Here is a 56,019-nt window from a genome sequence, read left to right on the forward strand (position 1 = left end):
GATCGGCGGCAAGGTGGTCGCCTCGATGAAACGCACCGGGGCCGAGGGCGATTTCCGCTCCAACCTGCACCGCGGCGGCTCGGCCAAGTCGGTGCGCATCACCAAGACCGAGCGCGAAACCGCCCTGCGCGCCGCCCGCGCTTTCGGGCTTGGGCTGGCGGGCGTGGATCTTCTGCGAGCCGAGGCCGGGCCCAAGGTGCTCGAGGTCAATTCCTCGCCCGGCATGGAAGGCATCGAGGCCTCGACCAACAAAAACATCGTCGGCATGCTCTACGACGATATTGAAAGCCGCGTGCGCCCCGCCCCGATCCGCCGCCGCCGCTCCGGCAAATAGGGCCGGCAACGCAACGTCACCCTGCGCGCGTTAACCAACTCGCGCCATCTGGTGCCGCGCCATGGCGGTGCACGCCCGGTGCACAGGGGGTGCACGCGTGTCACCCCCCGGTGTCTGCGCCCTCGGTCAGTGTTAAGACGTCGCACGCTGGCCGCGTACGCCCCCTCTGGACGCGCCGCTCTGGTATCCTTATATATTCAGTCGGATAACCGCACAGGATGTGACATGACCCAGCAGCCAGAACCCCTCGAAGGCGCGCCGCTGATCGCGCCCTCCAGCACGGATCACCCGCTTTACGACCAGGTGGTCGAAGCGTGTCGCTCGGTCTATGACCCTGAAATACCTGTGAATATCTATGACCTCGGCCTGATCTACACGATCGATATCACGCCCGAAAACGAGGTCAGCGTCATCATGACCCTGACCGCCCCCGGTTGCCCCGTCGCGGGCGAGATGCCCGGCTGGGTGGCCGAGGCGATCGAGCCGTTAGCCGGTGTGAAACAAGTTGATGTTGATCTCACCTGGGAGCCGCCCTGGGGCATGGACATGATGAGCGACGAGGCCCGCCTCGAACTCGGATTCATGTAAAGCAAGCAAAAACGCTTGCATTTTGCAAAAGCAAGCAATAATACTTGCGCATGATATGGACCGTCTTCACCGGTGATATCGTCGAGTCTTCTGCCCTTTCGGCAGAGCGTCTCGACGGTGTTATGGCCTGCCTCCACCGGCTGTCAGATGACATCTCCGCATGGAGCCAAGATGCCACGGCGGCCTTCGGACGACGCGGGGGCGACGGTTGGCAACTGGCGGTAAACGCATCCGAATATGACCTCAGATCAACACTTTACCTGCAATCCAGCCTGATGGCGCTGGACCCGGCTGTGCAAACACGCATCGCCGTCGCCACCGGCAAAGGCACCCTGCCCGACGGCTCCAACCCCGACCCCAACAGCGCCCACGGCCCCGCGTTCAGCGCCTCGGGCCGCCTGCTGGAAAAGCTCACGGGCACCACGCTTCTCGCGCACGCCGACGGTGGCCCGCTCGACGCCACCTACCGCCTTGCCGATCACATCGCGCAGGGCTGGACGCAGGCCCAGGCCCGCGCCGTGGCCGCGATGCTGCCCCCCGGGACCGGGCCGCGTCGCGTCGCCGCCGACCGCCTCGGCATTTCCCGCCAGGCCATTGACCAAGCCCTGCACGCCGCCGGCTACCCGGCCCTGCACGATGCCCTGACACTGCTGGAGGCGCCGGAATGATCGAGACTGTCACCGCCCTCCTCTTCGCTCATGTTCTGGCGGATTTCGTCCTGCAAACGGACTTGATTCACCGCAAAAAGCGTCATTTCGGCGTCATGCTCCTCCACAGTGCCTTTGTGCTGGTGGCCTCCATGGCCGCGCTGGGCCAGATCGCCGCGCCGCCAGTGCTGGTCCTCGCCGCCGCGCATTTGGCCATCGACTGCGCGAAAACCTACGGCAATTTCAAAGGGCTGGCCGCGTTTCTCGCCGATCAGGCCCTGCATCTTCTGGTGATCGTCGCCGTCGCGGTCCACGCACCCACGCTTTGGGCGACCGGCATGTGGGCCGACATGCCCACCCTGCTGCCGCTCATGGCGCTTCTGGCCGGGCTGATCGCCACCCTGGTTGCCGGTCAACATGCCGTCGGCCTGCTGATGCGCTCGCACGGTGTGCTGATCCAGCAACGCGGGCTGCGCAACGGTGGCCGCCAGATCGGGCTGATCGAACGCGGGTTGATCTTTTTTTTCGTCATGGCAAATCAACCGCTTGGCGTGGGCTTCCTGATCACCGCGAAATCCATCCTGCGCTTCGGCACCGCCGCGCGTGACCAGAAAACGGCGGAATACGTGATCATCGGCACGCTGGCCTCCTTCGCCTGGGCCTTCCTCGTGGCCGAGGCCACGCGCGCCTGGATGGAATTGCTGCCCCCGCTTGAGATTGCCGACTGGCTTGCATAGATTGGACCCATCGCAGCGAGAAAGGCAGCACCATGTTCGGAATCCCAGGCAAACAGGCGGTCACCATGACCCCCAAAGCGGCGTCGATGATTGCCCGCCTGATGGACAAGGATGGCCACCAGGGCCTGCGCATCGGCGTCAAGAAAGGCGGCTGTGCGGGCATGGAATACACCATGGATTACGTGACCGAGGTCGACCCCAACGACGAGGTGGTCGAGCAGGACGGTGCACGCGTGATGATCGCCCCCATGGCACAGATGTTCCTGTTTGGGACGGAGATCGACTATCAGACCTCGCTTCTGGAATCCGGTTTCGTGTTCAACAATCCCAACGTGACCGAGGCCTGCGGCTGCGGCGAGTCGATTAAGTTCGAAGGCATGTAAACGTTGCCCCGCCCTGCGCGAGCCGCTACCACTCCGGTCAGTTAACCCGGAGGTAACGCATGGCGCGCAAACTGGCAGCAGGTAACTGGAAGATGAACGGCACACGTGCTGCCTTGGAAGAACTGTCTGCCCTCGCACAGGCCCATCCCGACCCTAGCGTTGATATCCTGATCTGTCCGCCCGCAACACTGATTCAGACAGCGGCGGCTTTGGTCGCCGATGGGCCCATTAGGATCGGCGGACAGGATTGTCATGCGCGGGGCAGTGGCGCCCATACCGGCGACATCTCGGCCCAGATGCTGCTTGATGCCGGCGCCACCAGCGTTATCCTCGGCCATTCCGAACGGCGCGAGGACCACGGCGAGAGCAGCGATGACGTCAACGCCAAGACACGCGCGGCCCACGCCGCAGGGCTTGTCGCCATCGTTTGCGTGGGCGAGTCGCTGTCTCAGCGCGAAGCGGCCAACACGCTTGATATCATCGGCGGCCAGCTGGCCACCTCCCTGCCCGATGGCTGTACCGCCGCCAACACGGTCATCGCCTACGAACCGATCTGGGCCATCGGCACCGGCAAGGTCCCCACGACCGACCAGATCGACGAGGTCCACGACTTCATCCGCGCCCGCATGATCCGTCGGTTCGGAGAAAACGAGGGGCGCGACATCCCGCTGCTTTACGGCGGATCGGTCAAACCCGACAACGCAGCAAAGATTTTCGCGACTGACAATGTCGACGGCGCGCTGGTCGGGGGCGCCAGCCTCAAGGCTGCAGATTTTTCACCTATTATCAAGGCGCTGGAGAGCAAAGCGTAAGCACCTAGACAGGCAGCATCGTCGTAGACTTGATCTCTTCCATCGACAAAAGCGCCGTCACGTTGTGCACTTTGACCTCTGAAATCAGCGCCTGGTAAAAAATGTCATAGGCCCGCGCGTTGCTGACCACGACCTTGAGGATGTAGTCGATATCGCCCGCCAGCCGGTGCGCCTCCATAACCTCCGGCCGTGTTCTCAGCGCATCGAGAAACCTGTCCTGCCACTCCTTGTCATGTTCAGACGTGCGGATCAGGACGAAGAAGCACGCCTCCAGCCCAAGGGCTTCGGGATCCAGCAGAAAGGTTTGCTGGCGGATCACGCCGCCCTCGCGCATTTTTCGAATCCGGTTCCAAACCGGGGTCTTGGAACTGCCGACTGTTTTCGCGATATCGTCCAGCGATTGCCCCCCGTCCTTCTGTAGCTCCGAGAGGATTTTCCGGTCCAGTTCGTCAAGGCGAACACTCATTCTCTATTTTTCCTTTTCCCGGGACATTCCCAACTCAGCGAAAGCAAATTGGAACGCACGTCCTTATTCGCGCCGCCAGGTAGCGCAATACCGGGAATATTTTCTATATATTGGCACAAGTCAATCGCAGCCGGAGGCGTGCAAAGTGAAACATTTTCCCATCTTCGTCGCTTTGGAAGGGCGCCGCGTTGTGCTGTCGGGCGGCGGCGACGCCGCGCTCGCCAAGCTGCGCCTGCTATTGAAGACCGAAGCACAGTTGACGGTATTCGCACCAGTGCCGGCGCAAGAGATCGAGGACTGGCACACCGCCGGCAAGCTGCGCCTCGTGCGCCGCGCGATGGAACCGGGCGATACGACCTGTGCCGTTCTGTTCTACGCCGCCGACGAGGACGAGGCCGAGGACGCTCGAACCTCCGCCATCGCCCGCGCCGACGGCGCTCTGGTGAACATCGTCGACAACCTTCAGGACAGTGCCTTCATCACGCCCGCGATCGTCGATCGTGACCCGGTGACCGTCGCCATTGGTACCGAGGGCGCGGCCCCCGTACTGGCCCGCGCGATCAAGGCCGATCTGGAAGAACGCCTGCCCGCCACGCTGGGGACCCTCGCCCGCATTGGCAAAGCGTTCCGCAAGGCGGTCGAGGTCCTACCCATGGGCCGCAAGCGCCGCGATTTCTGGTCGGAATACTATTTCGACAAGGGACCTCGCGCGATGGACGAAGGCGGCGAAGAGCTCGTCAACGAAGCGCTGCCGGCCCTATTGGACAAGCACGTCAAAGCCGAAACCCGAGAAGGCCATGTCGCCTTCGTCGGCGCGGGCCCCGGCGACCCCGAACTGTTGACGCTCAAGGCACGAAAGGCGCTCGACGCCGCAGATGTGGTTATCCACGACCGGCTAGTTACGCCCGAAATCCTTGAACTGGCCCGCCGCGAGGCGACATTGATCGACGCGGGCAAGATCGGGTTCGGCCCCGCCATGTCGCAGGAGGATATCAACGCGCTGATCGTCGAGCACGCGGCCACCGGCGCGCAGGTTGTACGCCTGAAAGGCGGCGATCCGACCGTCTTTGGCCGCCTTGACGAAGAGGTCGACGCGGTCAACGCCGCCGGGATCGGATGGCATATCGTGCCAGGGATCACCGCCGCCTCTGCGGGGGTGGCCGCTATCGGTCAAAGCCTGACCAAGCGCAAGCGCAACGCCGCCGTCCGCTTTGTCACTGGCCACGACATGAAAGGCTATGCCGAGCAGGACTGGACCGCCCTCGCCCAACCCGGCGAGGTCGCCGCGATCTACATGGGCAAGAAATCCAGCCGCTTCATCCAGGGCCGCCTGCTGATGCACGGCGCAGACCGCGCCACACCCGTCAGCATCGTCGAGAATGCGTCGCGCCCCGATCAGCGCATCGTCGCCACAACAGTGGCCCGCATGGCGCAGGACCTGGAAGAGGCTAATCTGGCCGGCCCGGCCCTGACATTCATCGGCCTCGCGCCCCGCGCCGCTGAGACAAATCTGACCCTTTCGACGCAGGAGTTCGCCTGATGCCCAAAGAATTCACCCCCAAGGTCGTCACCGCCAACGCGCTGCTGGAAGGCGACGTCGTTTATCAAACTGCCGATGACCGCTGGTCGCGGCACCTTTCCGAGGCTGAACTGATCAGCGACGAGGCGCTCGCCAAGCTGCGGCTGGCGCAGGCCGAAGGCCAGCCCGAACTGGTCGTCGGGGCGTACCTGGCCGATGCCAAACCTTCTGACGACGGCCCGCAGCCGACGCATTTCCGCGAGGAATTCCGCCGCACTGGCCCGTCCAACTATCACCATGGCAAACAAGCCGAGGTAAACTGATGTATTCCTATTCCGAATTCGACGCGGCCTTCGTGGCCGAGCGCAACCGCCAGTTTCGCGCCCAGGTCGAGCGCCGCATCGCCGGCAACCTGACCGAGGACGAGTTCAAGCCGCTGCGCCTGATGAACGGCCTTTATCTGCAATTGCACGCCTACATGCTGCGTGTGGCGATTCCCTATGGCACGCTCAATTCGCGCCAGATGCGCCAGCTCGCCCATATCGCCGAGACGTGGGACAAGGGCTATGGCCATTTCACCACGCGCCAGAACATCCAGTTCAACTGGCCCGAGTTGCGTGACGTGCCGGAAATTCTCGATGCGCTTGCCGAGGTCGAGATGCATGCCATCCAGACCTCCGGCAACACCATCCGCAACGTAACCGCCGACCATTTCGCAGGTGCCGCCGAGGACGAGATTGCCGATCCGCGCCCGGTGGCGGAACTCTTGCGACAGTGGTCCACCGATCACCCGGAATTCCAGTTCCTGCCGCGCAAGTTCAAGATCGCCGTGACCGGCAGCCCGAACGATCGCGCCGTGATCAAGGCCCACGACATCGGCATCCAGATCGTCGAGCGTGAAGGCGAGATCGGTTACCGCGTTCTCGTCGGCGGTGGCCTTGGACGGACGCCGATGATCGGCAAGGTCCTGTCCGATTTCGTCAGCCAGGAAGACCTGCTGCCCTATATCGAGGCCACGGTCAGCGTCTGGAACCTGCTGGGCCGCCGCGACAACAAGTACAAGTCGCGCATCAAGATCACCGTGCACGAACACGGCATCGACGACATCCGCGCGCGGGTGCAGGAGCGGTTCGAGGTGATCCGCCCCGAATTCAGCGGCATCGACGTTGCTCTCTTGGAGCAGATCAAGACCGCCTTCGCACCGCCGGCGTTTCGGCAGGACGGCGCGGAAGTGTTCGAGACCACGTACAAGACCGACCCGATCTTCCGGTCTTGGGCCGACACGAACCTCATCGCTCACAAGGCACCGGGATACGCCATCGTGCAGATCAGCCTCAAGGCCCACGGTGCCACGCCGGGGGACGCCACGGCGGACCAGATGCGGGTGATGGCTGACCTCGCCGAGTTCTACGGCCATGACGAGCTGCGCATAAGTCACGAGCAGAACGTGATCCTGCCGCATGTGCACAAGTCCAACCTGCCCGCGCTGCATGCCATTCTGAAAAAGCACGGTCTGGCGACGGCGAATATCGGCCTGATCTCGGACATCATAGCCTGCCCCGGTATGGACTATTGCGCGCTGGCCACGGCGCGGTCCATCCCGATCGCCCAACAGATCGCAACCCGTTTTGACGAGTTGAAGCTGGAGCATGATATCGGCGAGCTGAAGATCAAGATCTCGGGCTGCATCAATGCCTGCGGCCACCACCATGTTGGTCATATCGGCATCCTTGGGCTGGATCGTGCCGGCGTCGAGAACTATCAAATCACACTTGGCGGCGATCATACCGAGACCGCAGCAATCGGCGACCGGACCGGGCCGGGCTTTTCGGCAGACGAAATCATTCCGGCCGTCGAACGCATCGTCGAGACCTATCTCGATCAGCGGCATGACCGAAACGAGACGTTCCTGGAATTCTACCGCCGTGTTGGCATGACACCGTTCAAGACCGCCCTCTACGAGCAGGACAAGGCCTATGCTGCAGAGTAAGATCGACACCAGCCTGCCGACCCGCGTCTCGGGTCTGAACGAGTGGTACCGCTTGAACTCCGCCACGGCCGTACTGCGCCATGCGCTGGCCAGCCCCGAAGCGGGAAAACTGGCGCTCGTGTCCAGTTTCGGCGCGGAATCCGTAGTTCTCCTGCACATGATCTCCGTGCTGAAACGCGACACGCCGGTGATCTTTCTGGACACCGAGATGCTCTTTGCCGAAACGTTGGTCTACCAACAGGATCTGGCCGAGCGCCTGGGCCTGAAGGACCTGCGGATCATTCGCCCCGACGCGGACGCGGTGGCCCGGCAGGACCCCGACAGAGACCTGCACCAGTCCGACACCGACGCCTGCTGCACTCTGCGCAAAACCGTGCCGCTTCAACGCGCGCTGCAAGGTTTTGATGGCTGGATCACGGGGCGCAAACGCTATCACGGCGGTGACCGGGCTGCGCTCGACTTCTTCGAGACCGAGGAGGCCACGGGCCGGATGAAGGTCAACCCCCTGGCGCATTGGACCCGGGAAGACGTGCAGACCTATATGGAAGAAAACCGCCTGCCCCGTCACCCGCTGGTGGCGCAAGGCTATCCGTCCATCGGATGCCAGCCCTGCACCAGCCGCGTGGCCGCCGGCGAAGACGCCCGCGCGGGCCGCTGGCGCGGCACCGACAAGTCCGAATGCGGCATTCATTTCGTCAACGGAAAACCCGTCAGAACAGGAGAAACGGCATGAGCGTTATCGTGACAGATCAAGGCTTTGCAAACGACGACTGGGACGGCCCCATCGCCGCGCTGAACGACGCGCATCCGGGCTGCGCCATCGACCTTGCGTCCAGCAACGACCCAAACGAGCTGGCCGGGCGGATTTCGGACATCCCGATGATCCGTGTCGACTTTCCCAGCTTTTCCGACGGGCGCGGCTTTACCATCGCGCGGCAGTTGCGACTGATGGGCTTCAAAGGGCGCCTGCGGGCTCGGGGCCACGTTATTGCCGACCAATATGCGATGGCACGCAGGTCCGGCTTCGACGAGGTCGAAATCTCCGAAGATCTGGCTGAACGGCAGCCCGAGGACCAGTGGCTGTTCCGCGCAAGTTGGCAGGCGCATGACTACCAGGCCCGTCTGCGCGGCACCGGACGCGGCAAGATTCCCGCCGAATGACCCCTGTAATCTGACCTGAATCAAAGTATACGAGGAGACGCTCGGGCTAAGACCCCGGGCGATGATTGCTGATGAACGAGACCGTGACCGTGACCGAAGCGAAACCCGTCAAAGTCCCTACCCTGCCCGACGCCCAGACCGTGACGGCGGTCAAACACTGGACCGACCGGCTGTTTTCCTTCCGCACCACCCGTCCTGCCAGCCTGCGCTTTCGCTCCGGCGAGTTCGTCATGATCGGGCTGATGCAGAAAGACGAGAAGACCGGCAAGGAAAAGCCGCTTCTGCGGGCCTATTCCATCGCCTCGCCCTCTTGGGACGACGAACTGGAATTCTATTCGATCAAGGTGCAGGACGGTCCGTTGACCAGCCGCCTGCAGCATATCGAACCGGGCGACGAGATCATCCTGCGCCCCAAGCCCGTGGGCACGCTGGTACATGACGCCCTGCTGCCGGGCAAGCGCCTGTGGCTTTTTGCAACGGGCACCGGCTTTGCGCCCTTCGCCTCGCTGCTGCGCGACCCGCAGACCTATACCGACTATGACGAGGTCATCATCACCCACACCTGCCGCGAGGTGGGTGAGTTGACATATGGCAAGGAATTGATCGACGGCATCCGCAAAGACGAGCTGCTGGCCGAACTGATCGGCGAAGGCTTTCACGAGAAGCTGCGGTACTATCCCACGACGACCCGCGAAGAGAGCGCCAAGATGGGCCGGATCACCGACCTGATGCGCAAAGGCGAGGTTTTCGAGGACCTCGGAGTCGAGTCCCTTACGCCCGAGATTGACCGCGCGATGGTTTGCGGCAACCTGGCCTTTAACCTCGAGATCAAGGAGATGCTCGAGGAATACGGTCTGCGCGAAGGGGCGAATTCCGATCCGAAGGAATACGTGGTCGAAAAAGCGTTTCTCGACTAACCCTCTTTCGTGCCTCGAATAAAGAAACCCGCGCTGATCGCAGCGCGGGTTGTGTCTTTGCAGCACTCTGATCCGATCAGAGGTTCAACGCCTCGCGTACGGCATCCAGCGCGCTTTCCAGCATGTCGGGATTGTCCCGTGCGGCTTGCAGGCTGGACTTCAGCCCCGTCTTTTGCACCGTGCCGAGGTCCGAGTTGTCGATGTACTCGGTAACCTTGTCGTAATCGAAGCCCTCGGGTGTCAGCAACTCGGTGATAGAGGTCTCGGAGGCCTCGGTTGCCGCCGCTTCAGTCGAATTTACCGCCTCGTCCGTTGCGTCTGCTGCTTCGGTCGCAGCCTCTTCTGCTGCGGCCTCGGTGCTGTCGGCTGCGGCGTCGGCGGTATCGGCGGCGTCTTCCGCCACCTCTTCGGTCGCGCTGACAGCCTCTTCTGCCGCATCTTCCGTTGCGTCCGCGGCATCGCCCGCGGCGTCCGCGGTATCCTCGACCGCGTCCTCGGTTGCATCCGCCGCATCGCTGGCAGTGTCGGCAGCCGCGTCCGCCGCGTCCGAGGCGGCTTGCGTAGTTTCGTCGGCCACTTCCTCGGCTGTCTCCGCGGTCGCATCTGCTGCATCCGCCGCGGCATCGGCAGCAGCATCCGCGGCGTCACTGGCCGTGTCGGCTGCATCCGCAGCGGTGTCTTCGGCGAAATTGGCCGCATCGTCGGCGGCCTCCACGGCCTCCTGCACCGCTTCGTCGGCGGCTTGTCCGGTCGCTTCTACGGCATCTTCCGCGGCCTCGCCGGCATCCGCGGCGGCCTCTGCCGTTGCGTCGCCAGCGGCCTCCAGGGCCTCGCCGGTTTCCTGAACGGCATTCTCGGTTGCCTCGCCGGCGGTATCCGCGGCGCTTTCCAATTCCTCGGGCGAGGAAACAGTTTCGGACACCTCGTCCACGACTTCCTGCGGTGACTTGCCGGTGAAGAGCATGTAGCCCCCGGCAAGGATGACAAGGGCCACGATCAGCCACAAAATGTTTCTCATTGGTATTCCTCTCAACTGGCAGGTTTCTGAAGACTTTCACAGCCTGCCTTACAGTTGCTTGGAGATGAAGCGTAAAATCGGCGCATGCAAGGGGAAATTACCGTCGGTTAGGGCTCTGCCACCCGATTTTGCCGCTTGAAACACCCCCTACGCGCGGTTACCTTGCGACCTCAAACTCGCTGAACGATCGAAGGACAAAAACCATAGCCCGCAGACCACACAACGCGCCTCCGACGCGCGACACCGGCCCCCGCATCAACGACAAAATCCGCGTTCCGGAAATCCGCCTGATCGGCGCGGAAGGTGAAAACGTCGGCGTCGTGACGCCCGAACGCGCCATGGGTATGGCAGAAGAGGCCGGTCTGGACCTGGTGGAAATCTCGCCGAACGCCAATCCGCCGGTCTGCAAGATCATGGACTATGGCAAGTACAAGTACGAACAGCAAAAGCGGGAATCCGAGGCGCGCAAGAAGCAGAAAGTCATCGAAGTGAAGGAGGTGAAGTTCCGCCCCAACACCGACACGCATGACTACGACGTGAAGATGCGCAACGTCTTTCGCTTTTTGGAAAACGGCGACAAGGTTAAGATCACCTTGCGGTTTCGCGGTCGCGAAATGGCGCACCAGGATCTGGGCCGCGAACTGTTGCAGCGGGTGGCCGAGGACATCAAAGAAATCGGCAAGGTCGAGAACATGCCGAAGATGGAAGGCCGCCAGATGATCATGATCATCGCGCCGGGGGCCAAGTAATCCCGCGCGGCGACTGGATGTCCATTGCAGACCGCTGCGCAACGGCAATTGATTTTGAGTCGGACACGTGGCCGGGTAGTGTCTTGCCCAAGTTACGGGACATAATAGCGAGGTTGGCCACGCGTTCCGCGCCGGGCGCCTGAACCGTGGGCACTCGGGATGTGGTGCCAGCGGGAAAGGGCTTGGGGATGCAATTTGTACATAGCATGGCACTGGCTGTCATAGCATGCGTCATGGGACAGTCAGCGATGGCCGAGCGTGCAAGTGACGGGCAGGTCAACCTGATCTTCTGGCAGGCGCCGTCGATTATGAACCCGTATCTTTCCGGCGGGATCAAGGATATCGAGTCGGCCAGCCTCATACTGGAACCTCTCGCGCGGTACAACGAAACCGGCGCGATGACCCCTTGGCTGGCCGCCGAAATCCCGACCCTGGAAAACGGCGGTGTGGCGCAAGATTTAAAGTCGATCACCTGGCGGCTCAGGGATAACCTGATCTGGTCCGACGGCACCCCCGTGACTGCGGCAGACGTCCAGTTCACATGGTCCTATTGCACTGCGGAGGGCGGCGGCTGCGCGCATGTCGACAAGTTCTCGGGCATTGCGGGCATCGAGACACCGGATGACCGCACTGTCGTGATCCGGTTCGACGAAGCGAAACCTTTCCCCTACAATGCCTTTGTCGGCGCGTCCGCGCCCATCTTGCAAGCCGACCAGTTCGCCGACTGCCTTGGCGACCGGGCACCCACCTGCACCGAGGCGAATTTCTATCCCATCGGCACCGGGCCTTTCGTGGTGGACGATTTCCGCACCGGCGACGCCGTCAGGATGTCGGCCAACCCCTATTACCGCGACCCCGCCAAGCCGGCCTTTGCCAGCCTGATGATCAAGGGCGGCGGCACGGCGGAAAACGCGGCCCGTGCCGTGCTGGAAACCGCGGATTACGACTATGCCTGGAACCTTCAGTTGCCGCCCGAAGTGCTGGACGGGATGCAGGCGGCGGGCAAGGGCGAGGTGGTTGCGGCGTTCGGGACGCTGGTCGAGAGGATCGTGATCAACCTGACCGATCCCGACCCTGGCCTGGGCAACGCACGCTCGACCCTCGAGCATCCACATCCTTTCATGACGGACGTCTTGGTACGCCAGGCGCTGAGCATGGCGATCGACAGGCCGATCCTGACCGAGATCGGCTATGGCGAGGCCGGGCGTGCTACCTGCAATATCCTTCCTGCGCCTGAAATCTATGCCTCTGACGCCAACGAGGCCTGCAAGATGCAGGATCTCGAAGCCGCAAAGGCGCTGCTTGACAGTGCGGGCTGGACCGACAGCGACGGCGACGGCGTGCGCGACAAGGACGGCGTCGCCTTGCGCCTGCTGTTCCAGACCTCGACCAATGCCGTTCGCCAGACCTTTCAGGCCGCGATCAAGAGCTGGTGGTCGGAGCTTGGCGTCGAGACCGAGCTGCGAAATGTCGACGGCAACGTCTTTTTCGGCAGCGACCCGAACAGCCCGGACACCTATCAGAAGTTCTATGCCGATGTTCAGATGTACGCCCAGATGTTCGATGGCACCGATCCCGAGGCCTACATGGCCAGCTGGACCTGTGAACGCATCCCGACGCCGGATAACCAGTGGCAGGGAACGAACATGCCGCGGTACTGCAACGACGCCTTCGATGCGCTGGTTTCAAAGATGCGTGAGACAGGTGGGCTTGAAGACCGCGCAGAACTGGCACGCGCCATGAACGACATGCTGGTCCAGGATTTCGTGATCCTTCCGCTGGTCCATCGCGGGCGCGTCTCGGCACATGCGAATTCGCTGGGCGGGGTTGTTCTGAACACCTGGGACAGTGAGTTGTGGAACGCGGCGGACTGGTACCGTATCGAGGCCGATTGATCCGTCAATCGCTGTGAGCCGGGCAGGAAGGGACAGGTTTGGATGCTGACATTCGCGTTGCGCCGCCTACTTGTGTCGGTTCCCATGCTGGTGGTGATCGCGCTCGTCATCTTCCTGTTGCTAGACCTGGCACCGGGCGACCCGATGGGAAACCTGCCCCAGACGATCTCGCCCGAGGTGAAGGCCCAGATGCGCGAGGCCCTTGGCCTGGGAGAGCCGCTGCATGTGCGGTTCTGGTCCTGGATGGTGCAGATCTTTTGGGTCGAACCGCAGGTGCTGATCGACCATGTCTTCGGTACCTCTTTCGCTCACGACAAACCTCGGGTGTTGAGCTGGCAAAGCCGGGCGCCGGTTATGTTCGAGATCGCGCAGGCCCTGCCACAGACGTTGTGGGTGGTGGGCACGGCCTATTTGGTGGGCATTCTCATGGCGCTGCCGCTTGGAATCTTTGCGGCCTATCGGCAATATTCGGTCTTCGACAACGCCAGTACCTTCGCGACGATGGTGGGGTATTCCCTGCCGCCTTTCCTGACCGGGCCTTTGGTCATCTTCGTCTTCTCGGTGCAGCTTGATCTCTTTCCGTTCATTTACGAGACAACACATCGGGTCACCGACTGGGAGAGCTTCACCTACCAGGTCCGGCAGATGGTGCTGCCCGTGCTGGTTCTGTCTGTTCAGACAACGGCCCAGATCAGCCGCTACATGCGGTCCGCAATGCTGGACAACCTGAGCCAGGATTACGTGCGCACGGCACGGGCCAAAGGAATGAGCGAATGGGTGGTCGTGATGGTGCACGTGCTGCGCAACTCGATGATCCCGGTCGTCACGGTCATCGCATTGGGCGCGCCAGCCATCTTCGGCGGCGCGATCATCACCGAACAGGTCTTTGCGATCAACGGGATCGGGGCGCAGCTGATCGGGGCAATCAAGGCGAATGACCTGCCACTCGTCCATACGCTCACTTTCCTGTTCGCAGCGCTGATCGTACTGGCAAACCTGCTGGCCGACCTGCTTTACGGCCTGCTCGACCCGAGGATCCGGTATGGCTGAGCGTCGTCACGTCTCACACGGCCTCTGGCGCGATATCTGGCGCCAGTTCATGCGCCACACGGGAGCGGTCTTTGGTGCCGGTCTGTTCGCCATCATTGTCATCGCCGTGCTTTTCGGCCCGCTGCTATGGGGTCTGGCACCCGACGCCCCGGACTTTGCGGCGCGCAATGCCGGACCAAGCGTTGCTCATCCGTTCGGGACCGATCAACTGGGCCGCGACCTCTTGGCACAAGTGCTAGCCGGCGGGCGTGTTTCGCTTGCGGTGGGGCTGACGGCGATGGTGCTGTCGGTGGGTCTTGGAACGGTTGTCGGCGTCGCGGCGGGCGTTTTCCGCCGGCTTGACGGGCCTCTGATGCGGCTGGCCGACCTATTTCTGTCGCTTCCCCTGTTGCCTCTTCTGCTGGTCATCGTGATGCTGTTCCGCGAAGCCCTAAGTGGCGCGGTCGGCACCGATGCAGGCATCTTCCTGCTGATCGTCACCGCCATCGGGGTCACCAGCTGGATGCCGGTCGCCCGGATCGTGCGCGCCGATGTGCTGAGCGTACGCGAACGGGATTTCGTGCTGGCCGCGCGCGCCTCGGGCACCACGCAGTTGCGCCAGATCACGCGGCACATCCTGCCGAACATCCTGTCGCCGATCGTCGTCTCGGCCACCCTGGGCATCGCCAATGCAATCATTACCGAAAGTGCGCTGAGTTTCCTCGGGCTTGGTTTTCCCTCCGATTTCCCGACTTGGGGACGCCTGCTGAGCGACGGGGTGGTCTATCTGTCCGAGTTTCCTTGGCGGGTGTTCTGGCCCGGCCTGATGATCTCGCTCACGGTGCTGAGCGTGAATTTTATGGGCGACGGGCTACGCGATGCGCTCGATCCCAAATTGCGGGGACGCGCGGCGCCGCTTTGATTCCGATCAATGTACGCCTTTCCCGGCCTGATAACGTGGATGCGTATCAAACGGAGAGCGCAATGAACCTCGACACCCAGAAGACCGCCCTGCTAGAACGCCGCAAGGAACTGACCGCGCATCTCGACGTGGTCGAACACGCGCTTGACGAAACCCCGTCCAAGGATTGGGAGGACCGTGCCTCGGAACGTCAGGGCGACGAGGTGCTCGAAGCGCTCGGCCTGACGGAGCTGGCCGAGGTTCGGCGCATCGACGCCGCGCTGGCGCGGATCGAAGCAGGCACCTACGGCATCTGCACCATTTGTGGCGATCCTATCGCGGAAGCCCGGCTGGAATTTCTTCCGGACACACCGTTCTGCACGGCCTGCGCGGATTGACCGCGTCAGGCCGGCATGCGCTGTTCCACGATCCCGGCCCACCAGCTGCACCCGGCGGGAATGACCTCATCGTTGAAGTTGTACTCGGGGTGGTGAACCGGGGCCGATGCGCCGTTGCCAACAAGGATGTAGGCCCCGGGGCGTTCCTCGAGCATGAAGGCAAAGTCCTCTCCTCCCATCACCAGAGGAGCCGTATCACATTGACCTGAAACGGATTTCGCCACTTCAGCGGCAAAGTCCGTCTGCTCGTCGTGGTTGGCCATGACCGGGTAGTTGTATTCGTAGTCGAGCGAGATCTCGGCCCCGAACGCCGCACCGATATGGTCGCAGATGCCCTTCATCCGGGTTGCGGCCAGCTCTCGCGTCTCATTGCTGAGCGTGCGCACGGTGCCCATCAACGTGACGCGCGACGGGATGACGTTGAAGGTGTAAGACGAGGTTTCCATCGAGGTGACCGATACGACGATCTGCTGGATCGGGTCGGCGTTGCGGCTGACGATGGTTTGCAGGGCCGTCACCAGATGGCCGGTGACGACCGTGGGGTCGATGGTTTCATGCGGCTTGGCGGCGTGGCCGCCCTTGCCTTCGACAACGATGTCGAACTTGTCGGTGGCGGCGAAGAACGGACCGGGACGGATGGCGAACTGTCCCGGCTCCACCCCCGGCCAGTTGTGCATGCCGTAGACTTCCTGAATGCCGAACCGCTCCATCAGGCCGTCGTCGCACATCTCCTTCCCGCCGCCGCCGCCTTCTTCGGCGGGCTGGAAGATGATCACGGCGGTGCCGTTGAAATTGCGCGTTTCGGCAAGGTACTTGGCGGCCCCGAGCAGCATGGCGGTGTGCCCGTCATGACCGCAGGCGTGCATGGCACCGGGGATCTTGGAGGCATAGTCCAGACCCGTCGCCTCATGGATCGGCAGCGCGTCCATGTCGGCGCGCAGGCCGATCGTACGGCCAGACGTGGCCTCGCGCCCCTTGATGACCGCCACAACGCCGGTACGGCCAAGCCCTGTGACGACGTCGTCGCAACCGAAGCTTTGCAGTTTTTCGGCAACCAAAGCGCTGGTGCGGTGGGTTTCGAACAGGATTTCCGGGTTTTCATGGATGTCACGGCGCCATTCGGTGATCTCATCCTGCATTTCTGCAAAGCGATTCTTGATAGGCATGGGCGGTCCTTTCAGTATCCACAATCCGAGGTCAGAACGACGTGATCCGGCGCGACGGTGCGATAGAGCGACGGACCGGGCTCGTGATCCTTGGGGTGTATAGGGGACGGGATCGGTTTGAAACTCAAATCACTTATTCGCGGCCTTCGGGCAGGGTCGACAACCGGCACCGCACGCAAGAGGGCGCGGGTATACGGGTGCTGTGGGTTTTCCAGCACTGCGGCGCGCGGGCCGCGTTCGACGATCCGCCCGGCAAACATGACCGCAACGTGATGGCTGACCCGTTCGACCACCGCCATGTCATGGCTGATGAAGAGATACGAAAGCCCCAAGTCCGCCTGCAATTCCATCAACAGGTTCAGAACCTGCGCCTGGACGCTGACATCCAGCGCCGAAACAGCTTCGTCGGCGACGATTAATTTCGGGTTAAGCGCAAGCGCGCGGGCGATTGCGATGCGCTGGCGCTGGCCGCCGGACAGCTCGTGCGGGTAGCGGTCGAGATAGCTGCGCGGCAGGTCGACACGGTCAAAGAGCGCCGCCACGCGTTCGGTGCGTTGCGCTTTGTTTTCATTCGTAAAGTTTCGCAAGGGCTCGGCGACCTGCTCGGCCAGGCGCAGCACGGGGTTGAGGCTGCCGTAGGGATCCTGAAAGATCGTCTGCATCTGCGCCCGGGCGCGGCGGAGTTGAGTCGCCTCCAACGCCGTGATGTCCTGGCCGGCAAGCGTGATGCGACCGCTGTTCGGTTCCAAAAGCCGCAAGAGCGAGCGGCCCACGGTGGACTTGCCACAGCCGGATTCACCAACAAGTGCAAGGGTTTGACCGGCATTGATCGCAAAGGACACGTCCTCGACCGCGTGAACATGTCCTATGGTACGGCGCAGCAGGCCGCCTCTGACAGGGAACCGGGTGGTCAGATGCTCGACCCGAAGAAGCTCGGTGTCGTGCCCCGGGATCGGTTTCGGTGGGCTATCGGGGTCTAGTGGGAATGGCTCGGGATCGGATTTGCCGCGCATGTCGCCAAGACGCGGAACAGCGGCGAGGAGGTGCCGGGTGTAAGGATGGGACGGCGCGGAAAACACTTTCGAAACAGCACCTTCCTCGACCTTCTCGCCCTCCTTGAGGACCACGACGCGATCGGCCACCTGGGCCACCACGCCCATATCGTGGGTGATGAAAAGCACGGCGGTGCCGAAGTCGCGGCGCAGGCGGTCGATCAGGACGAGGATTTCGGCTTGGGTGGTGACGTCGAGCGCGGTGGTGGGCTCGTCGGCGATCAGCAGGCGCGGCTCGCAGGCCAGGGCCATGGCGATCATCACCCGCTGGCGCATGCCGCCCGAGAGCTCGTGCGGATATTGCGCGAGACGGCGGGCGGGCTCGGACAGGCGGACTTCTTGCAGCAGTTCCAAGGCCTTGGACCGCGCGGCGGCGCGGGAGAGGCGGCGGTGTTTGCGCAGGCCTTCGGTCAGTTGGAAACCAATCGTGAAGACCGGGTTGAGGGCCGTGGAGGGTTCCTGGAAGATCATGCCGATCCGGGCGCCGCGCAGGTCACGCATTTGATTTTGCGTGAATTTTCCAAGGTCGACCGGACCCTGCCCTGCGTCGAACAGGATCTGCCCGCCGGTGATCTGTCCGCCGTCGAACCCGACGAGGCGCATCAGGGCCAGCGAGGTGACGGACTTGCCGGAGCCGGATTCTCCAACGATTGCAAGGGTTTCTCCGGGTGCGATTTCAAAGGAGACGTCGCGCACGGCGTCGGTCTCGCCCGCGTCGGTACGGAACGAGACGCGCAGGTTTTCGATCCGGGCCAGGGGCATGTCGCGCATGAAACCGAGTTAACCCGCCGCATCCGGCAAGGTCAAATGGCAAAGGTTAACGGCGAATCGACGGCTGAAACCACGTCGGTATCGCGTCGGTATTTGAGTGGTGTCGCGTCGGTGTCATTGTCCGGCGCCCCGGATTAACGGACCGGACGGTGGGAGCCAGAATTTGTTTGGATCTCGAGGCCGGAAAATGCGCATTTTCAGGGACATTTTCTGCGCAGAAAATGCCGCCCCATCTCAGGGCGCGGCGGGGGTCAGGCGGGTGATGCCGACCGACGCTGCGCGCGCGAGATCGGCGTCGAGCGACATCGGGATGTATTCGCCCCGGCGCCAAAGCTGGGCCATGTCGTCATAGTGCCGGCTGAGGAAATGGCCCGATTGCCCGGTGGCGGTGACGAAGACACTGCTATCGGGGTCGGCGAAATCGTAGACCCCGCGATAGCCCGCGCCGTGCACGTTCTGGAACGGGTCGGGCCCCTGCCCCTTGTTGCGCCCGCGCAGAAGCGTGTTGTCGCCGCCCGAGGTCGATTGGCGAATGTTGACGAAGTAGCGCAGCAGCGGCACCTCGCCCAGGGTCTGGTGATCGTGGGTCGCCTGGTGCGCGTCGCCCCAGCGCAGGCTTTCCAGCGCGCTGCCGTAGCGTTCGTCGATCCAGATGAGCGCCGCGTCGAGTGCGATGCGGGCGACGTCCGAGCAGGTTTCCTGGGCCGTGGACTGGCGAATGTCGCACCATGCGGAGGCGCCGTCGATGTCGCGGTAGACGCGCTCGATGAAGACAGGATCGGGATGGGGGAACTCGTCGGCCAGGGGCCCGAGGTCGTCGACGATCAGGCGGCGTTGCAACTCGCGCAGCCAGGCCGCGTAGATCAGCGGCTCGGGCAGATGCTCGTTCATCTCGCCGTTCCATTCCGACAGCAGCGTGAGCGCCCGCTGGCGCTGGCGTTCCGGCGTGCCCTCGGGCGCGGCCTCGCCGGTAAACCACAGATCCTTGCCGATGAGCGGCAGAAGCGAGCGGGCGGTGAAGCTGACCGTGTCGAGCTGCGCCTCGATGAAGCTGTCGCGGGTATGGACTTCGCGGTTCTGCATCAGGCGGCGCCAGCGGAATACGCGCTGCGTGTCGCCCCATTTGTAGCTGACATGGTTGGGAAACGGGCGATCCACCGTCTTGTTGTTGGTATTACCCAGAAGGCCGCCGGCGGGGGCCGTGAACTCGGGGTTGGCGGAATAGGCCAGCGTGCCCTGCCAGCGGTTGCTGTCTTCCCACCCGCGCGAAGGATAGCGGCCGCGCGTTTCATGATCGGCGTCGCGGCGGGGCATGGCGCCGATGGTCTTCATGGCGATGGTCGACTGATCGACCAGCGTGAGGTTCTGCGAGGGGGCGATGTAGCTTTCGCCCGCCGCGATGGCCTCGTCCACCGAGGCTGCGCGCATCAGGGCCATGGCCGAGGAGAGCGTCGTGTCGCTGTCCGAGAGCGCCGTCCATGACAGAGAGGCCACGTGCCCGGGCGGCGTGACATCGGCCAGGTTGTAATGCGAGCCGGGCAGCACGGGGCCATTGTCGGTCCAGCGCAGAGTGAGCGTGATGGGGGCGTTGTCCGCGATGCGGATGATCGTGCTTTCGGTGCGGAAGGGCTTGTAGCCATCGGGCGTCAGGTATTCCTGCGGGTTGTCGGGGTTGAGGCGCTCGATAAAGAGGTCCTGATCGTCGAGATAGGAGGATGTGACCCCCCAGCCCAGATCGGCGCTGCGCCCGGCCATGACGATGGGAACGCCGGGGATGGTGGCGCCGATGACGCCCCCCGTTTGAAGCTCTAGCCGGGCGAGATACCAGATGGCGGGCGCGGTGAGGCCAAGGTGGGGATCGTTGGCCAGCAGCGTGCCGCCCGAGGCCGAGCGTTTGGGCGCGGCGGCCCACGCATTGGAAGCGCCGGCGAAGGCGCGTTTCTTGAAGGGCGAGAGCGGGTGATCGGGGATGCCGGGGCCGGTGCTGTGGGCGAATTGGGTGCCCTCGGGGGCTTGCACCCCCTCGGGGAAGAGGCTTGCGTAGTCGGGCAGCGCCGCGATGCCGGTGCCGGGGGCGAGCGGCATGATGTCGGCGAGGCGGTCGGCATCGTCGAGCTCGAGTGCTGCGTGGGCGTAGAGCACCTCTTCTTCCAGGTGGGCCGACAGCTGCACCGCCATGAGCTTGACGATGGCGATGGAATCGGCGGGGGTCCACGGCGAGACCGGGTTGTTGAAGAGGAACATCTCGGGCGCGCCGCGACCCAGGGCGGATTCGTTGATTTCCTTCAGTCGTGCGTTCACCCCGGCGGAATAGGCGCGCAGGGCGGCAAGCGTCTGGGTGTCCTGCGCCTCGACCGATCGCTGGGCGAGCGTGTAGAGGTCGAAGCGGCGCAGGATCTTGTCGATTTCGACAGTGCGGGTGCCGAACACCTCCGAGAGGCGCCCTTGCACCGTGCGCCGCATTATCACCATCTGCCACAGCCGGTCCTGCGCATGGGCATAGCCAAGGCCGTAGAACGTGTCGGGATCGTTGGTGCCGAAGATATGCGGGACATTCGCGTTGTCGCGCACGATCTCGACCGGTTCGAGGATGCCGATCACGTCGAGATCTTTGGAATAGTCCGGCAGCGAGCGCGACAGCAGGAAATAGACGCCGAGCAGCGCGATCAGGCCAAGCAGGATCATCCCGCCCGCGATCCGCACCAGCCATTTGAACACTTGCGCCATGCCCCACCCACGTTAGGTTGCCATTCCGGTGGGGATAGTCACAAATCCCGGCATAGACAATGGGCCGTTCTTCACAATGCGGCGCGAAGGCACGAGGGAGATCACGATGACAAAGCTGGCATTTCTGGGACTGGGCGTGATGGGGTATCCGATGGCCGGGCACCTGGCCTCGGCGGGCCATGACGTTTGCGTCTACAACCGGACGGCGGCCAAGGCCGAGGCCTGGGTGAAGGCGCATGGCGGGACCAGCGCGCCTACCCCGCGGGAGGCCGCGGAGAGTGCGGATTTCGTGATGTCCTGCGTGGGCAATGACGACGATTTGCGGTCGGTTTGCCTAGGGGACAATGGGGCGTTCGCGGGGATGGCCAAGGGCGCGACCTTTGTCGACCACACGACCGTGTCGGCGCAGGTGACAGAGGAGCTTTATGCCGCCGCCAAGGAGGCCGGGATCGGCTATGTCGATGCGCCCATCTCCGGCGGTCAGGCGGGGGCCGAGAACGGGCAGCTGTCAATCATGTGCGGTGGCGACGCGGATGTCTATGCCAAGGCCGAGCCGGTGATGGAGACCTATGCCAAGCTGTGCCGCCGGATCGGCGAGAGCGGCGCGGGCCAGATGACCAAGATGTGCAACCAGATCGCCATTGCCGGGCTGGTACAGGGCCTCAGCGAGGCGCTGCATTTCGCCGAGAAGGCGGGGCTCGATGGCCGCGCGGTGGTCGAGGTGATCAGCCAGGGGGCTGCGGGCAGCTGGCAGATGGCCAACCGCTACGAGACGATGCTGGACGACCAGTTCGAGCATGGATTCGCGGTGGACTGGATGCGCAAGGACCTGGGTATCTGCCTGAAGACCGGCGACGAGAACGGCGCGTCCCTGCCGGTGACGGCGCTTGTGGACCAGTATTACAAGGACGTCCAGAATATGGGCGGCGGGCGTTGGGACACGTCGAGCCTGTTCAAGCGGCTGCGCAAGCTGGGGTGATTTCGAGGCGGGGCCGGGATGCGTGGCCCCGCCTCGGGCTTTCCGTCGGGCTTGCAGCGCCGCGCCGCCATGCGCAACTTAGTGGCGGAACGGGCCGCGGGCCCGGCAGGGAGTGACACCGAGGCTAGGCGGCGCATGGGGCGGCGTCGGTGACAAAGTCACGCAAGAGGCGAAAAGATGAGCGCGGACGGGGCGACACGGATCGAGGACTGGACCGAGCGGTTCCAGGGCACGCGCGCCCTGCCCCGTGCCGTGCGCGACCGGTTGATCCGGGCGGCACGGATCGTGCGGATCGACCAGGGCACACAGGTTTTCGGGCCGGACAACGTGCCGGACCAGCTGTTTTTCCTTTTCGACGGGCGGATTCGCGTGTCCCAGACCTCGGAAGGCGGGCGCGAGATCGTGCTTTACCGGGTGGAGGCCGGGGACAGTTGCGTGCTGACCACGGCCTGCATGTTGGCCGAGGAGGCCTATAACGCCGAAGGGATCGCCGAGACGGACGTGGTGGCGGTGGTCCTGCCCAAGCCCGATTTCGACCGGCTGGTGGCCGAGGAAGAGCCGTTCCGCAAGTTCGTGTTCGACGCCTATTCGCGGCGGCTGATCGACATGCTGCGGGTGGTAGATGACGTGGCCTTTGGCCGGATCGACGTGCGGCTGGCCGAGCGTCTGCTGGCACTGGCGGGCGACAGAAAGGAGGTCGCGGCCACGCACCAGGACCTGGCGAGCGAGTTGGGCACGGCGCGGGAGGTGATTTCGCGCGTGCTGGCGGATTTCCAGAAACGCGGGCTGGTGCAGCAATCGCGGGGGCGGATCAGCCTGGCGGACAAGCCCGCACTGCAGGCGCTGGCGGAGAGCGCATGATGTGCAAGTCGCCCCCGTCCCTGTGCCCGGATTTGTGATATAGACGCCGGAACGCGCGCGATTTGTATAAAAGGATGCTGGCATGACGGCATTGCATGATGATCCCCGTCTCGTCCGGCTGGCCGGGGCGCTTTATCTTGTGATCATCCTGTGCGGGCTGACGGCTGAGCTGGTGCTGCGTGGTCCGTTGCTTGCGGGATCGCCCGAAGAGATCGCCCGGGCGCTAGACGCCGGTATTGCGCAACTGCGGCTCAGTTTTCTGGCCGATACCGTGATGCTTCTGGCGGATGTGGCGCTTGCGCTGGTGTTCTTTGGCCTGCTGCGTCATATCTCGGCGCCGCTGGCGTTGGCGGCGATGGTGTTCCGGTTGGGACAGGCGGTTCTGATCGGCGCGAGCCTGATGGCGCTTGGCAGCGTGCCACTGGTGCTGGCGGATGCGCCGCGCCTTGCGGTGCATATGACCGACCTACACGCGATCGGATATGATGTCGGGCTGATCCTGTTCGCGGTGAACAGCGCGATCATGTCCGTGCTGCTGTGGCGGTCGGCGGTGCCGAACGTGATCGCGGGTGGCATCGCCGCGGCTGCCCTGGTTTACGTCGCGGGCAGCCTTGCGCGGCTTTTGGCGCCCGGTTGGGTCGATGTGGTCGAGCCCGCCTACGTGGTGCCGATGGTCGCCGAGAGCGCGCTGTGCCTTTGGCTGCTGGTCGCGGCTCGATTGTGAGGGGCGACGGCGTAGGTCGTTCGAAACTTGCCTCGTAATGAGGTTCGGAGTTCCGCATGAGTGACTATGTCACTGACGCGCGCCGTCCCGAGGCGTACCGATAGGGCATCATTTCCATGGAGGACACCATGACTGTCAATGTAGGCACCATCGACCGTATGCTGCGCGCCGTTTTGGGCGTCGTGCTGCTGTATCTTGCGTTTTTCAGCGGGCTGCCGGCGTTCGAAGCCCCGGTTTGGAAGTATCTTGCCGCGATCGTCGGCCTCGTGATGCTGATCGTCGCGGCGGTGCGGGTTTGCCCCGTCTATTCCATCCTCGGCATCCGGACCTGCGCGCGGTAAATCATGGAGACCACGTTCACACCATTCGCGTCGCTGGGCGGCGGCGCGCTGATCGGGCTGGCGGCGGTGCTGCTGATGCTGGCGCTGGGGCGCATTTTTGGCGCGACCGGTATCCTGTCGGGGGTCGTGTTTGCCGAAGGGCGCGAAGAGTTGTCGTGGCGTGCGGCACTGATCCTAGGAATGGTGCTGGTGCCGGGGCTGATGTTTCTGGTTACCGGGCGCTGGCCCCAGATCGATGTGCCGGTCAGCCCGGCGATGATCGTGATCGGCGGGATCGTCGTGGGATTCGGTGCGAGCCTTGGGTCGGGCTGCACCTCGGGACATGGCGTTTGCGGGCTGTCACGGTTGTCGCGGCGCTCGATCGTGGCGGTCCCGGTCTTCATGGGCACGGCGGCGATCACGGTCTATGTCGTCCGTCATGTGGTGGGAGGCTGAGCGATGAGACTTTTGTTCGCGATGCTGACCGGCATAATTTTCGGCGCAGGGATCACCCTGTCGGGGATGATCAACCCTGCGAAGGTTCTGAATTTTCTGGATATCGCAGGAACTTGGGATGCGAGCTTGATTTTCGTGATGGGGGGCGCCGTCGTGGTGACCTTTGTCGGCTATCGGCTGGTCTGGCGGCGGTCTGAGCCGCTTTTCGCTGCGCGTTTCCAGGTTCCGACCTCGACTGCGATCGACGGTCGGCTGGTGGGCGGATCGGCCCTCTTCGGGATTGGCTGGGGCATCGCGGGGTTCTGCCCCGGGGCGGCCATTCCGGCGCTTGGCACCGGCCGCTGGGAGGTTATCCTGTTCTTGGCCGCGGTGGGTGTCGGGCTGGCACTGGCGCGGCTGGCCAAGGGGCTGCCGCTGTTGCCGCGAAAGGCCGAGGCGTAAAGGAGGCATGACGATGACCGAGTATTCAGTCACGATGGACGTGACACCGCACGTGCAGGGGTTCTTCGATGAGGCCACCAACACGATCAGCTATATCGTGAAGGACCCCGCCAGTAACGCCTGTGCCATCGTCGACAGCGTGATGGACATAGATTACGCCGCCGGGCGGATCACCTATGACCATGCCGACGAACTAATCCGGCAGATCGAGGATCGGGACCTGCGGCTGGAATGGATCATCGAGACGCATGTCCATGCCGATCACCTGTCTGCCGCGCCCTATATCCAGCAAAAGCTGGGTGGCAAGATCGGCATCGGCGCAAAGATCATGGTCGTGCAGGACACGTTCGGCAAGGTGTTCAACGAAGGCACGGAGTTTCAGCGCGACGGGTCGCAGTTCGATGCGCTTTTCGAGGATGGCGACACCTACATGGTGGGCGAGATGGAATGTTTCGCCATGTACACGCCGGGCCACACGCCGGCCTGCATGGTGCATGTCATGGGCGACGCGGCTTTCGTGGGCGACACGCTGTTCATGCCCGATGGCGGCTCGGCCCGGGCGGATTTTCCGGGCGGGGATGCGGGGCAGCTTTATGACAGCATCCAGAAGGTGCTGGCCCTGCCCGATGCGATGCGCCTCTTCATGTGCCACGACTATGGCCCCAATGGGCGCGACATCGCATGGGAGACGACCGTGGGCGACGAGAAAGCGCACAACATCCACGTGGGCGGCGGCAAGACGAAAGAGGAATTCGTCAAGTTCCGCACCGAGCGGGATGCGACGCTGGCGATGCCCAAGCTGATCATCCCGTCGCTGCAGGTGAACATGCGCGCTGGAAAGGTGCCGACGGACAAGGACGGGAACCCGGTGCTGAAGGTGCCGGTTAACGGGCTGTAAGGCACCGCACACTTCAATAGCATTCGGAGGGATCGCATGAGCGACGACATCCTGAGCAAAACTTCGGCCTCGACAGGCGCGGCAAGCCCCGAGGTGATCGGGTTTTATGATTCGGATACAGGCAGTTGCCAGTATATCTGCATCTGCCCAGAGACCCAGAAAGCGGCGCTGATCGACGTGGTGCAGTCACTGGACCCGAAATCCTATGCCACCGGGTTCGCGCCCGCGCAATGGGCGCTGGACACCATCGCGGAGCGCGGGCTGGACCTGGAGTGGATCCTCGATACGCATCCGCATGCGGATCACCTGATGGCGAGCGCCTGGCTGAAAGAGCAGACCGGCGCGCCCACGGGCATCGGTGAAAAGGTTCACCAGATTGCGGAGCTTTGGCGCGGCTATTACAACGCGCCGCACGCCTTTCCGGTCGATCCGCATTTCGACCGGCTGTTCGCGGATGGCGACACGTTCAGAATCGGCAATCTGGACGTGAAGGTGATGTTGTCGCCGGGCCATACGCTGGGGTCGGTGACCTACGTGGTGGGCGACGCGATCTTTGCCCATGACACGCTGATGATGCCGGATGCCGGTACCTCGCGTTGCGATTTCCCCGGCGGGACGGCGGCGGAGCTTTATGACAGCATCATGCGGATCCTGGACCATCCGGAAGACTTTCGCGTTTTCATCGGGCACGATTACGGCACCGACAGCCGCGACGAGCCTGCCTGGGAAAGCACGGTGGGCGAGCAGAAACGCGAGAACATCCACCTGAAGGACGGCGCGAGCAAGGCCGAGTATGTCGCCCGGCGCGAGAAGCGGGATGCGACGCTGGCCCTGCCCGACCGAATGCTGGCGGCGTTGCAGGTGAACCTGCGCGGCGGGCGCCTGCCCGAGCCGGAGGAAGACGGAAAGAGCTACTTCAAGATACCGGCGAACAAATTCTAGCGGTCCGGGCGCGTGGGTTTTCACCCACCCTACGCACACGTTCGGATGGAGTAACGGGGCACGGCGCGGGTTCGCGGCCTGCCCTTTTTCACGCAATTAACGCAATCGCGCCTCAAAATAGGTCTCTCGGGATGGCATCCCGAGCGGGCTGGAGGCCGAGGGCTGCGTATGGACCGCATCGTCAACCGTATATTCCTGATCGTCACGGGCGCGATCTTTGCCTGGACCTGGGCGGCGCCTGCGGTGTCGCTGCACCATTTCGCAGTGCCATTGGCGCATTACATCGGGCTGGGCCTGAGCATGTGGACCGCCGGGGCGCTGATCCTGTTCTGTTTCGGGTTGATCCGGCAGGCGGCGGGCGGTTCGGCCCAAGCGGACCGGCTGGGTTTCGTGAAGACCTGGCTGGTGCATCAGCGGCAGGAACGGTTCCTGAACGTAATCGTGCCACTGGTCGCGTTCATCGTGACGATGGCGAGCTTCACAGTCCACAAGACCGTGGTGTTGCCGGGCTACGGGTTCACGTGGGACGCAGATTTCATCGCGTGGGACCGGGCGCTGTTCCTCGGGCACGACCCCTGGACGCTGAGCCACGCGGTGTTCGGCAGCGCCACGGCGACGTGGTGGATCGACCAGTTCTATCATGCGTGGTTTTACCCGATGATCATTGCCTATGTCGTTTGCGGGCTGATGGTGGCGGGGCCACTGGTGCGGGCGTGTTATATCGGGACGTTTTTGATCAGCTGGTTCGTGATCGGTTGTGTGCTGGCGGGGATGCTCGCGTCGGCGGGGCCGGTCTATGACGGGGCACTTTTCGAGGCGGACGTGTTCGAGCCGCTGAAAACCCGGCTGGCGGCACAGGCGGACGCGGTGCCGGGAATCGCCTCGCAGCTCTTCCAGGCGGAGTTGCTGGCCGGGTTCGAGCGCGGGGCGATCGGGCTGGGGTACGGGATCTCGGCGATGCCGTCGATGCATGTGGCGCTGGCGGCGATGTGGGCGCTGTTGTTCTTTGGCGTCAGCCGGTGGCTGGGGCTGGTGGGGATGGTCTATACGGTGTTCATCTGGGTGGGGTCTGTGCACCTGGGCTGGCATTACGCGGTGGACGGGCTCGTGTCTTCGGCGCTGGTGGTGGCGATCTGGGGCGCCTTGCGGGTGCTGATCCCGCGGTTGGCGTCAGGCAAAACCGTCGAGCGCGCGGCGTTGCCGGGGGTGCCCGGGGAGTGACCGAGGGACGCGTGGGTTCTCACCCACCCTAAGCGGGAAGACGGCGAAACCGCGTTTTGTTCAAAGGCTGAGCTTGTCGCGCAAGAAGGCGAGTGCCACCGACAGACCATCGGGGGCGATGCCGTGGGCAGTGCCTTTCATGACGTGGGCATAGACCTCTTTCCAGCCGGCGGATTGCAGCGCCTCGGCGGCCTCGGGCAGCGACTGAGGCGGCACCACGTCATCGGCGTCGCCATGCACCAGCAGAACCGGCGGGCGGCTGATGACCTCGTCGGCCAGGAGTTCGGGTTGCAGGAGGCGGCCCGAGAAGCCGACGATGCCGGCGATCTCGTCCTCGCGCCGCGGGGCCACATGCAGGGCCATCATCGTGCCCTGGGAAAAGCCGAAGAGCACGACCTGTTCAGGCAGCACGTCCTCGTCCACCATGAGCGCGTCGAGGAAGGCGTTGAGATCCTCGGCGGCCGCCTGAAGCCCGCGATGGGCCTCTTCCTCGCTCGAGCCGTCGATCCAGGGGATCGGGAACCACTGGTAGCCGGTGGGCATCATCGGGATCGTCTCGGGCGCGTCGGGCGCGACGAAGAGCGTGTCCGGCAGGTGTTCGGCCAGCGGATCGGCCAGGCCCAGAAGGTCGGCGCCGTTGGCGCCGTAGCCGTGCAGGAAGACGACGACGGAGCGGGTCGTGCCCGACATGGGGTCCTTGCGGCCAGCCTGAAGTACGCGGGTCATCTGATGCCTTCCCTTTGTTTCGCCACACGGTAGTAGGCCCAGAGCTGGCGGGCTGCAACCGATCTCCATGGGCTCCACGCCGTGGCGATGTCTCGCAGGGCGCGGTCGCGGGGGCGTTCGGGCAGGTCGTAGAGGATGCGGGCAGCCTCTTGCAGGGCGAGGTCGCCGGGGGCGAAGACGTCGGCGCGACCAAGCGAGAACATGGCGTAGATCTCCGCCGTCCAAGTGCCGATGCCGGGTACCTGCGTGAGGGTGGTTATGACCGCGTCGGTGGGAGCATCGCGGAGGGCCTTGAAGTTGATGCCGGCGTCCGAGAGCGCGCGGGCGTAGCGGATCTTCTGGCGGCTTAGCCCCACCGCGCGGAGGTCATCGTCACTGGCCCATTTGATCTTGCGCGGGCCGGTGAGCCCTGCGGTTTTCATGCGGCCCCAGATTGCAGCGGCGGAGGCGGTGGAGACCTGCTGGCTGACGATGGCGCTGAGCAGTTCCGCAAATCCGTCTGGCTTGCGGCGCAGGGGGAGCGGGCCGGTCTGGGCGTAGGCATGGGCCATGCGCGGGCAGATGGCGGTGAGATGCGCCACGCCTTCGGCCACGTCGTCGTGGGTTTCTATGATGCGCCCGGTCACAGGGCGCGGACCCATGCGAGGGCGTCCTCGACGGTTTCGACGTGCAAGGCGTCCGGCTGGGGCGGACGGTTGATGAGCGCCACGCGAAGGCCGAGGCGGCGCGCGGCGTCGAGCTTGGTGCGGGGCGTGGGGCCGCCGGCGTTCTTGGCGATGAGCCAGTCGACGCCGAGCGATTTGAAGAGGTCGTATTCATGGCGTTCCGAGAACGGCGGATTTCCGGGAAGAAAGCGGCCGTTCGGAAAGGGAAACGGCGTGTCGGGGATGTTGATCTGGCGGCTGATGACGGTGCAGGCGGAGAGGTTGGCGAAGCGGTGAAGCGTCTGGCGGCCCGTGGCGAGAAAGACGGTGGAGCCGGGGGCGATGTGGGCGGCGGCGTCCTCCTCGCGGTCGATAGGGATCCAGTTATCACCCGGTCCCGGTGTCCATGGCGGGCGGAGGACCTGGCAATAGGGGATGCCAAGGTCGGCGCAGACCCGGGCGGTGCGTTGTGAAATGCTGTCGGCGAAGGGATGCGTGGCGTCGAGCACGGCGGTGATGGCGTGCTCGGTCAAGTAGGTGCGGAACGCGGACTCGCCCCCGAAGCCGCCGGTGCGGGTGGGAATGCCCAGGGGCGCAGGCGCGCGGGACGCGCCGGCGAGCGAGGCTGTGGCCGCGATGCCCTCTTCGTGCAGTTGGGTGGCGATGGCCTTGGCCTCGCCCGTGCCGGCCAGCAGGAGGAGCGTCACGGGGCGGAGCCCTGGAGAGTGCGGGATGGTCGTCTGTGCATGGCCGGGCGGACTATAGGGGGGCAAGCCCTTCGCGCCAATCGGCAATTTCGCATTGCGCTGCGCGCAATACGACCGATGCGAGGGGCGCTGCCCCTCGCGCACCCCGGGATATTTATGGCCAGAGGAAAAGCATGCCGAGGTGGCGATTTGGGGTCTTGTGGGCCTCTCGAGAGGGGTCTAGCAAGGCGGCATGAGTGAGACCGCCCTTCCCCTTGAAGATGACCGCCGCGCGAAGCGGAACGTGACCGTGCTGGTGCTTGCGCAAGCCATTCTCGGCGCGCAGATGGCGATGATCTTTGTCGTGGGCGGGCTGGCCGGGCAGAGCCTTGCCAGTAACGTTTGTTTCGCAACGCTGCCAATTTCGCTGATCGTGCTGGGGTCGATGATGTCGGCCAACCCGTTGTCGATGGTGATGCAGCGGTTCGGGCGCAAGGCCGGGTTCCTGATCGGCGCCATGGGCGGGGCCGCAGGGGCGGCTATTGCGGGCTATGGCCTCTATCTTGCGTCCTTCCCGGTGTATCTGCTGGGCAGTTTCCTGACGGGGATCTACATGTCGGCGCAGGGCTTTTATCGCTTCGCCGCGGCGGACACGGCGAGCGACGAATTTCGGCCCAAGGCGATTTCCTACGTGCTGGCGGGCGGGCTGGCGAGCGCGATCATCGGCCCGCAGCTTGTGAAGGTGACGAGCCAGGCGATGGTGATACCGTTCCTGGGCACGTACCTGGCGGTGATCGTGATCAATGTGCTGGGTGCGCTGCTGTTCTTTTTCCTGGATATCCCCAAGCCGCCACCGCCAACGCCGGATAGCCCCAAGGGGCGCACGCGGTGGGAGCTTTTGACGACGCCGCGCATCGCGGTGGCGGTGATCTGCGCGATGGTGTCCTATGCGCTGATGAACCTGGTGATGACCTCGACCCCGCTGGCGGTGGTCGGCTGCGGGTTCAGCGAAGGCAACGCGGCGGACATCGTCACGGGCCACGTGCTGGCGATGTTTGCGCCGTCCTTCTTTACCGGGCACCTGATCGCGCGGTTCGGGGTGGAGAAGATCGTGGGCACGGGGCTGGTGATCCTGGCCGCCGCCGGGGTCGTGGCGTTGCAGGGTGTCGAGATCGAGAATTTCTTCATCGCCCTGATCCTCTTGGGGCTGGGGTGGAATTTCGGCTTTATCGGCGCGACGACCATGCTGGCCGGTGCGCATGACGTCCATGAACGCGGTCGGATGCAGGGGATGAACGACCTGCTTGTGTTCGGGGGCGTGACACTGGCGTCGCTGGCCTCTGGCGGGTTGATGAACTGCTCCGGCGGCACGGCGGAGGCCGGATGGACGGCGGTGAACCTGGCCATGGTGCCGCTTCTGACGCTGGCGGGCGGGGCGCTGATCTGGCTGGTTATGCGACCGAAAGAGGCTTGAGGCTTTTTCTTGGCCGGGAATATTCCGGGGAGTTTGACTGGCATCGCGTCTAACCGACGGACGAATCTTAAACGCACGCCGAACGAGCTGATCTGACGACGGCTTTTTCTTGCAGGAAATACTCTCGGGGGTTTGGGGGTGAAACCCCCAACGCACTTGAAGAGCGCGCCGCAGGCGCTCCGTTTACCAACGTCCTGTCAGGGCCCGGCGCATCAGCCCGAGACGGGAGCGGAATGGCGGCAGCGCAAGGCGATTTTCCGAAATGGCGGCGGGGTCTCGGCTGGCCTTTTTCAGGATCGCGTCGGTCTGCCAGAGGCCCAGCATGGCGGGGCGGGTATCGGGCGCTAGGCGCGTGCGCCGTGCCTGCGCGAGTTCCGCGAGCGCATCGTCGGCCAGAGCTTGAATAGCCGCATGGGTGCCTTCGACCAGCGGAATGCGGCCCTGACGTTCCAATTCCGGCACGGCGCGGAGCCAGTTGGCCAAGCCCTGAGCATAGCCTGCTTTCAGGATCGGCTCTTCCGGCGCGTCGCCGAGGGTGCGGGCGGCGGCGAGCAACAGCAGACCGGAGGTGTTGGTGAGGTGGCTTCTGAAGGCCTCCATGTCCTCGAACGGATCGCGGTAGATGTCCCAGCGGCGCGCCTCGACCAGCGCATCCAGCCGTTCTGCCATGTCTGGGTCGAGCACCGAAGCGAGCGGCGTGGCGACCTCGTGGCGGCGCACGTCGGTGCCCGTGCGGATCTCGTCCAGCACGTCGCGCCACCATTGCAGGCGCATTTCGGCGATCATGGATTCCTGCGTCACCCATGGCGCACGCGAGACCTCGACATTGAAGGCGTAGAGCGGAAAGAGCTTTTCACGCGCAGCCACCGGGGCAGCCATGGTGGCGGCGAAACGCTCGGGGTCGCCGCGCTGCACGAGGCCCGCGCAGGCCATGATGTCGGGGTCGAGCGCCATGGCGGTCAGATAGCGCCGAAGCCGGGGCGCGCAAGGATGAGCGCGTAGGCGATATCACCCGGGGCCTGCCGCCATAGGGCGATTTCCCGGGCGGCGTCGTCGAGCACTTGGGCCAGTGCAGCGTCGGCGCCGGGGCGCAGGCTGGCGATGCGGCCGCCAAGCTGGGCGTAGTAATCGGCCCAGGCCATGCCGGTGATCAGGCGGTGATCCTGCACGACGTAGCCGGCCGCCTCGACCCGCGCGGTAATGCCGTCGAGGTCGGAAATCGCCGGGTAATCGGCCCAGAAGTCTTTCGCGGACTGCGGGGCGTCGGCGGGCAGCACGGGTTCGGAAAAGGCGACCGCGCCATCAGTCGTGAGGGCGCGTTTCCAGAGCGTCAGCCCTTCGGTCACGCCAAGGAAATAAAGCGCCCCGGAACACCAGATGAGGTCGTAAAAGCCATTGATCTGCGCCATGTCGCCCGTGGAGACGGTGACATTGGTAAAGCGGTCGGTGGCTGTGCGGGCCTCTTCGACAAGGTGTGGCAGCTGGTCGATGCCTTCGATCCGCGCTCGGGGCAGGCATTCGGCCAAGGTCACGAGGTCGGCGCCGGGGCCGCAGGCGGCGTCGAGCACATTGGGCGCGTCGGGCAGGTCAAGCTGGCTGAGAGCCCAGCGGACATCCTCGGATGTGCCGGGGCCTTGGCGCGTCATCTCGCGGTGGAGCGTCAGGAAGGCGTCGTCCACCACTCAGGCCTCGCCGCCGTCGCGCAAAAGCTTCCAGTTTATGGCATCGAGCAACGCCTCGAACGACGCGTCGACGATGTTGGCCGACACGCCCACGGTGGACCAGCGCCGCCCCTGCCCGTCCTCGCTATCGATGATGACGCGGGTGACGGCCTCGGTGCCGCCCTGGGTGATGCGCACCTTGAAGTCCACCAGCCGCATGTCGGCGATGGCGTCCTGGTAGCGGCCGAGATCCTTGGCCAGCGCCTGGGCGAGGGCGTTCACCGGGCCACGGTCGGTGCCGGTCTCGTCCATCGACTCGCTGACCGACAGTTTCTTCTCGCCGTCGACCTTGACCACCACGACGGCCTCGGACAGGGAGACCATCTTGTTGTACTTGTTCTTGCGGCGCTCGACCGTGACCTTGTAGCGCTTGACCTCGAAGAACTCGGGCAGAATGCCCAGTTCGCGGCGGGCGACCAGCTCGAAACTGGCCTGCGCCATGTCGTAGGTGTAGCCGCGGTTTTCGCGGGTCTTGACCTCTTCGAGGATGCGCGGGAGCGCGAGGTTGTCCTTTTCGATCTCCAGCCCGGCCTCGGCAAGGCGGTTGCGCAGGTTGGACTGGCCCGCCTGGTTGGACATCGGGATGATGCGGGCGTTGCCCACGGTGGCCGGGTCGATATGCTCGTAGGTGGTCGGATCCTTGACGATGGCGCTGGCGTGCAGGCCCGCCTTGTGGGCGAAGGCGGAGGCGCCCACGTAGGCGGATTGCTTCATCGGGACGCGGTTGAGGATTTCGTCCAGCTGGCGCGAGGCCATGGTGATGCCTTCCAACGCCTCGGGCGTCACGCCTGTCTGATAGCGGCTGGCATAGGGTTCTTTCAGCAGGAGCGTGGGGATCAGGGACGTGAGGTTGGCGTTGCCGCAGCGTTCGCCAAGGCCGTTGAGTGTGCCCTGGATCTGGCGGGCGCCTGCATCCACGGCGGCGAGACTGCCCGCGACGGCGTTCTCGGTGTCGTTATGGGTGTGGATGCCCAAGTGATCGCCGGGGATGCCGGCGGCGATGACGTCCGAGATCACGTCGGCGATGCGATGGGGCAGCGTGCCGCCATTTGTGTCGCACAGCACGACCCAGCGGGCGCCCGCGTCATGCGCCGCCTTCAGGCAGTCGAGCGTGTAGGCGGGATCACGGGCGTAGCCGTCGAAGAAATGCTCGGCGTCGAAGAGCGCTTCGCGGCCCTGTTTGACGAGATGGGCGATGGAGGCGGAGATGTTTTCGAGGTTCTCGTCAGGCGTGATGCCCAGCGCTGTTTCCACGTGGAAGATATTGGTCTTGCCGACGAGGCAGATCGAGGCGGTGCCGGCGTTCATGACCGCCGCAAGAACGTCGTCGTTTTCCGCCGAGCGCCCGGCCCGCTTGGTCATGCCGAAGGCGGTGAGGCGGGCACGTGTGTCGGGGGCGGCGTCGAAAAAGGCGCTGTCGGTGGGATTGGCCCCGGGCCAGCCGCCTTCGATGTAGTCGACGCCCAGTTGGTCGAGCGTGGTGGAGATGGCCTGTTTCTCGGCGGTGGAGAATTGCACGCCCTGGGTTTGCTGGCCGTCGCGGAGCGTGGTGTCGTAGAGGCTGAGCCGGGTCTTGGTCATTGGTTCTTTCCCTTGGAGGGAAGGGCCGCGCCGGACCCTGGGAGGGCATGTGCCTGGCTCGAGCGGTGCGAGACGGCGCAATCAAGTCGAACACGGGTTCGGCGCGTGACGTAGGCGAAGCGCCCTCCCGGGGGGAGGGTCGGGCGCGGCCCGGCCTGAGGCCGGGCGAAACAGAAGGAGAGGAGGATCATTTGAGAGCCTCCAGTTTCGAAGGATCGAAGTCGACGGTCGGCACGAGTTCCACAGCCGTCTTGCTCATGCGAACGTCCACCCCGGCATCGCTCAGGTGCGATTTCATGCGGTCAACTTCAGAGAAGTCTTTTGTCTGCATCGCGGCTTCACGCGCTGACATCAATTTTTCTTCGATGCCGGAGAGGTCCACTTGTGAGGATGAAACCCAATCCGGGACGGTGTCTTTCATCAAGCCCAGAAATTGAAGCGTGTACCGCAGGTTGGCGATGTCGTCGGCAAGCGACAACTGGTGGCATTCGGAAATTGCGCGTGCGGTGTTCAAGTCGTCCGCAAGCGCGGTTACGACAGCCTCATTAGGCTTTCCGGTTCCGGTGCCTTGCGCCGCCTGTGCGTACCACTTGCGCAGGGTCTTCTCTGCCTCCCGGGCTTTCTCTGCCGTCCAGTCCATCGGCTTGCGATAGTGCGTGCTGAGGAACACGAAGCGGATCACCTCGCCCGGATAGCCTTGGTCCAGCAGATCCCGCACCGTGAAGAAATTGCCGAGCGACTTGGACATCTTCTTGCCCTCGACCTGAAGCATCTCGTTATGCATCCAGACCTGCGCGAACTTGCCCTCGGGGTGGGCGCAGCAGCTTTGGGCGATCTCGTTCTCGTGGTGGGGAAACATCAGATCGTTGCCGCCGCCGTGGATGTCGAAGCTGTCGCCCAGAAGTTCATAGCTCATGGCGGAGCATTCGATGTGCCAGCCGGGGCGGCCCCGGCCCCACGGGCTGTCCCAGCCCGGTTGCGTCTCGTCCGACGGCTTCCAGAGGACGAAATCCATCGGGTCTTCCTTGTAGGGCGCGACCTCGACCCGGGCACCGGCAACCATGTCGTCGACCGAGCGCCCCGAGAGCTTGCCGTAATCCTGATAGGAGCGGACGCGGAAGAGAACGTGGCCCTCGACCGCGTAGGCATGACCGTCGGCGATGAGCTTTTCGATCATCGCCACCATCTGCGGGATGTATTGCGTGGCGCGCGGCATCTCGTTGGGTTCCAGCGCGCCGAGGCTGCCCATGTCGTCGAGGAACCATTGGGTGGTTTCGGCGGTGATGTCCGAGATATCACGCCCGGTCTCGGCGGCGCGGGTGTTGATCTTGTCATCGACGTCGGTGAAGTTGCGGACGTAGGTGACGTGATCCTCGCCATACACGTGCCGCAACAGCCGGTAGAGCACGTCGAACACCACCACGGGGCGTGCATTACCAAGGTGGGCGCGGTCATAGACGGTCGGGCCGCAGACATACATGCGCACGTTTTCGGGGTCGAGAGGGGTGAAATCCTCCTTCTTCCGGGTGCGGGTGTTGTGAAGTTTTATAGTCGTCATGGCGTCCTCGCGCGCGTGGTCCCGCGGCGGGCTTAGCAACTAACATTCAAGGATGGAATAGAAGACCGGCCCGCCTGACGATGTCAGCGGGTAATGCAGCAAATGATGATGCAGGGTATGGTCATATCGCGGATCATTAACCGCGGCACCCGGCATGGTCAAGCGCGATGGGACAAGCCGACGACCCTGTGCGGACGCGGCAAAACGTGGCTTTTGCCGCACCATCGGCTGCACTGCGTACTGATACCCATACGCCACAGTGCTGCCTGTTGATGTACCGGAAGTCATGTAAAGCACGAAAATGCATCGTTTATCTGGTAGTAGATTGTCCCAACGGGCCGAAAGCGCCGCAGAGCGCGAACAATAATCGGTCAATGAGGCAGCGAGCGAACCCTTATTATGCGGGTAACGTCATCTATTTTAGCGGGCTTGTTTTTGACCGCCTGCTCGGTCGGACCTGAGTATCGACCTCCTTCGACCGATCTTCCGGATCGCTATTCCCTTCTTGCGCCGGTTACGAAGGCCGGCACCAGCGACCTTGAGTGGTGGCGTGACTTCAACGATCCGGTTCTGGATCGGCTGGTCGCGCGCGCGCAGGCCGACAACATCAGCATTGCCCAGGCCCGTGAACGGGTGGCGGAAGCACAGGCGGAGGCGCGACGCGCCGGTGTCCTTCTGTCGGGGGATGCCACTGCGACAGTCCGCGACAACAGTCGTGGATCAGACACAGCGTCTGCCGGACTGTCGGCGGAATACAATCTGGCCGGCAGAGCTGAATGGGCCGGTCGCGCCGCAAGCCAGCGCCTCGACGCGGCCGAGATCGGCGTGGAAGAGGCCCGGCGCCTGCTTCTGGCGGAGCTGGGATCCGCTTATATCGAGCTACGATTCCTGCAGGAAAGCCTGACATACCGGAATCAGGACATGGCCTCTCGCCGCAGAACTCTGCGCGATCTCAACACAAAGTTGAAAGTTGGCGAGGCAACACGGTTGGATACGCTGCGCGCACGAGCGCTGGTTCTGGAGACTAAGGCCGACATCCCGCAGGTCGGCGCGCGTATCGTGCAGCAGCGCAACAGGATCTCGACCTTGCTAGGCGTTCCGGTCGGCAGCCTGGGCATTGATTTAAGCTATACAGGCGCGCAACCGCGCCCTATCGGAGCAACGCAACCCGGCGTGCCTGCGGACCTGCTGCGGGCGCGGCCGGATATCCGCATCGCCGAACGTCAATATGCCGCCGCCGTATCCGATCTGGGTGTGGCCGAGGCCTCGCGCTATCCCAGCCTGTCGCTGTCGGGTGCCATCACGGCCCCGTTGAGTGGCGGGTCCTCGACCGAAAGTCTGGCCGTGGGTCTGGTCCTGCCCGTCTTTGACCAGCCGGGGCTGGCCGCCTCGGCCGATTCCGCAGAATCGCGGGCGCGGCAGGCCTATCTTCAATGGCTCCGCACTGTGCTGCAGGCCGTGGAAGAGGTGGAGAACGAGCTTGCCGCGCTTCGGGCCGCCCGCCAAGCGGTGGCCGCCTCGCGTCAACTGGTTGCGCTGAACCGGGAGGCATTGTCCGTTTCTCGGGACCTTCTCACTCAGGGTGGAGACGCCACTGTTCTGGACGTTATCGACCGGGAACGCTCGCTCTCGGCTGCGCGGGCGACGCTTGCGGCGAATTTGCGTGACCTGGCGCTGGCCCATGTCAACCTGCGCACGGCCCTCGGGATCGGGCATTCGGACCCGGTCGTGACCAACACAAATGCAGCGCCACCCACGGGAAACAACGCGGGCTGACCATAGGCACGTAGACGTTTTCTCTTTCTCGTGTCGCCCCATGCGCGTGATCTGACGCGCCGGTCTGCTTGACAGCCCCCTGCCCTGTCGGCCATGTGGCCCCAACTGAACAGGGGAGCCGGCATGGAATTGTCGAAGCGGATTATGGGGCTGACGGGCGGCGGCTCGGACGGCTGGGATGTCTATTACAAGGCCAAGGACATGATCGACGCGGGCGAGGATGTCGCCATGCTGACGATCGGCGAGCACGATATCGGCACCGATGACAGCATTCTTGACGCCATGCACGCCGCAACGCAGGCCGGGCATGTGGGCTATTCCATGTTCAACGGCAACCTGAACCTGCGCGAGGCGGTGGCGGACCGGGTGACGGCGCGAACGGGCGTGCCGACGACGCCGGACAACGTGCTGGTGGTTCCGGGCGGTCAGGCGGGATTGTTCGCCGCACACCACGCCGCTTGTGACGAGGGCGACCGGGCGCTTTATATCGACCCGTTCTATGCCACCTACCCCGGCACGATCCGGGCCGTGGGCGCGCGGGACGTGGCGGTGGCCGCGCGGCCCGAGCGGATGTTCCAGCCCGACCCGCTTGATATCGCCGCCAAGGCGGAGGGCGCGAAGAGCCTGTTGATCAACACGCCGAACAACCCCACCGGCGCGGTCTATGGCCGCGAGACCCTGGAGGGTATCGCAAAGGTCTGCCGAGATCACGATATGTGGCTGATCTCGGACGAGGTTTATGACACGCAGCTTTGGGAGGGCGATCATGTCAGCCCCCGGATGCTGGACGGGATGGCGGAGCGCACAATGGTGATCGGCTCGCTGTCGAAAAGCCACGCGATGACCGGCAGCCGGATCGGCTGGGTCGTGGGGCCGGAGGAGGCGATCCTGCACATGGGCAACCTGTCGACCCACACGACCTACGGCGTGGCGGGCTTCGTGCAGGAGGCGGCCTGTTACGCGCTTGGGAAAGGCGCGGATTTCGAGGCAGAGGTGGCGGCCCCCTTCCGTCGGCGGCGTGACCTGGTGCTGGGGCTGCTGGACGGCCAGGACGTTGTGCGCCCGATCCCGGCGCAGGGCGCGATGTTCGTGATGCTGGACGTGCGGGCGACGGGGCTGTCGGGCGAGGCGTTTGCCGCGGCGCTGCTGGACCGGCACAAGGTGGCGGTGATGCCGGGCGAAAGTTTCGGGAAAGCCGCCGCGGGTCATGTGCGCGTGGCATTGACCGTGCCGGACGACCGGTTGGAACAGGCGCTGGCGCGGCTGGTGGATATGGCGGCGGAACTGGCTGGCGTGGCGGCTTGATGCGCATGGCGTGAGGTCCCGGGTCAGGCCCGGGACGGGTGGTTCTTGAGCTGCTGCGCTTCGCTCTGCTCAACGCGTCTCTGCGACCGCCGGTCGCGTCGAAACCCCTGCGCTGCATCACAAATTCTTGTGGTACACTAGGCAATCAGGAGGAAAGAGATGTTCAAGGGACTGGGACTGTCGATGGCGCTTATCCTTGGAGGCATGGTCGGTCTGCCGGCCGCGATCCTGGCGGCGCTGTAAGAGACCACACGCGACATGGAGGCCCGCGGCACGCCCGCGGGCTTTTTACGTTCGCTGCCCTGCGGCGTAAGATTATGTCGTTTTTGGACCATGCGTCGCTTTCAGGACAGATCGGACGCGGGCGCGCGGCCTTAGATTGACCATTGGGTCCGGCAATGCGGTCAAGCGCATGCGGGCTGGCGATGGAGGGCCGCGCATGGCGCAGCGCTGCAAGATAACGCGGGTGGTCCGCACCATCGGGGCGGACCGCGGGCGGGCCGCGCGGGGGCGGCCGGGCCGGGGCTGAGACACGGCTCCCCCTGCTCTTTCCCTTTACCCAAGGACCCCGACATGAACAATCTTTCCCCCCGCCGTACCGGAGGCCGCGCCGCGCGCCGTGCCAGCCGGGCCGCCCCGCTCGACGCCACCATCCGCCCGGTCCGCGCCGGTATGGAGGGCGGCACGCTGAAGGTGCTGACCGACGTGCAAATCCTGCGCATCCACGACGCGGCGCTCGATGCGCTGGAACGCATCGGGCTGGCGGGCGCGCCGCCGAGCGGGATCGCCTATCTGACCGGCGCGGGGGCCGTGCTGGGCGACGACGGGCGCCTCCGCTTTCCGCGGGCACTGGTGGAGGAGACCATCGCGCGGGCCAACCGAAAGATCACGCTGCACAGCCGCGACGGGGTCAACGACCTGCACCTTGGCGGGACCCGGGTGCACTACGGCACCGCCGGTGCGGCGGTGAACATGGTGGATGTGCACGGGCGGAAATACCGCGAAAGCACGTTGCAGGATTTGCACGATGCCGCGCGGATCGTCGATGTGCTGGACAACGTGCATTTCTGCCAGCGGCCGATGGTGGCGCGGGATATCACCGACAACCTGGAGATGGAGCTGAACACCGTTTATGCCTGCACCACGGGCACGACGAAGCATGTGGGTACGTCCTTTACCGAGCCGCATCACGTGGGTCCGGCGCTGGAAATGCTCTACATGATCGCGGGCGGCGAGGAGGAATTTCGCACGCGGCCTTTCATCAGCAATTCCAATTGCTTCGTGGTCCCGCCGATGCGGTTCGCCACCGAGTCCTGCGAGGTGATGGAGCGGTGCATTCAAGGCGGGATGCCGGTGCTGCTGCTGTCGGCCGGGATGGCGGGGGCCACGGCGCCGTCGACCATCGCGGGGGCGATCGTGCAGGCGACGGCAGAATGCTTAGCCGGGCTGGTTTACGTGAATGCGGTGAAGCCGGGGCATCCGGCGATCTTCGGCACCTGGCCATTCGGGCTGGACTTGCGGACCGGCGCGATGTCGATCGGCTCGGGCGAGCAGGCTTTGCTGAGTGCGGGCTGCGCGCAGATGCACCAATTCTACGGTGTGCCCGGCGGGGCGGCGGGCGGTGCCTCGGATTCCAAGCTGCCCGACATGCAGGCCGGGTGGGAACAGATGTGTTCGAACGTGATGGCCGGGCTGGCCGGCGTGAACATCGTCTACGAGGCGGCGGGGATGCACGCGTCCCTGCTGGGGTTCTGTCACGAGAGCCTGATCCTGAGCGACGACCTGATTGGTCAGGCACTGCGCTGCGTGCGCGGGATCGAGGTGGATGACGAGACGCTGGCGCTGGACCAGATGGAGGCGGTCTGTGTCGGTGGGCCGGGGCACTACCTTGGGACCGAAGCGACGCTGGCGCGGATGCAGCGGGATCATTGCTACCCCACACTGGGGGACAGGTCGTCGCCCAAGGAGTGGCTGGAGTTGGGCAAGCCGGACCTTGTGGAGAAGGCCGTGGCGCGGAAGGAGGAGATCCTGGGGCGGCCTTCCGCGGCGCGGCTAAACCCGATGCTGGATGCGGAGATACGGAAGAAGTTCGCGATCCATTTGAAGGGGTAGAGGCCGCGCGATGGCCAGACCGCGGGATGGCGATCTGACGGCTTTTCAGCTCGCTTTATGGCAGCCACATCCGCGAGACTTCTGATCGAAGTGCTATCGGCAGCCAATCGCCAGCCCGGGGGGCGGTCTGGCGATCGCGCGGCGGCGCAGCGTGCTGCGCCTTGATTCCGCGCGGGGCGTTTTGAGCGAGTGTTGCCCTGAGATTTCACGGCGGGAGGTCCCGGATCAGGCCAGGGACGGGTGGTATGCTGTGCCGCGCGACGTACTATAACCGCGACAGGATTGTGTCGGTGTCGACAGCGCCGATGGCACCGGTGGTGCGGCCCCGTTCCCCGGCCAGCCGCGTGGCCACGTAGGCTTCGGCCACCGGCGCAGGCGCGTGGCGGATGAGCACCGAGGCGGTCAGCAGCGTGGCGAGGCTTTCGACATACCACCGCGCCTGCGCCTCGTCCGGCAGGCGGGGGAAACGGGTAATGTGGGCGTTGAGCGCCGCGTCATAGCGCCAGTATTGCCCGGCAACCGCCCCCAACTCACGGCTGAGCACCTCGCCCGACAGAGGCACCTTGCGCAGGGTGCGCAGGATGTCGAGGCAGATGACGTTACCCGACCCTTCCCAGATCGAGTTGAGCGGCGCCTCGCGGTAGAGGAGCGGCAGGGGAGTGTCCTCGACATAGCCCATGCCGCCCATCGACTCCATCGCCTCGTAGACCACGTTCGGACACAGCTTGTTGCCCATGTACTTGGCCAGCGCGACGGCGACGCGGGAAAAGGCGCGGGCCTCGTCGGTGTCGCGGTCGAACTGCGCCGCCACGAAAATCCCCAGCGCCAGGGTGCCTTCCCAGTCGAGCGCGAGGTCCGCCAGCACCGACTGCATCAGCGGCTGGTCGATCAGCGTCTTCTGGAACGCGGTGCGATGGCGGGCCCAGTGGGCGGCGTGGCTCAGGGCCGCGCGCATCAGGCCCGCGGGGGCCATGGCGGTGTCGAGGCGGGTGTGGTGCACCATCTCGACGATGGTCTTCACGCCCTCGCCTTCCGCGCCCAGCCGGTAGGCTGTGGCGTCGGCATATTCGATCTCGGCCGAAGCATTTGCGCGGTTGCCCAGCTTGTCCTTGAGCCGCTGGATGTGGATCGTATTGCGCTGCCCTTCCAGCCAGCGGGGCACGAGAAAACAGGTGAGGCCGCCCGGCGCCTGCGCCAGAGTCAGGAAGCCGTCGGACATGGGCGCGGAGCAGAACCACTTGTGGCCGCGCAGCACGTAGGCGTCGCCATCGGGCGCGGCGCGGGTGGTGTTGGCGCGCACGTCCGAGCCGCCCTGTTTCTCGGTCATGGCCATGCCGAGCGTCGCGCCGGGCTTGCGCGCCAGCGGTTTTGGCGCGGGATCGTAGGCGCGGCTCAGGAGCTTGGGCGCCCAGGTGTCGAAGAGCGCGGTGTCGGCCTGTAGCGCGGGCACTGCGGCGTAGGTCATGGTCATGGGGCAGCACACGCCCGGCTCGACCTGGGAAGTGAGGTAGACCATCGCGGCATGGGTGGCGTGGCCGCCCGCCGCCCCTTCCCATGCGATGGCGGCATAGCCGGCGCTGATGCCTGTGCGCATGAGGTCGTGATAAGCGGGGTGAAAGCGCAGCTCGTCGAGCCTGCGGCCGCCGGCGTCGAAGAGCAGCAGTTCGGGCGGGTTGCGGTTGGCCGCACGGCCGGCCTCGGCCATGGCGGCGGTGCCGATGGTTTCACCGTAAGCCGCGAGATGCGCGATGTCCGCCCCCGCCGCCCCGGCATGGTCGGCCAGCGCCGGATCGGCGGCATAAAGATCCACGTCGCCACGGGCCGCGGGCTGATTGGTCACGTCATGGGTGAGCAGCGCGGCATCGGGGGGCAGTTGTGGCATGAATGACTCTCCTTGAGGACGAGTAGTAGCCTTTAAGCGGATTGATGTGAAAGGGGATTCACAAAGCGAATCGCCTGTGTCATTGTGTGCGGGCACCGCCCGAAAAGAGGCGGGCAGCATAGGCAGAAAGAGCAGTCATGAAATCGCGCAGGCGCCCCGCATTCGGTGTGTTGATCTATTTCGCCATAGCCTTTGGGCTGGGGGCGTATTTCACCTTTGCCGCGGTGCAGGGCGACTATGGCCTGTTCCGCCGCGCCGAGATCGAATCGGGCGAAGCGGAACTGCGCAAGCAACTGGCAGTGCTGGACGGACAGGTGGACCGGATGGAGAACCTGACGCGGCGTCTGTCGGACACCTACCTGGACCTCGACCTGTTGGACCAGCAGGCGCGCGACGTTCTGGGGATGCTGCGCGCCGACGAGATCGTCATCCGCTGAGCCCCCCTGCCCTGTGTGGAGACGCAGAGGGTTTCCCCGGTTTCGGCAAGCCTGGCAAGAAAGGCGATGTGTTCGTCCGGACCGCAGGGCGCCTCTGCGCCGTCGAGGCTTGCGGAGGATGGGCACATGATGTCACCTTAGGGGTCGCCGGTGCGGTGCGCGGACCCCGGCCGGCTGTTGGACGTGCCGCAAGCCCAGGCTAGGTGGTTTGTCACGGACAAGAGCGCATGTCGGAACGGTCCGACCGTCCCCGTGCGCAAGAACGGCAAGGAGAGGAGTGCAATCATGAGTGCGCAACTGGTAGCAGCCCTGATCGTGTCGCCCTTCGCGCTGGCCTTCGTCTATGCGGGATATCACGAGTATTCGCGCTACAAGTCAGAGGGCCGGGCGACCTATGGACTGGTCTATGACGAGGAGAGCGGCACGACCCATGTGACCGGCATCGGCGAAGACGAAACGGCGTACGACCACACCGAGTTCGATCCCAGCAACTACAACGATCCGGATATCAAGGAGGACGACCGCGCCTAGCGGTTCCCCCCCCCGAACAGCTTCGATGACCCGGTCCGCCGGCTTGGTCTGACGCTGCGTCAAAATCCCCCTCGAAAAATCCGGGCGAGTCCTGTATAAGATAGTTTAATGCTAAACTACCTTTTTCAACACAGGAGCCCGCCCGCATGGCTGCCAGAAAAACCACAAAGAAACCAAACGTTTCCGCCGACGAATTGAAAAAGTACTACCGCGACATGTTGCTGGTGCGTCGATTCGAGGAGAAGGCCGGCCAGCTATACGGGATGGGCCTGATCGGCGGGTTCTGTCACCTTTACATCGGACAGGAAGCGGTTGTCGTGGGGCTGGAAGCCACCGCCGAGGAAGGCGACAAGCGCATTACCACCTATCGCGACCACGGCCACATGCTGGCCTGCGGGATGGACCCCGACGGCGTGATGGCCGAGCTGACGGGCCGCGAGGGCGGCTATTCCAAGGGCAAGGGCGGCTCGATGCACATGTTCAGCCGCGAGAAGGATTTCTACGGCGGACACGGGATCGTGGGCGCGAACGTGCCGCTGGGCGCGGGGTTGGCTTTGGCCGATCAGTACAAGGGCAATGACCGCGTGACCTTTACTTATTTCGGCGACGGCGCGGCCAACCAGGGCCAGGTCTACGAGACGTTCAACATGGCCGCCCTGTGGAAGCTGCCGGTGGTTTTCGTCATCGAGAACAACCAGTATGCCATGGGCACCTCGCAGAAACGCTCGACCTCGACCCCCGACATTTACACCCGCGGCGAGGCTTTCGGCATCCCCGGCGAGGCCGTGGACGGGATGGACGTGTTGGCCGTGAAGGAGGCCGGTGCCAAGGCCGTGGCGCACTGCCGCAAGTGCGACGGGCCGTATATCCTGGAAGTGAAGACCTATCGTTATCGCGGTCACTCGATGTCGGACCCGGCCAAGTACCGCACCCGCGAAGAAGTGCAGAAGATGCGCGACGAGAAGGACTGTATCGAGCATGTGCGCGAGCTGCTTCTGGAGGGCAAGCACGCCAGCGAGGAGGACCTCAAGGCGATAGACAAGGAAATCAAGGACGTGGTGAACAAGTCCGCCGATTTCGCCAAGGAAAGCGCCGAGCCGGATGTGTCCGAGCTTTGGACAGACATTTACGTGGAAGCCTGAGCGACGGGTTGCGAGGAGACATAAAGACATGCCTACAGAAATTCTGATGCCCGCCCTGTCGCCGACGATGGAAGAAGGCACGCTGGCCAAGTGGCTGGTCAAGGAGGGGGACACGGTCAACTCGGGCGACATCATGGCCGAGATCGAGACCGACAAGGCCACGATGGAGTTCGAAGCCGTCGACGAAGGTACGATCGGCAAGATCCTGATCGAGGAAGGCACCGAGGGTGTGAAGGTGAACACGCCCATCGCAGTGCTGCTGGAGGAGGGCGAAAGCGCGGACGATATTGGCGAGACCTCGTCGGGCGGCGGTGCCTCTTCTGCCGAGAAGGACGGTGATAGTGGCGACGAGGACGAGAGCCGCGGCAAAGCCGAGCCGGTTGCCGCCTCGCCCGCAGCCCCCGTGCCCCAGCCCGATGCCAGCCCCGACTGGCCCGAGGGCACCGAGATGACCAAGATGACCGTGCGCGAGGCGATCAACATCGCCATGATCGAAGAGATGCGCAACGACGAGAACGTCTTCATCATGGGCGAGGAGGTGGCCGAGTACCAGGGCGCCTACAAGATCACGCAAAACATGCTGGACGAGTTCGGCGCCAAGCGGGTGATCGACACGCCCATCACCGAGCACGGCTTTGCAGGGATCGGCGTGGGCGCGGCCTGGGGCGGGCTGAAGCCCATCGTGGAGTTCATGACCTGGAACTTCGCCATGCAGGCGATCGATCAGATCATCAATTCGGCCGCCAAGACCAATTACATGTCCGGCGGGCAGCTGGGCTGTTCCATCGTGTTCCGCGGCCCCAACGGCGCGGCGGCACGGGTGGCCGCACAGCACAGCCAGGATTTCGCGGCGTGGTATTCTCACGTGCCGGGCCTGAAGGTGGTGCAGCCTTATTCGGCGGCCGATGCCAAGGGTCTGCTCAAGAGTGCCATTCGCGACCCGAATCCTGTGATCTTCCTCGAAAACGAGATCCTTTACGGGCGCAGCTTCGAGGTGCCAGTGCTGGATGACTTCACCATCCCCTTCGGCAAGGCTCGGATCGCCCGGCCCGGCGACGACGTGACGATCGTCAGCTTCGGGATCGGCATGACCTATGCGCTGGAGGCCGCGGACAAGCTGGCTGAAGAGGGCGTCAGCGCCGAGGTGATCGACCTGCGCACCCTGCGGCCGCTGGATTATGACACTGTGCTGGCAAGCGTGATGAAGACCAACCGCTGCGTCACGGTCGAGGAAGGCTTCCCCGTGGCCAGCATGGGCAATCATCTAAGTGCGGTGATCATGGAGCGGGCGTTCGACTACCTCGATGCGCCGGTGATCAACTGCACGGGCAAGGACGTGCCCATGCCCTATGCCGCGAACCTTGAAAAGCTGGCGCTGACCTCGACAAAGGAAGTGATCGAGGCCGTCAACAAAGTGACCTACCGGTAGGCGAGTTTTGCAAATGCTGTATACAAAAAATTGGAAAGCAAGCTGCCCGATTTGCAAGACCAAGACAACGGATCAAGAAGACAAACGCAAATGTAGCAATTGCGAACATGTAGGCCTTAAAGCATTTTTCGCTCGATATGGTTTCAGCTCTTTCGGATGCCCAAGATGCGATCAGGTTGCAACGACTAAAAAACTAAAATGCGGGAACTGCGCAGTTGAGATCAACGGATCATTTATCAAGAAGCGAGGGTTCTTCTGATGCCTACTGAAATACTGATGCCCGCCCTTTCCCCGACGATGGAGGAAGGCACGCTGGCGAAATGGCTGGTCAAGGAAGGCGACACGGTGAATTCCGGCGACCTGCTGGCCGAGATCGAGACCGACAAGGCCACGATGGAGTTCGAGGCGGTCGACGAAGGCACGATCGGCAAGATCCTGATCGAGGAAGGCACCGAAGGGGTGAAGGTGAACACCGCGATTGCCGTGCTGCTGGAGGAAGGCGAGAGCGCGGATGATATCGGTGACGTGAGCGCCCCGGCCTCCGGTAGTGGCGGCGACACGGCCGAGGCCAAGGACGAAGCGCCCAAGAAGGACGCCGCGGCCAAGCAGGAGACGCCCGAGAGCGGCGACTTGCCCCCTGCCCCGGCCGCGCCAGTGAAGGATGGCGAGCGCATCTTCGCCTCGCCGCTGGCGCGGCGGATCGCCAAGCAGAAGGGTATCGACCTGACCGAGCTGAAAGGCTCGGGCCCGCATGGGCGGATCGTGAAGGCCGACGTTGAAAGTGCAAAGGCCGGTGCGGCGAAGCCTGCCGAGGAAAAGGCGGCACCTGCGGCAAGTGGTGGACAGGCGACACCTGCCCCGGCTGGCCCCAGCACCGATGCCGTCGTGGCGATGTACCAGAACCGCGAGTTCGAGGAGGTCAAGCTCGACGGGATGCGCAAGACCATCGCCGCGCGCCTGACCGAGGCCAAGCAGACCATTCCGCATTTCTATCTGCGGCGAGATATTGAACTGGATGCTTTGCTGAAATTCCGCGGCCAGCTGAACAAGCAGCTTGAAGGACGCGGCGTGAAGCTGTCGGTGAACGATTTCATCATCAAGGCCTGCGCGCTGGCGTTGCAGGCTGTGCCCGATTGCAACGCGGTCTGGGCCGGGGACCGGGTTCTGAAGCTGAAGCCGTCGGACGTGGCGGTGGCCGTGGCGATTGAAGGCGGGCTGTTCACGCCGGTTCTGAAGGATGCCGAGATGAAGTCGCTGTCGGCCCTGTCGGCAGAGATGAAGGACCTTGCCACCCGCGCACGGGAGCGCAAGCTCTCGCCCGAAGAGTATCAGGGCGGGACATTCGCGATTTCAAACCTTGGCATGTTCGGGATCGACAATTTCGACGCGGTGATCAACCCGCCGCATGGCGCGATTCTTGCCGTGGGCGCGGGTGTGAAAAAGCCTGTCGTGGGTGACGATGGCGAGTTGACCGTGGCCACGGTGATGTCGGTGACGCTAAGCGTGGATCACCGGGTGATCGACGGCGCGCTTGGGGCGGAACTGTTGGACAAGATCCGGGAGAACCTGGAGAACCCGATGGTGATGCTGGCCTGAGGGTTTTGGCGTTGCGACTGTTAGGGCCGGGGATCTCCCCGGCCTTTTTCGTTGCTAGAGGTGGGTTGTCACCCACCTACGGGAACGGGCATGCGTGACGTCGCGCGTCTTACGCCCTTCACGCCAGCGCGTAGATTCCCAGCCCCACGGCCAGCCAGCCATAGGCCAGAAGCGCCAGCCAGAAGAGCACCCGATCGAGCCAGCCGCCATGATCGTGATCATGCCCGTCATGGTCGCCCGAACCGCGCCAGGCGAGCCAGCCGAACACTGCCGTCAGGGCGAGGAACCCGAGGTTGAGCCAGAAAGTGTAGTCGATCTTGAACCGCTCGGACGGCTCCATCATGCTCTTGGCGGCACTTTGAGGCTCAAGACCCAGCAGGGCAAAGCCGTAGTGAATGGCCAGCGACGTCAGGATCAGCGCGCCGAGGAACAGGCCGGCGATGTAGAGCGCCATCTTCCAGCCATAGAACTGCGCGTTCACGCGGATGACCGGAAACACCACGAGGTCGGAGAAGATGAAGGCCATGATGCCCGCCACGCTGACCCCGTTGGCGAAAAGCAGCCCCGCGAGGGGGATGTTGCCCATAGAGCCGATGAAGGTGAAGAAGGCCGCGACGGGGCCGATGACGGTATGCGAAAGCACCTCGAAGAAACTGCGCGTGCCCTCGTCGCCGGTGCTGGGGAAAAGCTAGGTGAAGAACTCGGCCGGCACAAAGGCGGCGATGATGCCGGCGATGGTGAAACCGACGGTGACATCCTTCCACACCATCTGCCATTCCATCAGGTAAGCCTTGGCCATCTTGGACCAAAGCGCAGGGGATTGGGTGAGGTCGGACGGGTCCTCGGGGTCGTCCTCTTCGCCCGCTTCGAGTGATTGACGGACGTTCTCGATCAGCTTTTGCGGCCGCCAGAGGGCCACGAGGCCCCACATGACCGCGATCAGGATCAGGCCGCCCACGTACTCGGCCACCACGAACTGCCAGCTGAGAAAGACCGAGATGACGATGCCAAGCTCGATCACCAGGTTGGTGGAGGCCAGCAGGAACGCCATGGACGGAACGAAGCCCGCGCCCTTGGCGAAGAGCGCCCGCGTGGTGGCGAGGGCCGCGAAACTGCAGGAAGACGAGATGAAACCGAAGAACCCGGCCAGCGACATGGATCTGAGATTCTCATCCCCCATCGCATGCCGCATCCGGTCGCGGCTGACAAAAAGCTGGATGACCGCACTGACGAGATACCCCAGTCCGAACGCCCAGAAGGCCACCCAGAAATATCCGAGCGTGGTCAACGCTGCGTCGGCCCAGCTCTGAAAAAAATTCATCGTGTCGGTCCCCATTCGCGTGGTCAACGCGTTGGGTTTTCCGCCTGTTCCGGCGCGCGGTCAGATCAGAACGATGGCGTGCCGGTCTGCTTGGCCTTTTGCGCCTTTTTCCACGCAAAAACCTCGCTGCGTTCGGTCCAGTCGTAGCGACCGTCCTCGCGCACGAGGCTCCAGTAAAGGTCGCCGGCGTCGCGCCAGGGGTCCAAGACGAGGCTGTCTTCCATCGAGTCGCCCCGGCGACCCAGGATGGTGGTGCTATGTTCCAGCCGGATGCTGTCGTAATTGGCGATGGCGCGGTGGATTTGCAACGTCTTGAAATTCTCGCGTTGCAGGCGGGCGTCCATGTCATGGGCCCAGTGCCAGCACAGGCCGCGCGGCTTGTTGCCGAAATTGACGGCGGTGTTGTGGGCCAGCGGGCCGCTGTCGATCTCGTATTCGACGACCAGTTGCGCGACATAGGTATAGGCGACGTAGGCAGCGCGTCCGGCTTCCTCGGGGTCGACGCCGGGGCCGAGGTCGAGGAAAGCCTGTTTCAGCGCGGCTATATTGGCCGCCTCGCGTTGTGCCGCGGCCTGGTAGAACGCCTTGTCAAAGCTGTGGCCATAGCGGGCCAGTTGCGCCGAGCGTTGCCAGACGGCGTCGGGCATGGAAATGGCCTCGGCCAGGGCACCGGGCGGCAGGCTGATGTTGGAGGTTGCGTTCCGCGAAGAGGCAAAGGAAGCGCTGCCCGCGTCTTCGGGCATTTCGGTGCAGGCGCCCAGAAGAAACGCGCAGGCCAGTGGCAGGAAACTGAAGGTTTTTGACAGCATTTCGGCGACATCTCCCGGTGCAGACATGTCAAGTTTCGGTTTCTTAGGCAGCGTATCTACTGACGGCCCGTGTGAATGTCGACTCGACGCGACATGTTTGATGGCATGGACGCCCTGCCTGTGCGTCACTTTTGCATCATGGATGGGCCTGTTGCTGTGTTTTTTGAACCTTGCCCAACGCGCAGCGACACATCTGCAGAGATTACACGGAAGGCGGGGCATATGTTCCTTCACAATGCGGAAATCTATGATTTCGAGCTGGTTTGCCGGTGCCTGGGGCTGGTTGGGTTCGGGCTTTACGTGCTGAGTTTTCTGTTACTGAGTACTGGGCATATCAGCAGTGTCCGGATGCGGTACTTCGTGCTGAATCTGGTGGCGGCGCTATGTGTGATCGCGTCACTGGCGGTGGATTTCAACCTGAGTTCGGCCCTGATACAGGGGTTCTACGTGGTCATCTCGCTGACAGCGATGGGGTTGCGGATGCGCCGGCGTCACGCGGAGCCCACAGGCATGGCCTGACCAAAACTGCGGCGCATCGGGCGCCGCTGTCTGAATTCTCCAAAATCTTGAGGTGACGGCGCCTTAGCGCACGCCCAGAAGCTGATCCATCGCGACGGAGGGCTGATCGCAGCCTGCCTCTCCGACGATCTTGGCCGGAACGCCCGCGACGGTCTTGCAGGGTGGCACTTCCTGCAGCACCACCGAACCGGCGGCGATGCGGCTGCAATGACCGACCTTGATGTTTCCCAGCACCTTGGCCCCGGCCCCGATCAGGACGCCGTCGCCGATCTTGGGATGGCGGTCTTCCTCTTCCTTGCCGGTGCCGCCCAAGGTGACGGAATGCAGCATCGAGACGTTGTCGCCCACCACGGCGGTCTCGCCGATCACGATGGAGTGGGCGTGGTCGATCATGATGCCCTTGCCGATGCGGGCGGCGGGGTGGATGTCGACGCCGAACACTTCAGAGCAGCGCATCTGGAAGAAACGCGCCATGTCGCGGCGGTCGGTGCGCCACAGCCAATTCGCCACGCGGTAGGCCTGGATTGCCTGGAAGCCTTTGAAATAGAGCATCGGCAGGATGAAGCGGTCGCACGCAGGGTCACGGTCGTACACCGCGACGATATCGGCGCGGGCCGCCTGGCCCAGCTCGGCATCGTCGGTATAGGCCATGTCGCAAATCTCGCGCAAAAGCTGCTCTGGCATCTCGTGTGAGCCCAGTTTCATCGACGTGCGGTAGGCCAACGCGGATTCGATGGTCTTGTGATGCAGGATCGACGAATGGATCAACCCGCCCAAGAGCGGCTCGTCCTTGATCGCGGTCTCCGCCTCGGTACTGATGCGGGCCCAGACCGGGTCAAGCTCGGCCAGCTTTGCATGTGTGTTCGCCATGTGCATGCTCCTCGGTGCGAGTATTGCTTATACCAGATAAGCTCGATCCGTAAAATGCAAAGGCGTCATGGGTGGGTTCACGAAAATGAATGAAGCAGAGGTTGAGGATTTCCGCGCACTGATCGAGACGCGCTTGGGCGAGTTGGACGACGAAGACGCCCGTGGCGCGGCGGGCAAGGCCACGGTGGAACTGGACCAGCAATCGGTCGGGCGTCTGAGCCGGATGGACGCGTTGCAGAACCAAGCGATGGCCAAGGCCACGGATGCGCGCCGCGCCGGAGAGCGGGCGCGGCTGACCGCAGCCCTCGCCCGGATGGACGACGGCGAGTTCGGCTATTGCGAGGATTGTGGCGAGGAGATCGCCCTTGGCCGCCTGAAGCTGGACCCGGCCGCGACGCGCTGCGTGGAGTGCGCGCGCGGCTGAGGCGTCAATTTCAGGCGGGCACCGCAATCCGCGCAAAACGGCCTGGCCCGAAGCGCGTGGAGACCTGCGCGACCTGGATCTCGTAAAAACCCGACAGCGCGTCGGCCGCCTGATCCGTCGCGCTGTAGGTCCAGACCGGCGCGGTGGTGCTGAGCTGTCGGATCACCGCATCCTGCTGCACCACGCGCACCAAGTATTCCTCGCGGTCCTCGCCCAGCGGTACATCGGCGGTATCCCAGCGGTCGCCGTCGATGCGCGTGCGCCGGATCCAGCTGAGTGACAGATCGCCCCCCGCCACCGCCGCGAGCCGCAGGTGCACAGGCGAAAGCGGCCTTAGCCCCAGCCCGTCGAAGGCCAGCCGCGCCGCGCTGAAGCTGGGGTCGTCCACCGGGCGCCCGGCGGGGCCGATCCGGTAGTAGCGCGCCAGACCGCGCTTGGCCTCGGCCAGATCGATCTGCTTGGCCGTGCCGTTTAGGCGCACGAGATAGCTGCCTTCTGGCCAGGGCTCTGTGCGTTCGGTGCCGACTTGTCCTCGCAAGCGGTGGCTGAGCAGGTACGAGTCGGTGTCGACGAGGGCGGCATCGCGGAACTGAATCAGCTCCCATCCATCAGGCGTGCCGTCGCCGATAGCGCACAGGTTGCCACCGTTCAGAAGCGCCAGATCGCTGATGCTTTCCAGCGTGCCGCCCAACATCCGCACCTGGAGGGCGGATCCGCGGTCGATACGGCCCGCACAGGCTGGCAAGAGCGGCGTTTCCAGCACACCCACGGGAGTCCGGGCCGTCACAAGGGTGTTGAGGGCATAGTTCGAATCCTCGTCCGAAGCATAGAGCGCGACCGAGCCGGGCCAAGGCCTGGCGGTGACGGCGAAATGCGGCGCGTGGGGCACCTCGTCGCCGGTCAAAAGCGGCAGATCGAGGAAGAAGGGGGCCACCGGCGATGGCGGCACGAAGGGGCGCATGGTGACGGCCTCGTCCTCGAATTCGGCGGCGCGATAGCTTTCGGGTTCGATCCGCACGGCTTCGAGCTTTTGCGCGCCGGCCATCTGGTCGGCCCGGTCGATGCGGAACAAGCCCCTGCCCTGACCTTCGGGTACGGCGATGACGTCGCCCGCTCCGGTTTCGAGTTGCGAGGGCGGCAGGGTCAGGCGCAGGGTGTCGGTGGCGACCCGCGCCTCGGACAACCAGCGTTCGACGGTCTGGCGGCCCTCGGCGCGGGTCATGGCCAGCGGGAATTCCGATGTCGAAACGGCATGGGTGGCGTCGTCGGGCAGGATCGCCTCTTCGGCGATGACTTCGAAATCGCCGTCAGCTTCGACAAAGCGCAGGCGGATTCGGCCCGCCAGCTCCACGGTGCTGCCGCGGGTTTCCTCGAGGACGCCGTCCATCTCGGGGTCACGGACCAGCGTGTCGAGGTCCAGCACCCGGTCGAAGCCGCCGTCGCGCATGATGAACTGAAGGCGCCCATCGCGTTCTACCGCGTCGAAGCCGTAGCGCAGCATCAGCGGTTGCAGCGCGCTGCGGGCCTCGGAGACCTGGTCGACCGTATAGCCGCGCACCAGGCCTTGGGCCTGGGACGTGTCACAGGCGTCGAGGCCGGCGCGACGGCAGATTTCCTCGATAACCGAGGCCAGCGTGCGCGCCGAGATGCGACCGTTCAGCCAATGACCGCGGGTGTAGTTTTCTCCATCGCTCCAAAGCGCACGGTTGTTGGGGAAGTAGGGATAGGGCCGCATGTCCCAGGCCCATGCATAGGCGTGATCCATGTCCAGCATCGCGCCATCGTAAATGTCCGATTGCGGGTTGTTGGCGGGATCGTTCCAGTAGCCAAGGAAAGCCCGAAGGTATTGTTGCTGGATCAGTTCATCACGGCGCCCATCCGAGAAATGCGGCAGGGTGGATTCCGAAGACTTGGGGTCGAGGAACTTGTTGGGCTGGTTCGTGCCCTTGTCCACGGCGGCGCAGCCGTATTCGTCCACCCAAGCGCCGTCGAATTGCGGCCCGCGCAGGCTCTCCGGGTCATGTGCCGAGAAAACCTGCGCGATTGCGCCGTTGGGCCACTGAAGCCGCTTGCGCGTCGCCTGCCAGACGGGGCGACGATCGGGCGGCGAGCAGGCCATGATACCGCTTTCGCCAAAAACCATGACGTCACGCACCTGGTCGATGGTCTCGCCCACCAAAGCCAAGCGATGACACCGGCCCGCGTCCAGCGGCCTGGCCCCTTCGACCTGACCGCGCACCCATTCGGCCCCGGCGCGCGTCTTGCCGGCGCCACGTCCACCCAGGATGACCCACGTGCGCCAGTCGCCTTCGGGCGGACGCTGATGGTCCATCGCCCAGAAATCGAACAGGTATGGCAGCGACAGGATCTCGCCGTCACTCAGGCTGTCCAGAAACTCTTTCTGCGTCTCGGGCCCTGCGGAGACGAGCCAGTCGACATCCGATACTGTCCCGGGCTTCGTCAAGATCGACGGCGTATCCATCCGTGACGCCAAGCTCTTTTTCTCTTCTTCTTGCAAGTTGTGTCTCCGCATCTATCGCGATCTTCAGCCATTGCCGGATCTCCGACGTGGCGCGTGTGGCGTCTTTCAGCGCTTCGAATTGCCCTTGCCTGATCTGGGAATAAATCTCTTCCAGATCGGCCCGCATCTCCGCCAGTTGCGCTTCGAGCGCATCGATGGAGATCGTGACCTGGGAAGGGGCCCGGTCTTGCGTGATCAATGGCATGCGTGCCGGCACCTCCAATTGTCTTGCAACAGGGCCGTTTGTCCCGAAAAACAAAAAGGCGACCGGTGGGCATTCCACGGGTCGCCTGCAGTTTTCGGATAGTGTCGTTAATGAAGGATCGCGGCACCGTGCGGTGCCCCGCGTGCCCCTTGCCCGCGCCTACTGGTTCGCGCGTTCGGCCTCCAGCGCGCGATAGGCCGCGACGTTGCGGTTATGCTCTTCCAGCGTTTCCGCAAACAGGTGGCCATCGCGCGGGTCCAGCGTGCGGGCCACGAAGAACACGTAATCGGTATCCTCGGGGTTTACCGCGGCCTCGATACTGGCGCGCCCGGGATTGGCGATGGGCGTGGGCGGCAAACCGTCGATGACGTAGGTATTGTAGGGCGTCTCGGCACGCAGCTCGCTCTGGCGCAGGCCGCGACCCAGCACGCCCTCGCCATTCGTGATGCCATAGATCACGGTGGGGTCGGTCTGCAGCCGCATCCCTTCTTGCAGGCGGTTGGTAAAGACGCTGGCGACCTGTCCGCGCTCGGTGGGCACGCCGGTTTCCTTCTCGATGATAGAGGCGAGGATCAGCGCCTCCTCCGGCGTCTCCACGGCGATATCCGACGCCCGGTTCTGCCAGGCCTCGGTCAGGATCAATTCCTG

General features: G+C 64.0%; 55 protein-coding genes and 1 pseudogene (2 of these 56 cut by a window edge). 37 read left to right on the top strand and 19 right to left on the bottom strand.

Annotation, left to right across the window (positions count from 1 at the left end; all coding sequences use genetic code 11):
• The 6 genes from rimK to tpiA all read left to right on the top strand — a co-directional run.
• Positions 1-334 carry the 3' portion of a 30S ribosomal protein S6--L-glutamate ligase gene (gene rimK, locus FIU86_RS10540; RefSeq protein WP_152475047.1) on the top strand. It extends 1,073 nt beyond the left edge of the window, so the window shows 334 of its 1,407 coding nt (coding positions 1,074-1,407); its start codon lies beyond the left edge, outside the window; it ends in the stop codon at positions 332-334.
• Between the two features lie 225 nt (positions 335-559).
• Complete coding sequence (locus FIU86_RS10545; protein ID WP_152475048.1) at positions 560-922, top strand: SUF system Fe-S cluster assembly protein; 363 nt, start codon at positions 560-562, stop codon at positions 920-922.
• A 50-nt stretch (positions 923-972) separates the two neighbouring features.
• Positions 973-1,590: a MarR family transcriptional regulator gene (locus tag FIU86_RS10550; RefSeq protein WP_152475049.1), complete on the top strand. Its 618-nt coding sequence runs from the start codon at positions 973-975 to the stop codon at positions 1,588-1,590.
• Complete coding sequence (locus FIU86_RS10555; protein WP_152475050.1) at positions 1,587-2,306, top strand: DUF3307 domain-containing protein; 720 nt, start codon at positions 1,587-1,589, stop codon at positions 2,304-2,306. Before FIU86_RS10550 ends, FIU86_RS10555 begins: the two co-directional genes overlap by 4 nt.
• Before the next feature lie 32 nt (positions 2,307-2,338).
• Positions 2,339-2,689, top strand: coding sequence for an iron-sulfur cluster assembly accessory protein (locus tag FIU86_RS10560; RefSeq protein ID WP_057794005.1), 351 nt, complete (start codon positions 2,339-2,341; stop codon positions 2,687-2,689).
• A 59-nt stretch (positions 2,690-2,748) separates the two neighbouring features.
• A complete protein-coding gene (gene tpiA, locus FIU86_RS10565) occupies positions 2,749-3,501 on the top strand; it encodes a triose-phosphate isomerase (RefSeq protein WP_152475051.1) in 753 nt (250 codons plus the stop codon).
• A gap of 4 nt (positions 3,502-3,505) precedes the next feature.
• Here tpiA and FIU86_RS10570 read toward each other — a convergent pair whose 3' ends face one another.
• On the bottom strand, positions 3,506-3,967 hold the full coding sequence (locus FIU86_RS10570; protein WP_103764178.1) for an Lrp/AsnC family transcriptional regulator: 462 nt from the start codon (positions 3,965-3,967) through the stop codon (positions 3,506-3,508).
• 145 nt (positions 3,968-4,112) lie between these two features.
• Between FIU86_RS10570 and cysG the strand changes: the two genes are divergently transcribed.
• The 6 genes from cysG to FIU86_RS10600 all read left to right on the top strand — a co-directional run bounded on the left by cysG (position 4,113) and on the right by FIU86_RS10600 (position 9,554).
• Complete coding sequence (gene cysG / locus FIU86_RS10575; protein WP_152475052.1) at positions 4,113-5,507, top strand: siroheme synthase CysG; 1,395 nt, start codon at positions 4,113-4,115, stop codon at positions 5,505-5,507.
• Positions 5,507-5,809: a DUF2849 domain-containing protein gene (locus FIU86_RS10580; protein WP_152475053.1), complete on the top strand. Its 303-nt coding sequence runs from the start codon at positions 5,507-5,509 to the stop codon at positions 5,807-5,809. Before cysG ends, FIU86_RS10580 begins: the two co-directional genes overlap by 1 nt.
• On the top strand, positions 5,809-7,476 hold the full coding sequence (locus tag FIU86_RS10585) for a nitrite/sulfite reductase (RefSeq protein ID WP_152475054.1): 1,668 nt from the start codon (positions 5,809-5,811) through the stop codon (positions 7,474-7,476). The genes FIU86_RS10580 and FIU86_RS10585 overlap by 1 nt, the downstream gene beginning before the upstream one ends.
• Positions 7,463-8,209: a phosphoadenylyl-sulfate reductase gene (locus FIU86_RS10590; RefSeq protein ID WP_152475055.1), complete on the top strand. Its 747-nt coding sequence runs from the start codon at positions 7,463-7,465 to the stop codon at positions 8,207-8,209. The genes FIU86_RS10585 and FIU86_RS10590 overlap by 14 nt, the downstream gene beginning before the upstream one ends.
• Positions 8,206-8,637 (top strand): DUF934 domain-containing protein, encoded by a 432-nt coding sequence (locus tag FIU86_RS10595; RefSeq protein WP_152475056.1) that lies wholly within the window; start codon positions 8,206-8,208, stop codon positions 8,635-8,637. Before FIU86_RS10590 ends, FIU86_RS10595 begins: the two co-directional genes overlap by 4 nt.
• Positions 8,638-8,708: 71 nt before the next feature.
• Entirely contained in the window at positions 8,709-9,554 is an 846-nt protein-coding gene (locus tag FIU86_RS10600) for a ferredoxin--NADP reductase (protein WP_152475057.1), read from the top strand.
• Between the two features lie 76 nt (positions 9,555-9,630).
• Here the strand turns inward: FIU86_RS10600 and FIU86_RS10605 are convergent, their stop codons facing one another.
• A complete protein-coding gene (locus FIU86_RS10605; protein WP_152475058.1) occupies positions 9,631-10,572 on the bottom strand; it encodes a translation initiation factor 3 in 942 nt (313 codons plus the stop codon).
• A 203-nt stretch (positions 10,573-10,775) separates the two neighbouring features.
• Here FIU86_RS10605 and infC point away from each other — a divergent pair, with 203 nt between their 5' ends.
• From infC to FIU86_RS10630, 5 genes are all read left to right on the top strand, one after another.
• Positions 10,776-11,321, top strand: a complete 546-nt coding sequence (gene infC, locus FIU86_RS10610; protein ID WP_152477076.1) for a translation initiation factor IF-3 — start codon at positions 10,776-10,778, stop codon at positions 11,319-11,321.
• 233 nt (positions 11,322-11,554) lie between these two features.
• Positions 11,555-13,216 (top strand): peptide ABC transporter substrate-binding protein, encoded by a 1,662-nt coding sequence (locus FIU86_RS10615; RefSeq protein WP_254703799.1) that lies wholly within the window; start codon positions 11,555-11,557, stop codon positions 13,214-13,216.
• A 42-nt stretch (positions 13,217-13,258) separates the two neighbouring features.
• Complete coding sequence (locus FIU86_RS10620) at positions 13,259-14,266, top strand: ABC transporter permease (protein WP_152475060.1); 1,008 nt, start codon at positions 13,259-13,261, stop codon at positions 14,264-14,266.
• Complete coding sequence (locus FIU86_RS10625) at positions 14,259-15,167, top strand: ABC transporter permease (RefSeq protein WP_152475061.1); 909 nt, start codon at positions 14,259-14,261, stop codon at positions 15,165-15,167. Before FIU86_RS10620 ends, FIU86_RS10625 begins: the two co-directional genes overlap by 8 nt.
• Before the next feature lie 62 nt (positions 15,168-15,229).
• Positions 15,230-15,544, top strand: coding sequence for a TraR/DksA family transcriptional regulator (locus FIU86_RS10630; RefSeq protein WP_152475062.1), 315 nt, complete (start codon positions 15,230-15,232; stop codon positions 15,542-15,544).
• Positions 15,545-15,549: 5 nt separating this feature from the next.
• On the opposite strand, the gene FIU86_RS10635 is transcribed toward FIU86_RS10630, so the two are convergent.
• The 3 genes from FIU86_RS10635 to FIU86_RS10645 form a co-directional block, all read right to left on the bottom strand.
• Positions 15,550-16,710 carry a M20 aminoacylase family protein gene (locus FIU86_RS10635; RefSeq protein WP_152475063.1) on the bottom strand — a complete coding sequence of 387 codons (1,161 nt, stop codon included), beginning with the start codon at positions 16,708-16,710 and terminating at the stop codon, positions 15,550-15,552.
• Positions 16,711-16,721: 11 nt separating this feature from the next.
• Positions 16,722-18,533: an ABC transporter ATP-binding protein gene (locus tag FIU86_RS10640; protein WP_152475064.1), complete on the bottom strand. Its 1,812-nt coding sequence runs from the start codon at positions 18,531-18,533 to the stop codon at positions 16,722-16,724.
• A gap of 234 nt (positions 18,534-18,767) precedes the next feature.
• Entirely contained in the window at positions 18,768-21,260 is a 2,493-nt protein-coding gene (locus FIU86_RS10645; RefSeq protein ID WP_152475065.1) for a penicillin acylase family protein, read from the bottom strand.
• 76 nt (positions 21,261-21,336) lie between these two features.
• Between FIU86_RS10645 and FIU86_RS10650 the strand changes: the two genes are divergently transcribed.
• From FIU86_RS10650 to FIU86_RS10690, 9 genes are all read left to right on the top strand, one after another.
• A complete protein-coding gene (locus FIU86_RS10650) occupies positions 21,337-22,239 on the top strand; it encodes an NAD(P)-dependent oxidoreductase (protein WP_152477078.1) in 903 nt (300 codons plus the stop codon).
• A 177-nt stretch (positions 22,240-22,416) separates the two neighbouring features.
• A complete protein-coding gene (locus FIU86_RS10655) occupies positions 22,417-23,100 on the top strand; it encodes a Crp/Fnr family transcriptional regulator (protein ID WP_152475066.1) in 684 nt (227 codons plus the stop codon).
• Positions 23,101-23,182: 82 nt separating this feature from the next.
• Positions 23,183-23,824 (top strand): DUF4386 domain-containing protein, encoded by a 642-nt coding sequence (locus FIU86_RS10660; RefSeq protein WP_152475067.1) that lies wholly within the window; start codon positions 23,183-23,185, stop codon positions 23,822-23,824.
• Between the two features lie 128 nt (positions 23,825-23,952).
• Positions 23,953-24,165 (top strand): DUF2892 domain-containing protein, encoded by a 213-nt coding sequence (locus tag FIU86_RS10665; protein WP_152475068.1) that lies wholly within the window; start codon positions 23,953-23,955, stop codon positions 24,163-24,165.
• Between the two features lie 3 nt (positions 24,166-24,168).
• Complete coding sequence (locus tag FIU86_RS10670; RefSeq protein WP_152475069.1) at positions 24,169-24,600, top strand: YeeE/YedE family protein; 432 nt, start codon at positions 24,169-24,171, stop codon at positions 24,598-24,600.
• Positions 24,601-24,603: 3 nt separating this feature from the next.
• Positions 24,604-25,041 carry a DUF6691 family protein gene (locus FIU86_RS10675; protein WP_152475070.1) on the top strand — a complete coding sequence of 146 codons (438 nt, stop codon included), beginning with the start codon at positions 24,604-24,606 and terminating at the stop codon, positions 25,039-25,041.
• 13 nt (positions 25,042-25,054) lie between these two features.
• Positions 25,055-25,939: an MBL fold metallo-hydrolase gene (locus FIU86_RS10680; RefSeq protein ID WP_152475071.1), complete on the top strand. Its 885-nt coding sequence runs from the start codon at positions 25,055-25,057 to the stop codon at positions 25,937-25,939.
• A 36-nt stretch (positions 25,940-25,975) separates the two neighbouring features.
• Positions 25,976-26,881 (top strand): MBL fold metallo-hydrolase, encoded by a 906-nt coding sequence (locus FIU86_RS10685; RefSeq protein ID WP_152475072.1) that lies wholly within the window; start codon positions 25,976-25,978, stop codon positions 26,879-26,881.
• Between the two features lie 168 nt (positions 26,882-27,049).
• Positions 27,050-28,102, top strand: coding sequence for a phosphatase PAP2 family protein (locus tag FIU86_RS10690; RefSeq protein ID WP_152475073.1), 1,053 nt, complete (start codon positions 27,050-27,052; stop codon positions 28,100-28,102).
• 60 nt (positions 28,103-28,162) lie between these two features.
• Here FIU86_RS10690 and FIU86_RS10695 read toward each other — a convergent pair whose 3' ends face one another.
• From FIU86_RS10695 to FIU86_RS10705, 3 genes are read right to left on the bottom strand one after another with little or no spacing between them, the layout of a single operon-like run.
• Entirely contained in the window at positions 28,163-28,828 is a 666-nt protein-coding gene (locus FIU86_RS10695; RefSeq protein ID WP_152475074.1) for an alpha/beta hydrolase, read from the bottom strand.
• A complete protein-coding gene (locus tag FIU86_RS10700) occupies positions 28,825-29,469 on the bottom strand; it encodes a DNA-3-methyladenine glycosylase (protein ID WP_172977487.1) in 645 nt (214 codons plus the stop codon). Before FIU86_RS10700 ends, FIU86_RS10695 begins: the two co-directional genes overlap by 4 nt.
• On the bottom strand, positions 29,451-30,179 hold the full coding sequence (locus FIU86_RS10705) for a cobalt-precorrin-6A reductase (protein ID WP_152475075.1): 729 nt from the start codon (positions 30,177-30,179) through the stop codon (positions 29,451-29,453). The genes FIU86_RS10700 and FIU86_RS10705 overlap by 19 nt, the downstream gene beginning before the upstream one ends.
• A 232-nt stretch (positions 30,180-30,411) precedes the next feature.
• On the opposite strand from FIU86_RS10705, the gene FIU86_RS10710 reads away from it, so the two are divergent.
• Positions 30,412-31,632, top strand: a complete 1,221-nt coding sequence (locus FIU86_RS10710; RefSeq protein WP_152475076.1) for an MFS transporter — start codon at positions 30,412-30,414, stop codon at positions 31,630-31,632.
• A gap of 183 nt (positions 31,633-31,815) precedes the next feature.
• Here FIU86_RS10710 and FIU86_RS10715 read toward each other — a convergent pair whose 3' ends face one another.
• The 4 genes from FIU86_RS10715 to cysS form a co-directional block, all read right to left on the bottom strand.
• Positions 31,816-32,586 carry a squalene/phytoene synthase family protein gene (locus tag FIU86_RS10715; protein WP_152475077.1) on the bottom strand — a complete coding sequence of 257 codons (771 nt, stop codon included), beginning with the start codon at positions 32,584-32,586 and terminating at the stop codon, positions 31,816-31,818.
• A gap of 5 nt (positions 32,587-32,591) precedes the next feature.
• Entirely contained in the window at positions 32,592-33,314 is a 723-nt protein-coding gene (locus tag FIU86_RS10720) for a trans-aconitate 2-methyltransferase (RefSeq protein ID WP_254703801.1), read from the bottom strand.
• The gene (cimA, locus tag FIU86_RS10725; protein ID WP_152475078.1) at positions 33,315-34,934 is read right to left on the bottom strand and encodes a citramalate synthase; all 1,620 of its coding nucleotides are present in this window, start codon (positions 34,932-34,934) and stop codon (positions 33,315-33,317) included.
• Positions 34,935-35,121: 187 nt separating this feature from the next.
• Complete coding sequence (cysS, locus tag FIU86_RS10730; RefSeq protein WP_152475079.1) at positions 35,122-36,492, bottom strand: cysteine--tRNA ligase; 1,371 nt, start codon at positions 36,490-36,492, stop codon at positions 35,122-35,124.
• A gap of 399 nt (positions 36,493-36,891) precedes the next feature.
• On the opposite strand from cysS, the gene FIU86_RS10735 reads away from it, so the two are divergent.
• From FIU86_RS10735 to FIU86_RS10745, 3 genes are all read left to right on the top strand, one after another.
• Complete coding sequence (locus FIU86_RS10735; RefSeq protein ID WP_152475080.1) at positions 36,892-38,268, top strand: efflux transporter outer membrane subunit; 1,377 nt, start codon at positions 36,892-36,894, stop codon at positions 38,266-38,268.
• 123 nt (positions 38,269-38,391) lie between these two features.
• Complete coding sequence (locus tag FIU86_RS10740; RefSeq protein ID WP_152475081.1) at positions 38,392-39,573, top strand: pyridoxal phosphate-dependent aminotransferase; 1,182 nt, start codon at positions 38,392-38,394, stop codon at positions 39,571-39,573.
• Between the two features lie 573 nt (positions 39,574-40,146).
• A complete protein-coding gene (locus FIU86_RS10745) occupies positions 40,147-41,685 on the top strand; it encodes a trimethylamine methyltransferase family protein (RefSeq protein WP_152475082.1) in 1,539 nt (512 codons plus the stop codon).
• Between the two features lie 265 nt (positions 41,686-41,950).
• Here the strand turns inward: FIU86_RS10745 and FIU86_RS10750 are convergent, their stop codons facing one another.
• Complete coding sequence (locus tag FIU86_RS10750) at positions 41,951-43,567, bottom strand: acyl-CoA dehydrogenase family protein (RefSeq protein ID WP_152475083.1); 1,617 nt, start codon at positions 43,565-43,567, stop codon at positions 41,951-41,953.
• A gap of 137 nt (positions 43,568-43,704) precedes the next feature.
• On the opposite strand from FIU86_RS10750, the gene FIU86_RS10755 reads away from it, so the two are divergent.
• From FIU86_RS10755 to FIU86_RS10775, 5 genes are all read left to right on the top strand, one after another.
• A complete protein-coding gene (locus FIU86_RS10755) occupies positions 43,705-44,004 on the top strand; it encodes a septum formation initiator family protein (RefSeq protein ID WP_152475084.1) in 300 nt (99 codons plus the stop codon).
• A 285-nt stretch (positions 44,005-44,289) separates the two neighbouring features.
• The gene (locus FIU86_RS10760; protein WP_152475085.1) at positions 44,290-44,535 is read left to right on the top strand and encodes a hypothetical protein; all 246 of its coding nucleotides are present in this window, start codon (positions 44,290-44,292) and stop codon (positions 44,533-44,535) included.
• Positions 44,536-44,681: 146 nt separating this feature from the next.
• Positions 44,682-45,677, top strand: coding sequence for a pyruvate dehydrogenase (acetyl-transferring) E1 component subunit alpha (gene pdhA / locus FIU86_RS10765; RefSeq protein ID WP_152475086.1), 996 nt, complete (start codon positions 44,682-44,684; stop codon positions 45,675-45,677).
• A 28-nt stretch (positions 45,678-45,705) separates the two neighbouring features.
• Positions 45,706-47,106, top strand: coding sequence for a pyruvate dehydrogenase complex E1 component subunit beta (locus FIU86_RS10770; protein ID WP_152475087.1), 1,401 nt, complete (start codon positions 45,706-45,708; stop codon positions 47,104-47,106).
• A 258-nt stretch (positions 47,107-47,364) separates the two neighbouring features.
• Complete coding sequence (locus FIU86_RS10775) at positions 47,365-48,702, top strand: pyruvate dehydrogenase complex dihydrolipoamide acetyltransferase (RefSeq protein WP_152475088.1); 1,338 nt, start codon at positions 47,365-47,367, stop codon at positions 48,700-48,702.
• A gap of 118 nt (positions 48,703-48,820) precedes the next feature.
• Here FIU86_RS10775 and FIU86_RS22800 read toward each other — a convergent pair.
• Both FIU86_RS22800 and FIU86_RS10785 read right to left on the bottom strand, forming a co-directional pair.
• Positions 48,821-50,038, bottom strand: a pseudogene (locus tag FIU86_RS22800) (permease).
• 50 nt (positions 50,039-50,088) lie between these two features.
• On the bottom strand, positions 50,089-50,859 hold the full coding sequence (locus tag FIU86_RS10785; RefSeq protein WP_152475089.1) for a hypothetical protein: 771 nt from the start codon (positions 50,857-50,859) through the stop codon (positions 50,089-50,091).
• 195 nt (positions 50,860-51,054) lie between these two features.
• On the opposite strand from FIU86_RS10785, the gene FIU86_RS10790 reads away from it, so the two are divergent.
• The gene (locus FIU86_RS10790) at positions 51,055-51,351 is read left to right on the top strand and encodes a hypothetical protein (RefSeq protein ID WP_152475090.1); all 297 of its coding nucleotides are present in this window, start codon (positions 51,055-51,057) and stop codon (positions 51,349-51,351) included.
• 63 nt (positions 51,352-51,414) lie between these two features.
• On the opposite strand, the gene cysE is transcribed toward FIU86_RS10790, so the two are convergent.
• Complete coding sequence (gene cysE / locus FIU86_RS10795) at positions 51,415-52,221, bottom strand: serine O-acetyltransferase (RefSeq protein WP_152475091.1); 807 nt, start codon at positions 52,219-52,221, stop codon at positions 51,415-51,417.
• Between the two features lie 85 nt (positions 52,222-52,306).
• Between cysE and FIU86_RS10800 the strand changes: the two genes are divergently transcribed.
• A complete protein-coding gene (locus FIU86_RS10800; RefSeq protein ID WP_152475092.1) occupies positions 52,307-52,645 on the top strand; it encodes a TraR/DksA family transcriptional regulator in 339 nt (112 codons plus the stop codon).
• A gap of 10 nt (positions 52,646-52,655) precedes the next feature.
• On the opposite strand, the gene FIU86_RS10805 is transcribed toward FIU86_RS10800, so the two are convergent.
• From FIU86_RS10805 to mltG, 3 genes are all read right to left on the bottom strand, one after another.
• Positions 52,656-55,109 (bottom strand): glycoside hydrolase TIM-barrel-like domain-containing protein, encoded by a 2,454-nt coding sequence (locus FIU86_RS10805; RefSeq protein ID WP_254703802.1) that lies wholly within the window; start codon positions 55,107-55,109, stop codon positions 52,656-52,658.
• Positions 55,021-55,371: a hypothetical protein gene (locus FIU86_RS10810; RefSeq protein ID WP_152475094.1), complete on the bottom strand. Its 351-nt coding sequence runs from the start codon at positions 55,369-55,371 to the stop codon at positions 55,021-55,023. Before FIU86_RS10810 ends, FIU86_RS10805 begins: the two co-directional genes overlap by 89 nt.
• A gap of 159 nt (positions 55,372-55,530) precedes the next feature.
• A protein-coding gene (mltG, locus tag FIU86_RS10815) for an endolytic transglycosylase MltG (RefSeq protein WP_152475095.1) crosses the window boundary here: on the bottom strand, positions 55,531-56,019 show its final stretch. Its footprint extends 681 nt past the window's final position; only the last 489 of its 1,170 coding nucleotides appear in the window; its start codon lies beyond the right edge, outside the window; it ends in the stop codon at positions 55,531-55,533.

The organism is Roseovarius sp. THAF9, assembly GCF_009363715.1.
Classification (GTDB): Bacteria; Pseudomonadota; Alphaproteobacteria; order Rhodobacterales; family Rhodobacteraceae; genus Roseovarius.

Bases quoted from the DNA above. Each gene is read 5' to 3' on its own strand.
- FIU86_RS10660 (WP_152475067.1), top strand. From the start codon at position 23,183: ATGACGGCATTGCATGATGATCCCCGTCTCGTCCGGCTGGCCGGGGCG.
- FIU86_RS10750 (WP_152475083.1), bottom strand. From the start codon at position 43,567: ATGCCACAACTGCCCCCCGATGCCGCGCTGCTCACCCATGACGTGACC.
- cysS (WP_152475079.1), bottom strand. From the start codon at position 36,492: ATGACGACTATAAAACTTCACAACACCCGCACCCGGAAGAAGGAGGAT.
- tpiA (WP_152475051.1), top strand. From the start codon at position 2,749: ATGGCGCGCAAACTGGCAGCAGGTAACTGGAAGATGAACGGCACACGT.
- FIU86_RS10550 (WP_152475049.1), top strand. From the start codon at position 973: ATGATATGGACCGTCTTCACCGGTGATATCGTCGAGTCTTCTGCCCTT.
- FIU86_RS10605 (WP_152475058.1), bottom strand. From the start codon at position 10,572: ATGAGAAACATTTTGTGGCTGATCGTGGCCCTTGTCATCCTTGCCGGG.
- FIU86_RS10570 (WP_103764178.1), bottom strand. From the start codon at position 3,967: ATGAGTGTTCGCCTTGACGAACTGGACCGGAAAATCCTCTCGGAGCTA.
- FIU86_RS10690 (WP_152475073.1), top strand. From the start codon at position 27,050: ATGGACCGCATCGTCAACCGTATATTCCTGATCGTCACGGGCGCGATC.
- FIU86_RS10770 (WP_152475087.1), top strand. From the start codon at position 45,706: ATGCCTACAGAAATTCTGATGCCCGCCCTGTCGCCGACGATGGAAGAA.
- FIU86_RS10675 (WP_152475070.1), top strand. From the start codon at position 24,604: ATGAGACTTTTGTTCGCGATGCTGACCGGCATAATTTTCGGCGCAGGG.
- FIU86_RS10775 (WP_152475088.1), top strand. From the start codon at position 47,365: ATGCCTACTGAAATACTGATGCCCGCCCTTTCCCCGACGATGGAGGAA.
- FIU86_RS10755 (WP_152475084.1), top strand. From the start codon at position 43,705: ATGAAATCGCGCAGGCGCCCCGCATTCGGTGTGTTGATCTATTTCGCC.
- FIU86_RS10695 (WP_152475074.1), bottom strand. From the start codon at position 28,828: ATGACCCGCGTACTTCAGGCTGGCCGCAAGGACCCCATGTCGGGCACG.
- FIU86_RS10735 (WP_152475080.1), top strand. From the start codon at position 36,892: ATGCGGGTAACGTCATCTATTTTAGCGGGCTTGTTTTTGACCGCCTGC.
- FIU86_RS10545 (WP_152475048.1), top strand. From the start codon at position 560: ATGACCCAGCAGCCAGAACCCCTCGAAGGCGCGCCGCTGATCGCGCCC.
- FIU86_RS10685 (WP_152475072.1), top strand. From the start codon at position 25,976: ATGAGCGACGACATCCTGAGCAAAACTTCGGCCTCGACAGGCGCGGCA.
- FIU86_RS10580 (WP_152475053.1), top strand. From the start codon at position 5,507: ATGCCCAAAGAATTCACCCCCAAGGTCGTCACCGCCAACGCGCTGCTG.
- FIU86_RS10585 (WP_152475054.1), top strand. From the start codon at position 5,809: ATGTATTCCTATTCCGAATTCGACGCGGCCTTCGTGGCCGAGCGCAAC.
- FIU86_RS10715 (WP_152475077.1), bottom strand. From the start codon at position 32,586: ATGGCGCTCGACCCCGACATCATGGCCTGCGCGGGCCTCGTGCAGCGC.
- FIU86_RS10810 (WP_152475094.1), bottom strand. From the start codon at position 55,371: ATGCCATTGATCACGCAAGACCGGGCCCCTTCCCAGGTCACGATCTCC.
- FIU86_RS10555 (WP_152475050.1), top strand. From the start codon at position 1,587: ATGATCGAGACTGTCACCGCCCTCCTCTTCGCTCATGTTCTGGCGGAT.
- cysE (WP_152475091.1), bottom strand. From the start codon at position 52,221: ATGGCGAACACACATGCAAAGCTGGCCGAGCTTGACCCGGTCTGGGCC.
- FIU86_RS10670 (WP_152475069.1), top strand. From the start codon at position 24,169: ATGGAGACCACGTTCACACCATTCGCGTCGCTGGGCGGCGGCGCGCTG.
- FIU86_RS10650 (WP_152477078.1), top strand. From the start codon at position 21,337: ATGCGGCGCGAAGGCACGAGGGAGATCACGATGACAAAGCTGGCATTT.
- FIU86_RS10590 (WP_152475055.1), top strand. From the start codon at position 7,463: ATGCTGCAGAGTAAGATCGACACCAGCCTGCCGACCCGCGTCTCGGGT.
- FIU86_RS10620 (WP_152475060.1), top strand. From the start codon at position 13,259: ATGCTGACATTCGCGTTGCGCCGCCTACTTGTGTCGGTTCCCATGCTG.
- FIU86_RS10785 (WP_152475089.1), bottom strand. From the start codon at position 50,859: ATGTCTGCACCGGGAGATGTCGCCGAAATGCTGTCAAAAACCTTCAGT.
- FIU86_RS10615 (WP_254703799.1), top strand. From the start codon at position 11,555: ATGGGACAGTCAGCGATGGCCGAGCGTGCAAGTGACGGGCAGGTCAAC.
- FIU86_RS10600 (WP_152475057.1), top strand. From the start codon at position 8,709: ATGAACGAGACCGTGACCGTGACCGAAGCGAAACCCGTCAAAGTCCCT.
- FIU86_RS10740 (WP_152475081.1), top strand. From the start codon at position 38,392: ATGGAATTGTCGAAGCGGATTATGGGGCTGACGGGCGGCGGCTCGGAC.
- FIU86_RS10800 (WP_152475092.1), top strand. From the start codon at position 52,307: ATGAATGAAGCAGAGGTTGAGGATTTCCGCGCACTGATCGAGACGCGC.
- FIU86_RS10680 (WP_152475071.1), top strand. From the start codon at position 25,055: ATGACCGAGTATTCAGTCACGATGGACGTGACACCGCACGTGCAGGGG.
- FIU86_RS10790 (WP_152475090.1), top strand. From the start codon at position 51,055: ATGTTCCTTCACAATGCGGAAATCTATGATTTCGAGCTGGTTTGCCGG.
- FIU86_RS10665 (WP_152475068.1), top strand. From the start codon at position 23,953: ATGACTGTCAATGTAGGCACCATCGACCGTATGCTGCGCGCCGTTTTG.
- FIU86_RS10745 (WP_152475082.1), top strand. From the start codon at position 40,147: ATGAACAATCTTTCCCCCCGCCGTACCGGAGGCCGCGCCGCGCGCCGT.
- FIU86_RS10640 (WP_152475064.1), bottom strand. From the start codon at position 18,533: ATGCGCGACATGCCCCTGGCCCGGATCGAAAACCTGCGCGTCTCGTTC.
- FIU86_RS10645 (WP_152475065.1), bottom strand. From the start codon at position 21,260: ATGGCGCAAGTGTTCAAATGGCTGGTGCGGATCGCGGGCGGGATGATC.
- pdhA (WP_152475086.1), top strand. From the start codon at position 44,682: ATGGCTGCCAGAAAAACCACAAAGAAACCAAACGTTTCCGCCGACGAA.
- FIU86_RS10635 (WP_152475063.1), bottom strand. From the start codon at position 16,710: ATGCCTATCAAGAATCGCTTTGCAGAAATGCAGGATGAGATCACCGAA.
- FIU86_RS10700 (WP_172977487.1), bottom strand. From the start codon at position 29,469: ATGGGTCCGCGCCCTGTGACCGGGCGCATCATAGAAACCCACGACGAC.
- FIU86_RS10655 (WP_152475066.1), top strand. From the start codon at position 22,417: ATGAGCGCGGACGGGGCGACACGGATCGAGGACTGGACCGAGCGGTTC.
- FIU86_RS10710 (WP_152475076.1), top strand. From the start codon at position 30,412: ATGAGTGAGACCGCCCTTCCCCTTGAAGATGACCGCCGCGCGAAGCGG.
- FIU86_RS10560 (WP_057794005.1), top strand. From the start codon at position 2,339: ATGTTCGGAATCCCAGGCAAACAGGCGGTCACCATGACCCCCAAAGCG.
- FIU86_RS10625 (WP_152475061.1), top strand. From the start codon at position 14,259: ATGGCTGAGCGTCGTCACGTCTCACACGGCCTCTGGCGCGATATCTGG.
- FIU86_RS10760 (WP_152475085.1), top strand. From the start codon at position 44,290: ATGAGTGCGCAACTGGTAGCAGCCCTGATCGTGTCGCCCTTCGCGCTG.
- FIU86_RS10630 (WP_152475062.1), top strand. From the start codon at position 15,230: ATGAACCTCGACACCCAGAAGACCGCCCTGCTAGAACGCCGCAAGGAA.
- FIU86_RS10595 (WP_152475056.1), top strand. From the start codon at position 8,206: ATGAGCGTTATCGTGACAGATCAAGGCTTTGCAAACGACGACTGGGAC.
- cimA (WP_152475078.1), bottom strand. From the start codon at position 34,934: ATGACCAAGACCCGGCTCAGCCTCTACGACACCACGCTCCGCGACGGC.